At 69.3% G+C, this 56,261-nt stretch carries 57 protein-coding genes and 4 pseudogenes (2 of these 61 only partly in view); 23 read left to right on the top strand and 38 right to left on the bottom strand.

Annotation, left to right across the window (positions count from 1 at the left end):
- Positions 1-130, top strand: partial view of a GNAT family N-acetyltransferase gene (locus E1165_RS01405; RefSeq protein ID WP_165945095.1) — the 3' end only. Its footprint begins 374 nt before the window's first position; the window shows 130 of its 504 coding nt (coding positions 375-504); its start codon lies off the left edge, out of view; it ends in the stop codon at positions 128-130.
- Positions 131-527: 397 nt separating this feature from the next.
- Here E1165_RS01405 and E1165_RS01400 read toward each other — a convergent pair whose 3' ends face one another.
- From E1165_RS01400 to E1165_RS01345, 12 genes and pseudogenes are all read right to left on the bottom strand, one after another.
- Positions 528-941, bottom strand: a complete 414-nt coding sequence (locus E1165_RS01400; RefSeq protein WP_256370629.1) for a nitroreductase/quinone reductase family protein — start codon at positions 939-941, stop codon at positions 528-530.
- A gap of 429 nt (positions 942-1,370) precedes the next feature.
- A pseudogene (locus E1165_RS01395) lies at positions 1,371-2,168 on the bottom strand (hypothetical protein); the annotation flags it as partial.
- Positions 2,169-2,179: 11 nt separating this feature from the next.
- Positions 2,180-2,716: an alpha/beta fold hydrolase gene (locus E1165_RS01390; protein ID WP_132386830.1), complete on the bottom strand. Its 537-nt coding sequence runs from the start codon at positions 2,714-2,716 to the stop codon at positions 2,180-2,182.
- A gap of 329 nt (positions 2,717-3,045) precedes the next feature.
- On the bottom strand, positions 3,046-3,273 hold the full coding sequence (locus E1165_RS01385; protein WP_207916415.1) for a hypothetical protein: 228 nt from the start codon (positions 3,271-3,273) through the stop codon (positions 3,046-3,048).
- Between the two features lie 72 nt (positions 3,274-3,345).
- Entirely contained in the window at positions 3,346-4,668 is a 1,323-nt protein-coding gene (locus E1165_RS01380) for a condensation domain-containing protein (RefSeq protein ID WP_132386828.1), read from the bottom strand.
- Positions 4,665-5,729, bottom strand: coding sequence for a hypothetical protein (locus tag E1165_RS01375; protein WP_132386826.1), 1,065 nt, complete (start codon positions 5,727-5,729; stop codon positions 4,665-4,667). Before E1165_RS01375 ends, E1165_RS01380 begins: the two co-directional genes overlap by 4 nt.
- Entirely contained in the window at positions 5,726-6,739 is a 1,014-nt protein-coding gene (locus tag E1165_RS01370; RefSeq protein WP_132386824.1) for a phosphotransferase family protein, read from the bottom strand. The genes E1165_RS01375 and E1165_RS01370 overlap by 4 nt, the downstream gene beginning before the upstream one ends.
- Positions 6,736-7,725: a Gfo/Idh/MocA family protein gene (locus E1165_RS01365; protein WP_132386822.1), complete on the bottom strand. Its 990-nt coding sequence runs from the start codon at positions 7,723-7,725 to the stop codon at positions 6,736-6,738. Before E1165_RS01365 ends, E1165_RS01370 begins: the two co-directional genes overlap by 4 nt.
- Positions 7,715-9,019 (bottom strand): hypothetical protein, encoded by a 1,305-nt coding sequence (locus E1165_RS01360; protein ID WP_132386898.1) that lies wholly within the window; start codon positions 9,017-9,019, stop codon positions 7,715-7,717. The genes E1165_RS01365 and E1165_RS01360 overlap by 11 nt, the downstream gene beginning before the upstream one ends.
- A gap of 2 nt (positions 9,020-9,021) precedes the next feature.
- Complete coding sequence (locus E1165_RS01355) at positions 9,022-9,282, bottom strand: acyl carrier protein (RefSeq protein WP_132386820.1); 261 nt, start codon at positions 9,280-9,282, stop codon at positions 9,022-9,024.
- A gap of 2 nt (positions 9,283-9,284) precedes the next feature.
- Positions 9,285-10,460: a radical SAM protein gene (locus tag E1165_RS01350; protein WP_132386818.1), complete on the bottom strand. Its 1,176-nt coding sequence runs from the start codon at positions 10,458-10,460 to the stop codon at positions 9,285-9,287.
- Complete coding sequence (locus E1165_RS01345; protein ID WP_165945094.1) at positions 10,433-11,797, bottom strand: MFS transporter; 1,365 nt, start codon at positions 11,795-11,797, stop codon at positions 10,433-10,435. Before E1165_RS01345 ends, E1165_RS01350 begins: the two co-directional genes overlap by 28 nt.
- Here E1165_RS01345 and E1165_RS01340 point away from each other — a divergent pair.
- Both E1165_RS01340 and E1165_RS01335 read left to right on the top strand, forming a co-directional pair.
- Positions 11,787-12,248, top strand: a complete 462-nt coding sequence (locus E1165_RS01340) for a hypothetical protein (protein ID WP_132386814.1) — start codon at positions 11,787-11,789, stop codon at positions 12,246-12,248. The two genes, E1165_RS01345 and E1165_RS01340, sit on opposite strands and share 11 nt — an antisense overlap.
- A 50-nt stretch (positions 12,249-12,298) precedes the next feature.
- Positions 12,299-15,481 carry a S8 family serine peptidase gene (locus E1165_RS01335; protein WP_165945093.1) on the top strand — a complete coding sequence of 1,061 codons (3,183 nt, stop codon included), beginning with the start codon at positions 12,299-12,301 and terminating at the stop codon, positions 15,479-15,481.
- 477 nt (positions 15,482-15,958) lie between these two features.
- Here E1165_RS01335 and E1165_RS01330 read toward each other — a convergent pair whose 3' ends face one another.
- A complete protein-coding gene (locus E1165_RS01330; RefSeq protein WP_243704527.1) occupies positions 15,959-18,262 on the bottom strand; it encodes an ABC transporter permease in 2,304 nt (767 codons plus the stop codon).
- Entirely contained in the window at positions 18,259-18,975 is a 717-nt protein-coding gene (locus E1165_RS01325) for an ABC transporter ATP-binding protein (RefSeq protein WP_132386810.1), read from the bottom strand. Before E1165_RS01325 ends, E1165_RS01330 begins: the two co-directional genes overlap by 4 nt.
- 143 nt (positions 18,976-19,118) lie before the next feature.
- On the opposite strand from E1165_RS01325, the gene E1165_RS01320 reads away from it, so the two are divergent.
- Positions 19,119-19,952: a sensor histidine kinase gene (locus E1165_RS01320; protein ID WP_243704535.1), complete on the top strand. Its 834-nt coding sequence runs from the start codon at positions 19,119-19,121 to the stop codon at positions 19,950-19,952.
- A complete protein-coding gene (locus E1165_RS01315; protein WP_132386806.1) occupies positions 19,949-20,674 on the top strand; it encodes a response regulator transcription factor in 726 nt (241 codons plus the stop codon). The genes E1165_RS01320 and E1165_RS01315 overlap by 4 nt, the downstream gene beginning before the upstream one ends.
- 362 nt (positions 20,675-21,036) lie before the next feature.
- Here the strand turns inward: E1165_RS01315 and E1165_RS01310 are convergent, their stop codons facing one another.
- The gene (locus E1165_RS01310) at positions 21,037-21,804 is read right to left on the bottom strand and encodes a cyclase family protein (RefSeq protein WP_243704526.1); all 768 of its coding nucleotides are present in this window, start codon (positions 21,802-21,804) and stop codon (positions 21,037-21,039) included.
- A gap of 573 nt (positions 21,805-22,377) precedes the next feature.
- Here E1165_RS01310 and E1165_RS01305 point away from each other — a divergent pair.
- Positions 22,378-22,851, top strand: coding sequence for a hypothetical protein (locus E1165_RS01305; protein WP_132386804.1), 474 nt, complete (start codon positions 22,378-22,380; stop codon positions 22,849-22,851).
- A gap of 92 nt (positions 22,852-22,943) precedes the next feature.
- Here the strand turns inward: E1165_RS01305 and E1165_RS28755 are convergent, their stop codons facing one another.
- Positions 22,944-23,081, bottom strand: a complete 138-nt coding sequence (locus E1165_RS28755) for a hypothetical protein (RefSeq protein ID WP_165945092.1) — start codon at positions 23,079-23,081, stop codon at positions 22,944-22,946.
- Between the two features lie 437 nt (positions 23,082-23,518).
- On the opposite strand from E1165_RS28755, the gene E1165_RS01300 reads away from it, so the two are divergent.
- From E1165_RS01300 to E1165_RS01290, 3 genes are all read left to right on the top strand, one after another.
- On the top strand, positions 23,519-24,184 hold the full coding sequence (locus E1165_RS01300) for a hypothetical protein (RefSeq protein ID WP_132386802.1): 666 nt from the start codon (positions 23,519-23,521) through the stop codon (positions 24,182-24,184).
- Positions 24,185-24,287: 103 nt separating this feature from the next.
- Positions 24,288-24,797 carry a sigma-70 family RNA polymerase sigma factor gene (locus tag E1165_RS01295; RefSeq protein ID WP_132386800.1) on the top strand — a complete coding sequence of 170 codons (510 nt, stop codon included), beginning with the start codon at positions 24,288-24,290 and terminating at the stop codon, positions 24,795-24,797.
- Complete coding sequence (locus tag E1165_RS01290) at positions 24,794-25,618, top strand: hypothetical protein (protein ID WP_132386798.1); 825 nt, start codon at positions 24,794-24,796, stop codon at positions 25,616-25,618. Before E1165_RS01295 ends, E1165_RS01290 begins: the two co-directional genes overlap by 4 nt.
- Positions 25,619-25,997: 379 nt before the next feature.
- Here the strand turns inward: E1165_RS01290 and E1165_RS01285 are convergent, their stop codons facing one another.
- On the bottom strand, positions 25,998-28,346 hold the full coding sequence (locus E1165_RS01285) for a SpoIIE family protein phosphatase (RefSeq protein WP_132386796.1): 2,349 nt from the start codon (positions 28,344-28,346) through the stop codon (positions 25,998-26,000).
- 253 nt (positions 28,347-28,599) lie between these two features.
- Between E1165_RS01285 and E1165_RS01280 the strand changes: the two genes are divergently transcribed.
- Together E1165_RS01280 and E1165_RS01275 are read left to right on the top strand one after the other, a co-directional pair.
- Complete coding sequence (locus E1165_RS01280) at positions 28,600-30,492, top strand: ABC transporter permease (RefSeq protein ID WP_243704525.1); 1,893 nt, start codon at positions 28,600-28,602, stop codon at positions 30,490-30,492.
- 389 nt (positions 30,493-30,881) lie between these two features.
- Positions 30,882-31,331 carry a GNAT family N-acetyltransferase gene (locus tag E1165_RS01275; RefSeq protein WP_207916412.1) on the top strand — a complete coding sequence of 150 codons (450 nt, stop codon included), beginning with the start codon at positions 30,882-30,884 and terminating at the stop codon, positions 31,329-31,331.
- A 419-nt stretch (positions 31,332-31,750) separates the two neighbouring features.
- Here E1165_RS01275 and E1165_RS01270 read toward each other — a convergent pair whose 3' ends face one another.
- Both E1165_RS01270 and E1165_RS01265 read right to left on the bottom strand, forming a co-directional pair.
- Positions 31,751-32,248 carry a hypothetical protein gene (locus E1165_RS01270; protein ID WP_207916409.1) on the bottom strand — a complete coding sequence of 166 codons (498 nt, stop codon included), beginning with the start codon at positions 32,246-32,248 and terminating at the stop codon, positions 31,751-31,753.
- Between the two features lie 210 nt (positions 32,249-32,458).
- Positions 32,459-32,650 carry a hypothetical protein gene (locus E1165_RS01265; protein ID WP_132386792.1) on the bottom strand — a complete coding sequence of 64 codons (192 nt, stop codon included), beginning with the start codon at positions 32,648-32,650 and terminating at the stop codon, positions 32,459-32,461.
- Between the two features lie 360 nt (positions 32,651-33,010).
- Between E1165_RS01265 and E1165_RS01260 the strand changes: the two genes are divergently transcribed.
- Entirely contained in the window at positions 33,011-33,889 is an 879-nt protein-coding gene (locus E1165_RS01260; RefSeq protein WP_132386790.1) for a LysR family transcriptional regulator, read from the top strand.
- Positions 33,890-34,082: 193 nt separating this feature from the next.
- Here E1165_RS01260 and E1165_RS01255 read toward each other — a convergent pair whose 3' ends face one another.
- Entirely contained in the window at positions 34,083-34,538 is a 456-nt protein-coding gene (locus E1165_RS01255) for an N-acetyltransferase (RefSeq protein WP_132386788.1), read from the bottom strand.
- 81 nt (positions 34,539-34,619) lie between these two features.
- Here E1165_RS01255 and E1165_RS30575 point away from each other — a divergent pair, with 81 nt between their 5' ends.
- Positions 34,620-34,745: a transposase gene (locus E1165_RS30575; protein WP_207916406.1), complete on the top strand. Its 126-nt coding sequence runs from the start codon at positions 34,620-34,622 to the stop codon at positions 34,743-34,745.
- Positions 34,746-35,427: 682 nt separating this feature from the next.
- Here E1165_RS30575 and E1165_RS01245 read toward each other — a convergent pair.
- Both E1165_RS01245 and E1165_RS01240 read right to left on the bottom strand, forming a co-directional pair.
- Positions 35,428-35,910: a hypothetical protein gene (locus E1165_RS01245; protein ID WP_132386786.1), complete on the bottom strand. Its 483-nt coding sequence runs from the start codon at positions 35,908-35,910 to the stop codon at positions 35,428-35,430.
- A 362-nt stretch (positions 35,911-36,272) separates the two neighbouring features.
- Complete coding sequence (locus E1165_RS01240) at positions 36,273-37,013, bottom strand: ABC transporter permease (RefSeq protein ID WP_132386784.1); 741 nt, start codon at positions 37,011-37,013, stop codon at positions 36,273-36,275.
- A 283-nt stretch (positions 37,014-37,296) separates the two neighbouring features.
- On the opposite strand from E1165_RS01240, the gene E1165_RS01235 reads away from it, so the two are divergent.
- Positions 37,297-37,458 carry an RHS repeat protein gene (locus tag E1165_RS01235; protein WP_132386782.1) on the top strand — a complete coding sequence of 54 codons (162 nt, stop codon included), beginning with the start codon at positions 37,297-37,299 and terminating at the stop codon, positions 37,456-37,458.
- A 367-nt stretch (positions 37,459-37,825) separates the two neighbouring features.
- On the opposite strand, the gene E1165_RS01230 is transcribed toward E1165_RS01235, so the two are convergent.
- Entirely contained in the window at positions 37,826-38,650 is an 825-nt protein-coding gene (locus E1165_RS01230; RefSeq protein WP_132386780.1) for an SDR family oxidoreductase, read from the bottom strand.
- 87 nt (positions 38,651-38,737) lie between these two features.
- Between E1165_RS01230 and E1165_RS01225 the strand changes: the two genes are divergently transcribed.
- A complete protein-coding gene (locus tag E1165_RS01225; RefSeq protein ID WP_132386778.1) occupies positions 38,738-39,649 on the top strand; it encodes a LysR family transcriptional regulator in 912 nt (303 codons plus the stop codon).
- 178 nt (positions 39,650-39,827) lie between these two features.
- Here the strand turns inward: E1165_RS01225 and E1165_RS01220 are convergent, their stop codons facing one another.
- The 7 genes and pseudogenes from E1165_RS01220 to E1165_RS01200 form a co-directional block, all read right to left on the bottom strand.
- Positions 39,828-40,430, bottom strand: a complete 603-nt coding sequence (locus E1165_RS01220; RefSeq protein WP_132386776.1) for a hypothetical protein — start codon at positions 40,428-40,430, stop codon at positions 39,828-39,830.
- A gap of 63 nt (positions 40,431-40,493) precedes the next feature.
- Entirely contained in the window at positions 40,494-40,616 is a 123-nt protein-coding gene (locus E1165_RS30295) for a hypothetical protein (RefSeq protein WP_256370626.1), read from the bottom strand.
- Positions 40,617-40,737: 121 nt separating this feature from the next.
- Positions 40,738-41,139: pseudogene (locus E1165_RS01215) on the bottom strand (NAD(P)H-binding protein); the annotation flags it as partial.
- 480 nt (positions 41,140-41,619) lie between these two features.
- Positions 41,620-42,183: a sigma factor-like helix-turn-helix DNA-binding protein gene (locus E1165_RS29660; protein ID WP_243704524.1), complete on the bottom strand. Its 564-nt coding sequence runs from the start codon at positions 42,181-42,183 to the stop codon at positions 41,620-41,622.
- Between the two features lie 170 nt (positions 42,184-42,353).
- Positions 42,354-42,437: pseudogene (locus E1165_RS29655) on the bottom strand (hypothetical protein); the annotation flags it as partial.
- A 307-nt stretch (positions 42,438-42,744) separates the two neighbouring features.
- Positions 42,745-43,932: an NAD(P)/FAD-dependent oxidoreductase gene (locus E1165_RS01205; RefSeq protein ID WP_132386772.1), complete on the bottom strand. Its 1,188-nt coding sequence runs from the start codon at positions 43,930-43,932 to the stop codon at positions 42,745-42,747.
- 776 nt (positions 43,933-44,708) lie between these two features.
- Entirely contained in the window at positions 44,709-45,266 is a 558-nt protein-coding gene (locus tag E1165_RS01200; protein WP_243704523.1) for a TetR/AcrR family transcriptional regulator, read from the bottom strand.
- 145 nt (positions 45,267-45,411) lie between these two features.
- Between E1165_RS01200 and E1165_RS01195 the strand changes: the two genes are divergently transcribed.
- On the top strand, positions 45,412-46,458 hold the full coding sequence (locus E1165_RS01195) for an aldo/keto reductase (protein WP_132386768.1): 1,047 nt from the start codon (positions 45,412-45,414) through the stop codon (positions 46,456-46,458).
- A 445-nt stretch (positions 46,459-46,903) separates the two neighbouring features.
- On the opposite strand, the gene E1165_RS28750 is transcribed toward E1165_RS01195, so the two are convergent.
- From E1165_RS28750 to E1165_RS01180, 3 genes are all read right to left on the bottom strand, one after another.
- A complete protein-coding gene (locus tag E1165_RS28750) occupies positions 46,904-47,062 on the bottom strand; it encodes a hypothetical protein (protein WP_165945090.1) in 159 nt (52 codons plus the stop codon).
- Between the two features lie 349 nt (positions 47,063-47,411).
- On the bottom strand, positions 47,412-47,861 hold the full coding sequence (locus E1165_RS01185) for a hypothetical protein (RefSeq protein WP_132386766.1): 450 nt from the start codon (positions 47,859-47,861) through the stop codon (positions 47,412-47,414).
- A gap of 153 nt (positions 47,862-48,014) precedes the next feature.
- Positions 48,015-48,509, bottom strand: coding sequence for a GyrI-like domain-containing protein (locus E1165_RS01180; protein ID WP_243704522.1), 495 nt, complete (start codon positions 48,507-48,509; stop codon positions 48,015-48,017).
- Between the two features lie 153 nt (positions 48,510-48,662).
- Between E1165_RS01180 and E1165_RS01175 the strand changes: the two genes are divergently transcribed.
- From E1165_RS01175 to E1165_RS29645, 5 genes are all read left to right on the top strand, one after another.
- A complete protein-coding gene (locus tag E1165_RS01175) occupies positions 48,663-49,481 on the top strand; it encodes a phytanoyl-CoA dioxygenase family protein (RefSeq protein ID WP_132386762.1) in 819 nt (272 codons plus the stop codon).
- 111 nt (positions 49,482-49,592) lie between these two features.
- A complete protein-coding gene (locus E1165_RS01170; RefSeq protein WP_132386760.1) occupies positions 49,593-50,423 on the top strand; it encodes an RNA methyltransferase in 831 nt (276 codons plus the stop codon).
- A 169-nt stretch (positions 50,424-50,592) separates the two neighbouring features.
- A complete protein-coding gene (locus tag E1165_RS01165) occupies positions 50,593-51,234 on the top strand; it encodes a gamma carbonic anhydrase family protein (RefSeq protein WP_132386758.1) in 642 nt (213 codons plus the stop codon).
- Positions 51,235-51,354: 120 nt separating this feature from the next.
- On the top strand, positions 51,355-51,564 hold the full coding sequence (locus tag E1165_RS29650; RefSeq protein WP_243704521.1) for a helix-turn-helix domain-containing protein: 210 nt from the start codon (positions 51,355-51,357) through the stop codon (positions 51,562-51,564).
- A 304-nt stretch (positions 51,565-51,868) separates the two neighbouring features.
- Positions 51,869-52,210 carry a transposase gene (locus E1165_RS29645; protein ID WP_305792140.1) on the top strand — a complete coding sequence of 114 codons (342 nt, stop codon included), beginning with the start codon at positions 51,869-51,871 and terminating at the stop codon, positions 52,208-52,210.
- Between the two features lie 49 nt (positions 52,211-52,259).
- Here the strand turns inward: E1165_RS29645 and E1165_RS28745 are convergent, their stop codons facing one another.
- The 3 genes from E1165_RS28745 to E1165_RS01150 form a co-directional block, all read right to left on the bottom strand.
- On the bottom strand, positions 52,260-52,406 hold the full coding sequence (locus tag E1165_RS28745) for a hypothetical protein (RefSeq protein WP_165945089.1): 147 nt from the start codon (positions 52,404-52,406) through the stop codon (positions 52,260-52,262).
- 147 nt (positions 52,407-52,553) lie between these two features.
- Positions 52,554-52,724, bottom strand: coding sequence for a hypothetical protein (locus E1165_RS28740; RefSeq protein ID WP_165945088.1), 171 nt, complete (start codon positions 52,722-52,724; stop codon positions 52,554-52,556).
- Between the two features lie 122 nt (positions 52,725-52,846).
- Positions 52,847-53,650, bottom strand: coding sequence for an aminotransferase class IV family protein (locus tag E1165_RS01150; RefSeq protein ID WP_132386756.1), 804 nt, complete (start codon positions 53,648-53,650; stop codon positions 52,847-52,849).
- 58 nt (positions 53,651-53,708) lie between these two features.
- Between E1165_RS01150 and E1165_RS01145 the strand changes: the two genes are divergently transcribed.
- Positions 53,709-54,071 (top strand): MerR family transcriptional regulator, encoded by a 363-nt coding sequence (locus E1165_RS01145; protein WP_243704519.1) that lies wholly within the window; start codon positions 53,709-53,711, stop codon positions 54,069-54,071.
- 478 nt (positions 54,072-54,549) lie between these two features.
- A pseudogene (locus tag E1165_RS01135) lies at positions 54,550-54,966 on the top strand (transposase family protein); the annotation flags it as partial.
- 39 nt (positions 54,967-55,005) lie between these two features.
- Here E1165_RS01135 and E1165_RS01130 read toward each other — a convergent pair.
- A complete protein-coding gene (locus E1165_RS01130) occupies positions 55,006-55,845 on the bottom strand; it encodes a MerR family transcriptional regulator (protein WP_132386754.1) in 840 nt (279 codons plus the stop codon).
- A gap of 12 nt (positions 55,846-55,857) precedes the next feature.
- Positions 55,858-56,261, bottom strand: the 3' portion of a protein-coding gene (locus E1165_RS01125) for an alpha/beta fold hydrolase (RefSeq protein WP_207916403.1). The gene runs 499 nt beyond the window's last position; only the last 404 of its 903 coding nucleotides appear in the window; its start codon lies beyond the right edge, outside the window — the gene reads right to left on this strand; its stop codon occupies positions 55,858-55,860.

Here is a 56,261-nt window from a genome sequence, read left to right as displayed (position 1 = left end):
CGACCATGCCGCGCGCAGCGGAGTGGCTACCGGCATCCTCGTCGCCACCGAAGACGGACGCCGCCTGTACCGCGCCCTCGGCTGGACCGTGCAATCCGAGATCGCGGTGGCATACGTCCAGGAAGACTGACATGACAGGCACCCGAGCCAGAGGCGCGTCACCGGAAGGCGTACCGGCACAGGGACGCCGCTCCGCCAGTCGACGCGCTCTCATGCCGCTTCTAGGGCTCTCGTTGACGAGCGGAGACGTCACACTTCGCACGAGTTACCAGCTCGCCAGATTCGTGATGTCGGGACGGCACGGCGAATCGTCATGGATTCTGGCATGCGAAGTATTGGCTCGTACGGGTGGTGGCCCCTGCCTACCAGGTGCTAGGGCTGATGCGGCGAAGCGGTGAAACCTTGACGTGCCGCGAAATCCTGATCTGCCGCAACCAGCTCGTCACCTGGCGTTACGGTCGGCCTCGGCTCGACAGTCGCAGTCCATGAACACGTGATTGATCAGCCCATCCAGCAGAACTAGTCGATCAGGTGCCCCGTGACGCCTCAGATGTGCCGGGCCGTGGCACCAGGACCACCACCGCAGTCTCGGACGACCGCCGCGCGGCGTAGCCATCCAGGTTCTTGTCGATCTCACGCCAACGGGCCCACAGCCGCGACCGTTCGTCGCCCGTCGCAGCATGAGCGCGCACCGGTCGCGTCCCGTCGACCAGGTCAACGGTCGCGTCCGGGTGCGCCTGCAGATTGAGCCACCAGGCCGGCTCGGGCTCCCCCCACCCGTTCATGGCCAGCGAGACCAGATTCGCGCCGTCCTCGAAGTACCCGAGGATCACGCTGCGCTGCTGGCCGGTGCGACGCCCGACGGTGGTCAGGCGCAGCATCCCGTACCGGCTGCCGCGCGGACGCGACAGTCCGACCCGGCCGCCGGAACGCCGCAACACGCCCCGATGAGCCGACCAGAACAGCCGAATGAACCAACGGGGCGGCAACCACGGCTTCTTGGCAGGGCGTAGGTCTGACTCGGTCACCCCTCCATCGTATTGCCCGCTGTCACGCACGAACGGCAGCCAGCGGCGGGCCGCTAGCGCCGAACCGCCTGCTGACAGCCGGCCCGCCCACAAGATCAAGCAGCGATCAACGTCCGCTCATGCCGCGAATCACTCGTCACTGAAGGTGACGTCGGAGCCGGGACTGGCGGGCGGTCGGGCCGATGAGCGGATGTCCTCAGCGGGGCGTTGGTGTCTGCTCGCCATCTTCGCTGGCGGGCTGGGTGTCTCTGTCTGCTCGACGTCCCACGGGACCGAACGGGATGATCGGGTCAGGGCATCGTGCAGGGTGGGCGGGTGTTCACCAACGGCCGGTCTGTTCGGTCGTAGCGAGGTGGCGAGGAGGGCGGTGTCGCCGGTGCTGGCGAACGCGTCGAGCGCGGCGTCGGCGAACTTGATGGTGTGCGGTCCGGCGGAGTCCACCGCGTGCCGCATGACCTCGGCGGGATCCACATCGGGTGCGGCCGGCGGAGCGGGGCGTCCGGTCGCCGGAGCGTACGCGGCGGTGACCGCTGCCGTGGCGGCCCAGGTGGCGGCGAGGCTGGCCGCCCAGAGCGTCCCGGGCAGGGCGGGCAGGGTGCGCAGGATGGCGTTCGGCGCGGTGGCGGCGTGCACCAGCATGACCGGATTGGCGTACCCGTGGGTGCCGTGCCGGACAACCGCCGCGTGCACGATGCCGGCCAGGCGGGCCAGCACGGCGTCCTCATCCGCGGCAATCTCCCCGGCGTGTTCTCCGCCGCGCGAGACCGCGCCGGCCACAGCTGGCCAGCCGGGTAGGTCGGCGAGTTGGGCGAGGCGGGCCCGGATGCCGAAGCGCTGCTCAGGTACGCGCGGCACCGCGTCGAGCGCGGTTCGTGGATCGGTGGCCAGGTACGGCCCGGTGCCGGGCGACGCGAGGGGCTGCCAGCGGGCTGCCCAGTAGGCCAGCCCGTGGCCGAGTTCGATGACGCGCGGTGCGGTTTCCTGGTCCAGCAGTGCGCGCACCGCGTGGCCGACCCGGATCACGCCGTGGGTGGCGCCGGCGGCGATGCCGGGCAGCAGTCGGGGCCACCATCGGGCAAGCACCTGCCGCCAGGGCTCATCGGCCACCTCGCGGGCGAAGTAGTCGAGCCAGTGCCGTCGCGCTGGCGGCGTCAGGGGATGAGCCGGTCGAGCAGTTCGAACCGCTCGTACGGTTGGTTGTGGTCGCCGAAGTGCCCGTCGTCGCGCACGATCTGGGTGCCGCCGAGCCGCTCGAACATGGCGCGTCCCTGTCGGTCGTCGCAGCCGTACGGATCCTTGGGGGAGTTGATGAAGTAGATGTCCCGCACGTGCGAGCGGATCGCGGTCCAGTCGTAGCCCTGTTGGAGGACTGGTTCCTCGTCGGTGTTGGGTCGGGTGCAGTAGCCGGCAACCAGGAATGCCTGGGCGACGGTTACGTCCACGTGCTGCAGGAGCGCGAGCAGGAGGGCCGCGCCGCCGGAATGGCCCACGAGCACCGTGTCCTTGTCGAAGCTGTGCCTGTTCAGCACCTTCGGCAGGAACGTGGCGATCGGCTCGACGTTGATGCCGGGGTGGTGCGGCACCTCGACGGCGTATCCCCGGGCCGCGAGCCGCCCCGCCAGCCAGGGGTACCAGCATATGTCCGGGTTGCCGCCGGTCCCGTGGAAGATGATAGCTCTGCGTCCCACTATGCCCCCTTCGGATCGACGTCTCGATCAAACCACGTGATCCACACGAGCGGCTCCGGCGTGCCGACGCAAGCGCTGCGGAGCTGAATCCGCCCTCAGGTGCCACGGATCATGGGCGGTTGGCTGCAATGCCGACTTGGTGCCAGCTGGTTGGGCGCGCCCACCCGCGCGGAGAACGCGCGCCGTTTCTCTGCGGCTCGTCACCCTACGTGAGTCGTCCGGTTACCGACGACTGGTCGCCGGCGGGGCTTGTCGGTGGCAACTACCGCTGGCGTGGCCGTCTCGGCCCGCCGTAGAGGTGGACGCGGTGGTCGACGTGATGGTCGGGCTTACGCGAGATGAACCCGTCGCTTCGCACCTGGCCGTTGGCCGAGAATCAGCCAGTCCTCGTAGTACCAACTCGGATTGCACGCGCAGGTAGTAAAGGTGAACCGGAAGGTCGCCCGGTAGCAGCCGATCTGCCCCGGCAGCAGCACGAAGAGGCGGGGCGGACCGCTCTGCCTCGGGTAGGCGGCCAGACCCGGCATCCGGTCGACGACCAACGACGAATTCTCCATGGACAACCACAGGTCAAGGTCGCGGGCGCCGGCCTCGCCGCGGTCGCTGGCGCGGCACATGGTCGCCGAGGGCTATCGGGCGTAGCCAGCGGCCCCGCGCCCGCCGAGTCGTGCGCGGTCCCCGCCGGTATCCTCCGGGGCCTCGCCGGCTGCGTGCCGGATCTGTACCGCCAGGTTGTGCACGATGTCGTCGCTACGGGCCCTGGTCCACCCGACGCCGTCGCCGCTGAGGTGACCGGCCAGCGAGGCGTCGGTGGTCGTGCGGACCCGGATTCCAAGCGGCCCCGCCAGGCCGGTGTCCACCGGGCCGGCGGCGGCGATGACGACGCCGGTGGCGGGGCCGAAGGCGACGGGGGCGGGCCAGCCTCTCGGCAGGTACTCGAAGAACGGGATGACCGACACCGAGTCGGTGAGGTGGGGGTGCATCGCGTCCACCGACTCGATCGGGAACCGGACGTGCCGCTGGCAACCGAGCACGACGTCGCGTACCCGGCGGACGTATTCACCGTCGAGCCGGGCCGGCGGCCGGGGCAGCGGCAGGTAGGCGGGCACGATGCAGGGCCCGAGGCTGCGTTGCCACTGCGGGCGGTCCCGCTTGGCGAACAGGGTGTTGATCAGCAGGGTGTCGCCGGCACCGAGGTGGGGCGCCATCGCGCAGGCGGTCGCGGCGAGCAGCGTCACGAACGGGGTGCTCCGGTTTCTCCTGGACAGCGACTCGACGTTAGCCGTGTCCGCGGGCCCGAGGCAGGTGGCGCGGTAGGCGAAGGGCGCACTGCGCTCGCCGTCGCGGACTGTGGCGAACCGGGCGGCGCCCACCGTCCGGCTCCAATAGTTGTGGGCGGCGGGCCAGCCGGACCGGACCTGGTCCGCCTCGGAAGACGCGTACTGGCCGTAGGAGGCGCCCGGTGCCGGTGGCGGGGTGCCCCCGAGCGCCGCGCCGTAGAGGGCGGCGAGTTCGTCCACCACGGTCCAGAGGGTGACCGGATCCGCCATCAGATGGTGCAGGTGCAGGGCGAGGACGTGCTCGTCGTCGGCCACCCGGGCCACCCGGACGCGCAGTGGCGTGGGCCGGTCGGAGGCCACCGGCGCGTGGGTCCAGCCGTCCGGCGCGGGCACGTCGGGGCCGTCCAGGATTTCGAGCAGACCGGTCACCCGGGGCGCCACGACCTGGAGCGGTTCGGCGCCGTCCAGGGCCAGTCGGGTACGCAGCACGTCGTGCCGGCGTACCAGTTCGTCCACGGCGGCGGCGAGCACGGTCAGCTGTAGCAGTCCGCGCACCCGCAGGACCGTGTTCATCGTGAACCCGGGGCCGAGGGTCGCGCCCGGTCGCGCTCGGTCGAGGGTCAGCGCGAAGCGCTGCCAGAGCGAGGCGGGCCAGGTTCCCGGCCCGCTCACCGGCTCACCTCCGCCGCCAGCGCTGCCGGGTAGTCCGGCACGTCCGGAGCCGCGCGGAGCAGGGCGTGGTGCAGGCCCTCCAGAGTGTCCACGTCGAATCCGGACTTCTGCCACCGCTCGAACGAGATGCCGAAGCCCAGGGACTGCCAGAGTTCGGCGTTGCGGCGTTCGTGTTCGCCGAACGGTTCGAGCAGCACCATGGGCGTGGCCGACCAGAGAGAGTCGAGCAGCGTTCCACCGCCGGGCTTGCTGACCATCGCCACGACGTTCCGGGTGAGGTCGAAGGAGCCGTGGTAGCCGATGCCGCGCCGGTAGTCCACCGGTGCGCCGGGCCGTACCCGACCGAACGGCGGGTAGCCGTCGTCGCACCAGGGATGCCAGTCCGGGTCGGTCATGAAGTAGCGCACCCCGTCGTCGGCAGAGAGGTCGCGCGGCTCGTACGCGACGACGTCGAGCGGGAAGGTGCGGGCCCGCAGCGCGGCGGCGCGTTCCCGGTAGGTGCCCATGCCCCAGCCGCCGCCGTGCACGAGCAGCCGTCGGGCCCGTTCCGGCCAGGGCACGGGCGGGCGCGGGGTGACCGGAATGGTCCACGGCAGTGCCTGTCGCTCGGCGTCGGCGAGCCACACGTGGCGGACGTCGAGCGAGGTCGGCCCCGCCTTGTCGAACGACGGCGAGGAGACCGAGTCGACGTGGCAGACGTCGACCCGCAGCTCGTCGTCGCCACCGGCGGCGTAGCGTTCGAGGAGCGGTAGCCAGAAGCCGGAGAAGGCCACGAAGCGACGGATCCCGTCGGAGCGCCACCGGTCGAGCAGATCAAGCACGGCCTGCTCCGATGAGGCGCTCGCCGGGTTGGACCCGATCCGCTGCCCGGCCAGCGCGAACCGGAACTCCCGGTGGAACGCCCACTTCATCGCGGCGGTGGTGGCGAGCTTCTGCGCCGGCAGCAACCGTTCCAGCACCGACACCCCGGCCGGAACGCCGCGCTCCCGGAGCCGGTCGGCGAGCAGCAGGCCGGGCACATGCACGCCGAGCGCGACACCGGAGGTGAGGATCTCGATCATGGGTGGCTCCCGGCTTCCGGTCGGGACAACGTCGACAGGGCGCGGACGAGGTGACGCTCGACGAATCGGGCCTGCCGGTCGTGTTCCGGCCCGGAGAACCGTCTCGGTGTCGCCTCCACTAGCATGATCAGGTAGAGGTAGGCGCGGTAGAGGGCCAGCCGTCGCTGGGCCGAGGGGTCGAAGGTTACCGCGCCCCCGGCGCTGCGATAGCCGGACAGGAAGTCCTCGTCCTGCTCGATCCGGCCGAACAGCGCCAGGGACACCAGCTCGGCGAGCGGGTCACCCCAGAAGGCCCGCTCGCCGTCGACGACGCCGAGGATCCGTGCCGCTCCGGCCGTCGCGTCGATCAGGATATTGCCGTCCCAGAGGTCGAAGTGGACGAGCGTCGGCCGTCGTACGGTGTCGAGCAGGTCGGCCTCGGCATGGAACAGGTTCCGGATCCCGGCCGGTGGTTCCGGCAGTGGCGCGGCGAACCGCTCGGCGTCGGCGAGCACGGCGTCGACCATCCTGAGGAACGCCGCCGACCAGCTCGGCTCCAGCCCGAGCTGCGGGTAGCCGAAGCCGTCACCGGTCACCTCGTGCAGGGCCGCGACCATGGTGCCCAGCTCCTTACGCAGCCGGGCCCGGTCGGCGGCGTCGAGCTGTCCGCCCCGGGACCGCCAGTCGCCACCGGGGCACTCGGTCATCAGCAGGAAATCGCGTGGCGCCACGGTCCGGTCGACGCCGGCGTGCAGGACCCGGGGAACGGGGAGCCGGCCGGCGGCGGCCCGGTAGAACACCACCTCGGTTCGCATGAGGTCGCGTTCGTAGCTCAGCGCCGGCGCGGCCGGGTCCGGCGCCACCTTGAGGACCACGGCAGTGCCGTCACTCAGCCCTACCCGGTAGGTGCTGTTGTACGTGCCACCGGTGAGCGGAGCGCACGAGCGCATCAGCTTCGCGCCGATCCCGCAGGCGAGCAGGATCTGGCGTAGCTGCGCCGGGTCCAGCTCCGACCGGGCCGCCGGGGTCATCGCGGAGCCCTGTGCGCGAACGTCGCGTGGGCGTGGATCGTCGCCATCAGCGCGATGCGTTCGGCGGCGGGCACCACAGCGGCGTCGCCGGCCGGTGCGGTGAGCAGGGCACGCAGCCGGTCGAGCTGGGTGTCGTAGTACGCCCGGGGTGCGAAGGAGCGGACCGTGCGGCCACCATCTGCCGTGGTGACGACCAGGTTGAGGGGTAGCGCCCCGGCCACCGGCCGCAGGAAGTTGCGCAGCCGCACCGACGCGGACTCGAAGACGAAGACGTGCTCGGCCACGTGCCGGTTCCCGATGCGGCAGACCAGCTCCGCCTCGGCACCGTCGGCCCAGACGAGACCGGCCCGGAACGCCCGGTCGGCGCCGTGCGGTCCGCTGGCGTCGACCTGCCCGTGCCCCACCGCCCCGGCCAGTCCCACCGTCGCCTGGACCGCCTGGAGCCAGTAGCTCGCCGTGTCCAGGAAGATCCCGCCACCGAGTTCCGGCCGGTCCCGATAGCTGCCCGCAGCTGGCGGACCGAAGCACATCTCGGTGCGTACGGATCGCAGGCGCCCGTACGTCTGATCGGTGATCAGGGTACGGACGGCGGCCTGCCACTCGTGGCCCTCGGTCGGGACAGCTTCCACGACCTGCACGCTGGCCGTCGACGCGACCTCGACGATCTCGGCGAGCTGACTGGTGGTGAGACAGAGGGGCTTCTCGACTACGACGTGCTTGCCGGCCCGGGCGGCCCTTACCACCCACGGGTGGTGAGCGGAGTTGTGCAGTGAGACGTAGACGGTGTCGATCTCCGGGTCGGCCACCAGCGCCTCGTAGTCGTGGTGCACTCGGGGGATGCCGTTACGGTCGGCGAACGCCCGGGCGCGGTCCGGGTCGCTCGCCGCGACGGACCGCAGTCGTACGTCGCCGTGCCGGGCGCTCGGCGCCACGATCGCGCGTTCGGCGATCCTGGTCGCGCCGACCAAACCGATGTCAAGCGGCATTGATCACGCCCCGGGGCGTCATGCCGGCGGTGGCGACCGCCGCGAGCATCCGGGCCTGGGTCGCCGCCAGGTCGTCCGGCCGGCACAGCAGGGCACAGTGGACGCGACCGCCGGGTGCGCGCAGGCCACTGCCGCTGAGGACGACGACACCGGGGCGGGAACCGCCCCGGTAGGCCGCGCCGTCTGCGCGCAGCGCGGTGACCAGCGCGTCGACATCACGCCCCGGCGCGACGGTCATGTCGATCTGCCAGAGGTGGCAGCGTAGCCTCTCGTCGCGCACCCTGTGGTCGAGCAGCAGCGCGAGCAGTCCGAGTGAGCGGCGGGCGTTGACCTCCAGGATCGGGATCACCTCGCCGTCGGACTGGAGCATCGAGTCGACGCCGACCGGCCCCCAGTAGCCCTCGCCGGCCAGCGCCTTCGCGACCTCGGCCAGCGCCTCGAGGTACCCGCTCGCGTCGAGCCGGTCGACGAAGGCGGGATCGGCGGGGCGTGAGCCGATGAACCGGAACTCCCGGTTGGTCATCACCTGCACGCCGAGCAACTCCCAGCCGCCGTCCGGTGCCAGGCTCAGGTGGGCCGAGAAGTCGCACTGTCTGGCGTACCGCGGTTGGACCAGGAGTTCGATCCGCCGGCCGGCGGCCACCTGGCGATCCAGCGCCCGCCGGATCGCCGCGAGGACACCCGGCGTACGGACCGCCAGCATGCCCCGGCCGGAGACGCCGTACGGATCCTTGACCACGGCGTCGAAACCGGTCCGCCGTACCGCCGAGGTGAGCGCGTCGACCGACCGGACGACCTCTCCCGCACCGGGCAGGTCGAGCCGGTCGACGACCGTGTTCGACCAGGACTTCGAGTTGACCCGAGCGACGGTCGTGGCGGACGGCAGCCGGTTGGTGGCACCGACCCGTTCCGCCAGCCGGGCGGTGTCCGGCAGCACCGCGTACGGGGACAGCACGTCGTAGCCGGCCAGCAGCCCGAGGGTCCGCGGATCCCGTAGGGCCAGCTCCTCGATCGAGCCGGACGTGTCCGCGTGAGCGCCCGCCGCCGGGTGCTCCGGCGTGCCGACCGTCCGGTGGGTGACGTCGATGCCCCACTCGGCGAGACCGGCGCGTAGTGCGGGCGCCATCGGAGCCCGGGTCAGCAGCAGGTCGCCGGGGGCGCAGAAGCCGGCCAGCAACTCGTCCATGGTGGCGATGCCGACGTCACCGAGGACCACGGCCGGCAGGACGGCCAACTCCGGCGGTCGCCACCACCGTTCGCTGTCGAACGTGCCGAGGTGGAACGCCCGGCCCATGGTCACCGCAGCGTCGCCTTGCGCAGGCTCTCGACGTATCCGGTGAACTGCCGTACCGACCGCAGGTCGTCGAGGTCGAGTCCCTCGTAGTCGAGTTCCACGTCGAACCGGTCCTCGACGGCCAGCAGGAAGGAGATCATCTGGAGCGAGTCGAGGCCGTACTCGTCGACCAGGTCGGCGTCCGGGCCGATGTCGTCCGCGGTGGTGCCGTTCGCAAGCACCTCGGCGAGCGCCTTCTTGATTTCTGACTCGATGTCGTTCACCGTCACACCCCGTTGAGGTAGAGGAGGATGCACTTCGAACAGACGGGCATCATGCCGTGCGCGGAGAGAATCCTTCGGATCTCCCGGAACGACTCGCTCTGCCACAGCTCGGTGACGCCGGTCTGGTAGAGGTTTCCGACCACGAACTCGGGGAAGAACTTGCAGGAGCTGACGTTGCCGTCGGCGTGCACCTCCAGCCGGTTGGAGACGGCGAGGCACTTGCTGCGGTGCTGGGCCGGCCGGGAGGTGCCGAGGATGAAGTCCTCGACCTCGTCTTCCTCGAGCTGAGGCTGGTAACGCACCCGGACGTCCCAGGAACGAGACGCCAGCTGCCGCATCGACTCTCGTAGCTGCGGCAGCAGCTCGGGCGGCAACCGGTAGGTGTACGAGTGCCAGGTGGGTCGCCGGGTGCCGGTCTGCGGGTTCAGCCAGGCGAACGACTCCCGGTAGAGCTCGTCCATCGCGCCCGCGACCTCCGGGCTGATGTACCAGGGAAACTGGAAGTAGACGGTGTTGACACCGAGTTCCTCGGCCCATTCCATGAACTCGTACATCTTGCCGACGGTCACGTGCGAGACCATGCAGGACAGGGACAGTTCCCCGCGGAACTCGCCGGTCCGTTTGAGCGCCAGCATCGTCTCGATGTTCTCCCGGGTCCGGTGGAAGGTGCCCCTGCCGCGCAACGCCTCGTGGTCCTCACCGAGACCGTCGAGGCTGACCAGCAGGTTGAGCTGCTCACCGATGCGCAGCAGGTCGTCGAGCTTGCGCTTGAACAGCAGCCCGTTGGTGCACATGTTGACCGTGCGTGGATAGCGGGTGAGCAGCTCGGCGACCTGGTCGAAGCGGGAGTGCATCAGCGGCTCGCCGCCCCAGAGGAACAGTTTGCTGCGGGTTTCGGCGGTGGTTCGCAGCACGTCCTCGACGACGCTCAGGCTCAGCTCGGTCTTCTGCTGCGCCGGGCTGAAGTCGCGGAAAAAGCCCTGGTCGTTCCACTGGTAGCAGTGGGTGCAACGGAGGTTGCAGCGGTAGGTGAGCTGGAGGCTGACCTCCTGCGGCAGTGGAGCGGCGTAACCCGGATCGGCCAGCAGGTTCCTGCGGGCCGCGGACCGGATCGAGACCGTGTGCTTGATGTCGGCGAACTCCTTCGCCGTCAGTTTCCGGGTCGTCGTCGGACGCATGCTCTCTCCTCGCTGGGTGTCTGCGTGCTGTCGCGGGTGGAGTCATCGGGGGGTGACCTGCACGGGCCCGGCACCGTGGTCGGGGTGGACGGCGCAGGGTCGAGCGGCGGCAGGCTCGCCCGGCGCAGCAGCAGAACGCTGCCCGCCACGCACGTCCCGCCGGCCGCGAGCACCACGACCAGCCCCACCGAGGTGCCCAGCCACGCCGACAGGACGCCACCGCCGACGCCGCCGACCAGCGAGCCGAGTGGCACCGTCGACGAGGTCAGGGTCCGCGCGGTCGCGTGTACGCCGCTCTGCTGGTCCGCCGGGGTGCACGACTGTCGCAGGCTCGTCGTCAACACGGCCCAGACCGGCATCCACAGAGAGGAGAACATCTTGATCGCCACCAAGACGGGCGCGGGGGGACCGACCAGGCAGAGTGGTACGGCGAGCCAGGAGACGCCCTCGAGGGCGGTCAGCGTCAACGTGCGGTAGGAGCCGAGACGGGCGGTGAGCCGGGTCGCGTACCACGAGCCGATCAGTCCACCGACGGATCCGACGGCCAGCAGCAGGCCCCCGCCGACGCTCGACAGTCCCAGCCCTCGGTAGGCGAACAGCAGCAGGACGGCGTCGACGGCTCCCGTGCCGAAGCTGCGTAGGGCGGAGGCGCCGATGAGCTGCCGGAGCAGGGCGTGTCGCGCGACGAACCGGATTCCCCGCCGCATTCGTCGGCGGATCGGCTCGGGTCGTGGTGGCCGGTGCACGATCTCGGCGGTCCGGACAGGGGTCCGGCCGAGGGCCGACAGCAGGAAGGCGACGGCGTCGATCATCAGCGCGGTGAGCGGGGCGAGGACGCTGAGCAGTAGTCCGGCCAGGGCGGGACCGCCGAGCCTGGACAGGCTGTCTGAGCTCTGCAACCGCGCGTTCGCCCGCAGCAACTGCTCCGGTGGGACAAGCGCCGGCAGGTACGACTGGCCACCGATGTCGGTGACCACCGTCGCCACCCCGGCCACGGCGACCGCGACCACCAGGTGGGGGATGCCCACCCAGCCGACGAGGGCACAGCAGGCCACACCGAAGAAGCAGAGGAACCGGATGAGCTCCGCTGAGATGATCAGGCGGCGGCGGGGCCGGTCGGCGAGCACCGCTCCGACCAGCATCCCGAAGATCGGGTACGCCAGCCACCCGGTCGCGGCGAGCACGCCGACCTCGGCGCTGGAGGCGGAGAGAGCGAGGATCGCGATGCTCGGCACGGTGAACCCGGTGAGCCGGTCGCCGAGGAAACTCAGCGTCTGACTCGTCCAGAACCACCGGAAACACGGCGGCAGTGGGGAATCGGCCAAGGTGCTGGTCACCGTCGGGTCGATCGCACAACGTCAGCCTCCCTGGCGAAAGGTCGGCCGGGCGACGGTCGGTCGTACCGCCACGGTGGGGTCGGTGACCTGCGGTTCGGAAGAGTGTCGGGATGGCAGAAGGAGAGGATCAACATCGTTCGCGGTGGCGTTGGGCAAGAGCGGCCCTCCAACATCGACACACCCTGAGCTGGAACGGTCGACCAGATACATAGACGCATCTAAGTGGACAGTATCCCTTGTCGGACTCGAGATCAAGGTCGGGTGTTCGATGCTCGTTGACGCTCGGATCGAGGTCGGCGGCCAGAATGGAGACGAGCACTCGATCGCCTGCTCGGACGCCGGCGTCACCGAACAGGGAGGGTTCTGTGGCCTCGTGGGCAGCGTGGCCCGCATCGGGTTCGTGTGGCCGCCGTGCAACCTGTCGCGGTATTCCAGCGTACTCGTTGCATGACAACCTCCCATACCGTGCGACGGCGAACAGCTGTCCTGCTCGTTGCCGCCATGTCGGTCGCCATGCCAGCAACGATCGGCGCACAGACTCGAGCGGCGGCCGCGGCGCCGGCGGCGCACAGCCCCTACACCGTGACGTTGGTGACCGGAGACCGGGTGACCGTCGCGTCGATGACCGCCGCCACGGCCTCCGTCGAGCCTGCGGCCGGACGCGAAGACATGTCGTTCGCCATGTCCGTCGTGGGGGGACACCTTCTGGTCATTCCCTCCGACGCCCACCGCCTGGTACAGACGCAACGCGTCGACCGGCGGCTGTTCGACATCTCGGAACTCATCAAACTCGGGTACGACGACCGCAGGCGGTCGACCGTTCCGTTGATCATGGAAGCCGCCACTCTGCCGGCGCTCAAGAAGACCGTCAGCGAGCACGGCGCACGCACGACTCGGGAGTTGACGGCCGTGAAGGCCGTGGCGGTCAGCGCGCCGAAGGACAAGACGGCCTCGCTGTGGGAAGCCGCACGTGATGACAGAGCGGTGCACAGGATCTGGTTGGACGGCAAGCGGCAGCCTTTGCTCGACGGCAGCGTGCCGCAGATCGGCGCACCGGCCGCCTGGCAGGCCGGATACACCGGCAAGGGTATTTCGGTGGCCGTTCTGGACACCGGCGTGGACGCGAGCCACCCAGACCTGGCCGGCCGCGTCGTAGAGCGTAACTTCACCGCCGAAACGGGGGACCGGGTCGGGCACGGCACACATGTCGCATCGATCATCGCTGGTACGGGGATGGCCTCCGGCGGCAGGTATCGTGGCGTGGCACCGGAGGCGACCGTGTTGTCGGGCAAAGTGTGCGAGATGAGCGGCTGCAGTGAGTCGGCGATCCTGGCCGGCATGCAGTGGGCTGCTGTCGACCAGGGCGCCCGGGTGATCAACATGAGCCTGGGCGGGGAAGACTTCCCATCTGTCGATCCTCTCGAGGAGGCTGTGACCGCGTTGACCGCGCAGACGGGAGCGCTGTTCGTCATCGCCGCGGGCAACGCCGGCGCCGCCGATACGGGCACGATCGCCTCACCCGGCAGTGCGGACGCGGCGCTGACCGTCGGTGCCGTTGACAGCTCCGACGCGGTGGCCGGGTTCTCCAGCCGCGGCCCGCGTACCGGCGACGAGGCGATCAAGCCCGACATCTCCGCGCCTGGGGTGGGCATCGTCGCAGCGCGTGCGGCGGGCACCGAGATGGGCGAGCCTGCCGCGGACTTCCCGGCTTCCTACGTTGCCGCCGACGGCACGTCGATGGCCACCCCGCACGTCGCGGGTGCCGCCGCATTGCTCGCGCAAGGGCATCCGGGATGGAGGGGCGATCAGCTGAAGGCCACCCTCATGGGCGCGGCTGAGCGGACCGCGGACAACGCCGTGTTCGACCAGGGTGCGGGCCGCGTCGACGTGAGGCGGGCCATCACGCAGACCGTCACCGCCGACCCGCCGTCGGTGTCGTTCGGGCTGCAGCCATGGCCGCATGACGACGACACCACGCTCACCAAGACGATCACGTATCGCAACACCAGCTCTGTCGCGGTGGCGTTGGCGCTGCACTTGACCCACACCAAGGCGTTCACGCTGAGCACCTCGCGCGTCGACGTACCACCCGGTGGTACCGCCGACGTGACCGTCACGGCTGACACCCGCCACCTCGGCGTGGGGTCGTGGACCGGGCATGTCGTCGCCACCGCAGGCGAGACGCGCGTCGTGACACCGCTCGCGGTCCGCAAGGAGGATGAACGCTACGCGGTCACGCTGCGTCATATCGGGCTTGACGGCAAACCTGCGAGGGACTACCTCACCCAGATCTTCCAGCCCAACGGCCAGGACTCCTGGTTCCCGTACGACCCGAGCGGCACCGTGACGCTCCGGCTCCCGAAGGGGCGGTACACCACGGCCACCTATCTGCACACGTCGGCGACTCAGAGCCACTCTGGGTCCGCGCTGCTCTACCAGCCGATCCTCGACGTCACCGGAGACACGTCTGTCACGTTCGACGCCCGCCAGGGCAAGCCGGTCAGGCAGTCGGTACCCGACCGTACCGCCGAGGCCCATGGCGTGTTCTTCGGTGTCTCGATGCAGGTGGACGGCGCGTCCGTGCGCTACGGCACCCTTCAGCAGGGCTTCGACAACGCCCGCATCGCCGAGATCGGCACCCACGTCCAGGCGACCGGCTACGTGATGAGCACCTGGGCCCGGCGCGACAGCGGAGATACCGGCCAGGACAGCCCGTACGCGTACTACGTCGGCGAGCAGGTACCCGGTGACGTCCTGATGGCCGGCTATCACCGTGCGTTCCGGACCGGCGAACTCGCCGCCGTGACACAGAGAATCCACAGCTACGCCCCCGGGCAGATCGCTCGCCAGTGGATGCAGTTCAGTCGCGACGATGGCGAGGTGCTCGGCATGGGCCGCCTCGGGATGCGCGCTCCGGGGACCCGGATCAACTACTACAGCACTCAGGCCGGCTCGTCCTGGCTGCCGCAGACCGCGATCGGTATGCCGGCCGGCGGCGACCGCATCGCCGGTCTCCGTTTGACCGGCTCGCCGTTCGCGCCGCCCGCAGGCAGCAGCGCCGTGCAGGAATGGGGCGCCGCGCCGTACACAACTGCCTTCAACGATTCGCAGCAGTGGGTCACCCGATCCGGTGACACGCTCCAGGCTGTCATCCCGTCGGTGTCGGACGCGGGCGCCAACTCCGGCTACGACACGACACAGTCCGTGACCACCAGGCTGTACCGTGGCGACGAATTGCTCGACGAGCAGGACTGGGTGTATGTCGCTGCCAGCGGCCTACCCGCCGGGCCGGCCAGCTACCGGGTCACGCAGGACACCACCGGCAGCATCGGTGGCCTCGGCACCCGGACCCAGTCGATCTTCGCGTTCCAGGATCCCGCAGAGATCTTCACGATCCGGTACGAGCCCCGGCTCGACTCCCGTTACGCGGTGGTTGCGGGCACCCGGCAGCGGATGCCGGTGAAGGCTCTCGACACGGCGGGCAGGCCGATCGAGGTCCGGCAGCTCGCCCTGGAGTTCTCGTTCGACGACGGTACGACCTGGCAGTCGGCCGTGGTGGCGAAGGGTGCTGTTACGCTGCGCTACCCCCCGGGAAGCGGACATGTTTCCCTTCGCGTGAGCGCAACCGGCGCGACCGGAGCCGAGACGACTCAGACTGTTATCCGCGCCTACCGTTACCAGTAGGGCCGTGTGGGGCGGCCACCCGGCCGCCCCACACGCCCTGAATCCCCGCTCGGGACCGGCACCGGTCGCCCGGAGGTCGGTAGACCCCCGGTCCGGGCGGCGAGACTTCCTCGCCCGGCATGCAACGGATGGTGAGCCGATCCCGTAGAAGAGGCGTCCGATTGTGAGCGTGTCGGGAAGGTCGATGGCTGTATGAGACGGCGTCCGAGTCGCATGGGCAATTGCTGTGCTCGGCGGCGGACGACCAGCAATTCTGTCCCGGTGTCATTGGACCTGCCTCTGGGTGATCTGCGCCCGGTCGACCGCAAGCTATCCAATCCGGAGCCACGTCGATGGAGCGGTGGAGGAATATAGTTATCCGTCAACGCAGGATCGCGGATCCTGCTGGCGGGGCGCTTCACGGAGTACGAGCCGGCCCGACGGGCGACCGGCCCGTGCTGGCCGCCCTGCCCGCCGGGCCTGCTCCCGGCCTGGTCGTCACTCGTTGTGCAGCGCCTCCGCGATGGTGAGGCGCGCCGCGAACCGGGCCGGGAGGAACGCGCCGAACGCCGCGATGCCGATGCCGGCCAGGGCCAGCAGGGCCAGCACCGGCGGGTGATAGATATGCAGCATCCGGTCCGGGATGACGAGCTGGGCCGCGTGCGCTATGGCCGGCAGGGCGAGACGGTGCATGACGACTCCGAGGGGGATCCCGAGCAGGCTGCCGACAGCGCCGAGCGCCGCCATCGAAATCACCATCATCAGCACCACCTGGCGGGGCGTCATCCCGATCGACTTGAGCATGCCCAGGTCCCGGCGCCGTTCCCGGGTGTTGAGGACGACCGTGTTGAAGACGCCGAGCGCCGCGACCGTGCCCAGCATCAGCGCCAGGACGGTGACGATGCCGAACATGACGGCGATGAACGAGTCGGCGTCGTTCGCGGGGACGGCGTCCAGCCCTGGGTCGCCCGCCTTGACCGCGGTCAAGAAAGCTGACGTGTCGGTACCGCGCCCAAGTCCCACCTCATAGCTGGTGGCCCGGGTACCTGGCGCCACCAGCGCCAGCGTCTCCCAGTTGGACAGCACCATGTTGGCGGAGTTCATCAGGACCTTTCCGACGATGCGGACAGTCTGTTGTCGGCCGTCCGCGTCCACGGTCAACGTTTCGCCCACGGCGAACCCGCGCTGGCGCAGGAACCTCTCGGAGACGACCACCTCGCCCGGGCCTGCTGGCCAGTGCCCGTCCACCAACTCGTAGCCCAGGCTGGTCGTGTCGCCGCGGTAGAACCGGGCCAGGAACGTCTCGGTGCCGCCCATCGGCCGTACCATGACGTCCGCGGAGGCCGTCACGTGCGTCGTCCCGGGCAGCGAGCGCAGCATTGACTCGACCTCGGTGTCGGTCAGCCTCGGCGCGCGCGGGATACCAGGGTTGGGGCCGGTGAACACCTGGACCTGCACCCAGGCCGACCGGCCCTGAGCCGTCTGATAGGTGGTCACGGTGCTCGCGAGGCCGATTGCAAAGGTCACGCTCGCCACCCCGAGCACGACGGCGGCCATGGTGAGGGCGCTACGGGCTGGCCGGGCGAACGGCACGCCAAGACCGAGGCTGGCCGCCCGGGGCAGCCTGGTGCTGGCGAGCCACCGCTGGATCCGTAGGCCGCGGCCGGAGCGCGGGGCGCTGCCCGCGCTGATCGCCTCGGTCGCCGACAGGCTGCGGGCCCGCAACGCGGGCAGCAGGGCCGACAGGGCGACCACGGCCGGGACCCCGACCAACGTCGCCGCGTGCACCCAGCCGGCGACGCCGATGCCGCCGCTCCCGTAGTTCCTGAACGCGCTGGTCAGCAACGACCGGGCTGCCAGGTCGCCCAGGACGGTGCCGAGCATGCAGCCGGTCAACGCCGGGAGGAGAGCCATCGTGAGATAGACGGTCAGCACCTGGGCGGGGGTGAAGCCGAGCGCCTTGAGTACCCCGATGTGCCGGAACCCGGCCACCACCGCCCCGCTGACCACGTTGGCGACGATCAGCACCGCCACCGCGAGGGCGAGACAACCGAAGACCACCAGGAACGGAAGAAAGGTGTTCGTCGCGGCGACGGCTTTCGCCCGCAGCGCCAGGTAGGACCGGGAGCCCAGCAGCGACTCCGGCGGTGATCCGGCCGCCACGGCGGTGGTGGCCGAGGCCATCTGGGCATCGGTAGCGGCGTGGGCGAAGCGGTAGAGCATCTGGGTGGTGGTGGGGCGCAGGTCGGACATCTGCTCGGGAGTGACCCAGGCGTCGGCCGATTCGCTCACCGAGTAGGCGAAGCCCACGACGGTCAGCGAACGACGCTCCGACACGGCGAGCAGCGTGCCGATCCGGGCGGGCCCGAAGTTGGCCGGGTTTTCGTTGAGCACGATCTCGCCGAGCTTGGTCGGCCAGCGGCCCTGCCAGACGTTCAGGCGGTCGACCGGGCCACCGGGACCGTCGCGTCCGACCACGGTGAGAGACGCCGGCGGTCGTCCAGGGTTGAGCGTGACATCGAGGGCGACCTGACCGAACGGCCCGGCCACGGCTGACGCTCCGACCCGTCGGGCCAAGTCGGTGAGCTGCGCGTCGGGCGCCTTGGCACGGTCGAATGTGGCCACCAGGTGCGCGCCGCCCTGCCGGTCGTAGGCCCGGTCGAACGGGCCGGACGACTCCGCGAGCAGCCCGAGGGCCACCACCATCATCACGGTGGAGAGGGCGACGACGACGGCGATCACGCCGGTCTGCAGCCGGCGGCGGCGCACGGCGGCCTGCGCGGCCCGCCACACGGCGCTCACGGCGTACGCTCCAGGCTTCGTTCGCGCGCCACCCGGCCGTCGACGACCTCGATGAGGCGGCTGGCGCACCGGGTGGCGAGCCGCTCGTCGTGCGTCACCATCAGCAGCGTCTGCCCGATCTGGTTGAGGTCGAGCAGTAGGTCCATCACCTGCTCGCCGGCGCGGCTGTCCAGCGCGCCGGTCGGTTCGTCGGCGAGCAGCAGCGCCGGGCGGTTCATCAGGGCCCGGGCGACGGCGACCCGCTGCCGTTCGCCGCCGCTGAGCGCCGCCGGGTAGGTGTTGCGCCGGTCGGCGATGCCGAGTTCGTCGAGCAGTTCCAGTGCCCGGGCGCGGGCCCGCCGGGCCGGGGTGCCCACCAACTGCGCGGCCAGCGCGACGTTGTCCAGGGCGGGCAGGTCGTCGAGCAGGTTGAAGAACTGGAAGACCATGCCGATCCGCCGGCGCCGGAACAGGGCCCGGCCGGTCTCGTTCAGCCGTCCCAGGTCCTCGCCGCCCACAACGACCGTTCCGGAAGTGGGGCGGTCTAGGGCAGCGACCATGTTGAGCAGGGTAGATTTGCCGCACCCGGAGGGGCCCATCACGGCCACCGCCTCCCCGGCGTGGATCTCAAGCGACACGCCGTCGAGCGCCGTGGTGCCGCCATACTCCTTACGCACGCCGTCCAGACGCACGATGACTTGCGCCGCGCCGTCCTTGCCACGTTCACTAAACATGGCTGGAAGTCTGGCGCTGCACGTGCCTGCGGGCGTCCATCGCCGGATGTAATATGCCGGCCGGGTCAACCCGGAGTTGTACGGCGCTGCACCGGGAGGATGACGCGCACCGCCGCGCGATCTGTAACTGTGGCATCGTGTGGATTTCGCGTTTGGGCTGGCTGATCGCGGCGCTGGTGGTGGCCTGCGCCGCAGCCGGGTGGCTCGGCCTCGCGCTCGTCCGGACGCGCCGGTTGCATCGCTCGGCCTTGGATGAGCGCGGCTGGCTGCTGGAACGGGAACGGGAGAGCGCGGCCCGGAGCGCGGTCGAGGCGGAACGGGCGCGGATCGCCCGCGAGTTGCACGACATCGTCAGCCACAACGTCAGCCTCATGGTCGTCCAGGCCACAGCGGCGCGGGAGGTGCTCACCACGATGCCCGGCGAGGCCAGCACCGCGCTGCTGGCGGTGGAGAGCGCTGGCCGGGACGCGATGACCGAGCTACGTCTCCTCCTGGGCCTGCTCGCGCCGTCGCAGACCGGCGACGACGAGCCGGAGGGATCCGACCTGGCGCCGCAGCCGAGCCTGCGCCGGCTCAGCCCGCTGATCGACCGGATCTCGTTCGCCGGACTTCCGGTCGATGTCCGGATCTCCGGGGAGCCGCGCCCGCTGCCGGCCGGTATCGACGCCACCGCGTACCGGATCGTGCAGGAGGCTCTCACCAACGCCCTCAAGCACGGCGACCGGAGCAAGGCCGAGGTGACCATCAGGTATGCGGACCACGCCCTGCGGGTGGAGGTGCTCAACAGCGGACCCAGCGTGCTCTCCGGTGACGGGCGCCCGCCGGCCGCGCCCGGAGCGGGCGACCCGGACGGGACCGGTCGTGGGCTGCTGGGCCTCCGCGAACGGGTCGCCGTCTACGGCGGTGAGCTGGACGCGCGGCGCCGCCTCGGCGGCGGGTACCGGCTCCGCGCCCGCATACCGCTGGAGTCGCCATGACCGATGTGCCCGACCCGACCCGCCACCATCCGGGCACGCCGGAGCCCCGGGTTCTCATCGCAGACGACCAGGCCCTGGTCCGCGCCGGCTTCCGGATGATCCTCACGGCGCGCGGCATCGACGTGGTCGGCGAGGCCGCCGATGGGGCCGAGGCGGTCGCGGCTGCCCGCCGGCTGCGGCCCGACGTGGTGCTCATGGACCTCCGGATGCCGAACATGGACGGCCTCGAGGCCGCCCAGCGCACCCTGGAACAGGCGCCCGACTGCCGAGTGGTCATGCTGACCACCTTCGACCTGGACCGCTACATCTACACGGCCCTCGCCATCGGCGCCAGCGGTTTCCTGCTCAAGGACGTCACCCCGGCCCACCTCGCCGCCGCCGTACGCCTGGTCAACACCGGCGACGCGCTCCTCGCGCCGTCGATCACCCGGCGGCTCGTCGAGCGCTTCGCCTCCGGCGATCGCCGCACCAGCCCGGCCGGCCCACCACCGCAGCGCCGGCGCGTCGCCGCCCTGACGCCTCGCGAGCTCGAGGTGCTCACCCTCATGGGCCGAGGCCGGTCCAACACCGAGATAGCCGGCGAGCTGAGCCTCAGCGAGGCCACCGTGAAGACACACGTCACGCGGATTTTCACGAAGCTGAGCCTGCGCGACCGCGCCCAGGCCGTCGTCCTCGCCTACGAGACCGGGCTTGTGGCGCCGGGCGATCCCGGGCTCGCCTGATGATGACGGCCGGGTCGCATTCGTCGCGGAGGCTGCGCCCCAGCGTTCGCAGAAGCAGTTCGCCCTCGGTGTGCGGGGCGGGGTCTTGAATACCGCTATGCGGTAGGTGCCAGGCGGACAGGTAGCTTTCCAGGTCGCTGACCTGCCGGGCCTGCGCCATGCCGTATCGCGTGCTGCCGGTCCCTGGCCCCACGCTTCGGTCGGTCGCATGTCGACCGCGGCAGGCACCCAATGGTGTCGGTCAGCGACATCGCGTCATACTCCGGCTCACCAGCGGAGCATCACGACGTCGCGGTCCTTACCGGCGGCAAGGGGTCCGGCGCTGCCGCCAGCATCCGCCGCTCGTCCCTGGTGAACGGTGGTCAGAACGTGGCGATCGGGTTGACCGGGCTGCCGGACGTACCGGCGAAGCGGACCGGCGCGACGGCGAGGTGGAAGTCCCACTGGCCGAGTTCGACCGCGGTCGTCGCGCACGCCTCCAGGTCGCAGTTGTCGAGCAGCCACAGACCCATCGCAACGAGGCTCACGGCGTGAACCGGCATCAACACGTCTTCGTACCCCGACGGCTGAACGTCCTGGGGGGTGTCAGCACCGATCAGCGCGACCTCCCGTTCATGCAGCCACGGCAGGCAGGAGGCGTGCCAGCCGGCCTGGCTGAAACCGCTGACCGCACCGGCCTCGTGCCGGACGCGGCCATAGCCGGTCCGCAGGAGCACCGCATCGCCGGATCGCACCCGCACACCCTGGCGACGCTCGGCCTCCTCGAGATCGTCGGGAAACACGCCCTGCCCCGGTTCCAACCACGGCACATCACGGACCCTCGCAATGTCCAGCAGGACACCACGCGTGATGATCCCGTTCGCCGCCGCCGTGACGGCCGCCCACGCCGATCCCGTTGCGGCGTCAACCTTCGAGTGCGACCGCCCGTTGTACATCGCGCCGTCCCAGAAGATGTGGCACGGCGAGTCAACGTGAGTGATGGTGTTTCCGTGGAACATGATGCCGAGCCGCTCGTTCGAAAAGCCCCAGCGCCGGTCGGCGTGGACTCCGGGCACCGGCATGTTCTCGGCACCCGGCATGTCGGCGGCGCACGGGCACGTGTTCGTCGACCGCTCCATCTCCTCCGGCACGGCCACCTCCCACGCGCACGACACGCTCCTGCCGTGGCGCACACCCGCGCCGCCGCCAGCCGGACGTCGTCGGTGATGTGGTTCAGAGTTCCGAACTCGTCGTCATCGCCCCACCGTCCCCAGTTCGACAGCGTGTTGAAGTATCCGAGCACGTCGTCCTGCGTGGGCGTCGGTCGCCCTGCCGTCATGTCAGCACCGACTCCTCCGGTCGCGCGGTCAGAGATAGCGCAGGTAAGGCCATTCCGCTCTCCCCTGGCATGCCAAGGCCAGCCGAACTGCCATGACAGTAGTGCCATCCCCCGGCGAGGAATCAGCGCCGTAGACCTCCGAGGATCACACTACGGCGCGTTATCTGAGGTCGCGTCAGGACCGTACTTCAGGTAATCGGTCCTACCTGTGGCTGGATGACCATGGGTGTGCGTGGCTGGCCACCGTGCTGCGCCTGCCTGGCCTGTTGGATCCCCTACCCGGAAACCGCTGCCGCCCTGGGTCGGATCCACCCTGGACCGGAAGAGGGGTGTGCGCTTCTGCGGTACCGTGCCTGTGTGGCGTCGTCTGGTTACTCTGCGGTCCATGTCGGAGACACCATCAGCGCCAGCAGATGCCCCGACGGCAGGGCAGAGCCGGTTCGGTCAGGCCATCATCGCGATCATTACCGGTGTACTCGTCTCGGTGCTCGGCGCCGTGGGGTTCGGCCTGTACCAGAGGATCACCGCGGATCCGCTGTTGGTCGTCACGAGCGCGACCCAGGTCAACCTCGGTCCGTACCTGTCGCCGACGGCCGTCATCATCGTCATGAACTACGGAGATGCCCCTGCCGAGGACTGCTACGCGGAGGTCGGCGAGCAGTACATGGACTTCAGCACCACGCCCGGGCGCCACACGGCCGGAACGGGGACAACCATTCCGCCGCGCGGCGGAGTGTCCCTGCAGGTCGGAAACCGTCAGCGCCTCACTCTGGCGTGGGTCCACTGCAAGAAAGACCTCGTCTCCAACGTCTTCGTGATCACGCCTCACACACCCCTGCCCCGCCCAACGCGGCGGTGACGGAGACCGGTAGGTCTCGGTGCCCGCCTCCAGGCTTGATTCAACGTCCTACGAACGATCGAGCAGGGCTTTTCCTCCTCTGAGGTCCCTGCTCACACGCCTTTGGTTACCGTGCGCACCTGCGGCACCGTGTAGGCCCGCTCGTCTGATGCCGCGCGCAGCCGCCGCTCGACGCGTGCCAGCATCGCCGCGAGCGCCTGGCGGGCGCGGCCGATGTCCTCGACGGGCACCAGCCCGGTCAGTGACGTGACGCGTCGCGATCACCACCGCACTGCCCGACCCTCCGCCACAACCGAAAGGATAGAAGCGGCCACTGACGGCATGGCAGGAACCGGGACGTCCCGATCTTCTGGTGGGCCGTGCAGGCCGTGGGCGTGACCGTGGCGCAGGCGGAGCGGCTTGTTCCACCGCGACAATATCGTTTGCGAGTTCGACAGCCGACCGCTGGATCCGGCGCGGTCCAGGCCGCACCGGCCGGTCCGACCACCGGTTCGTGACCGCAGCCCGTTTCGGTGGCCGCCGCCGACGGCAGCCTGTCAGCTGCGTCGAAATGTCGCGCCGCGGTGAAACTCCCGGACAGCCTCACGCGTCATCCGGCTGTGTCGACCGAGGACCGTGAGCTGCCCGGGCTCACGGCCTCGACGGCGGAGGCAGTCGGGGAGGAAACGTGGCGTTCGGAAGGTGGCTCGCCGGTGCGGGCCTGGTGGTACTGACCGGTGCCGCCGTCGGGGTGTACGGCGGGTCGCCGGCCTCCGGCGGCGAGGGCCCGGCGGCGGTGCCGGTGGCCGAGCCGCAGTCGGAGCCGGTGCCCGCGACCGGGGCTCAGCCGCCCGGGGGTGCGCGGGCGGTGCCGGTGCGGCAGGAGGCGGCGGGCGCGGAGCCGGTGCTCTCCGGCAAGCGCCGGGTGACGATCGTACGGGTGGGGGCGTTCGAGTCGGGGCTGGCGCTGCTCGACGGTGGACGGTTGGCCGAGGTGGACGACGACCGTGGCCGGCAGGTCTTCGTGCCAACCCCGTTGAGGTCGGGGGAGTTCCTGATCAAGGCGTACTACGGCGGCGGCACCGGGCAGCCGGTCTGCTGGCAGGTACGCAACCCGGGGAACAGCCGGCCGTTGTTCGTGCGCGGTGCCGCCTGCCGGGCGGACGACCCGGCTCAGCGGTTCGTCATCGCGCCCGCCCCGGCCGGAGGTCCCCGCGAGTACCTGATCAGCAACCGGTGGGCGTACCTGCGCGACTCTGCCCGGTCCGGCCTGATCCTGGAGGAGTTGGGCGATGCCCCGCCGGTGAGCAGCTTCCGGTTCAACGACACCGGACCGGCCCCGCGCCGGAAGTGACCCCCTCGGCGGCCCGGCCGGCAGTTCCCGGCCGGACCAATGGCGGGTGCGACCGAGCACACAACTGCCAGGATCAACCAGGGTCGGGTGGAGACTTTGACCGATGCGTGACGCCGCGGAGTTCGACGCCTTCTACTCCGCGTCCGTGCAGCGGGTACTGGGACATCTGTACGCGATGATCGGCAACCGGGCCGAGGCCGAGGACGCGGTGGCGGAGGCGTACGCCCGGGCCTGGGACCGCTGGACCGTCGTGCGCGAGTGCGACAGCCCGGAGGCGTGGGTACGCCGGGTGGCCTACCGCGTGGCGGTCAGCGCATGGCGCAAGACCGTCAACCGGCTGCGCGCCCATCGTCGGGACGCCTGCGCGCAGCGCGTCGACGCCATCTCGGTCGACCACGTCGCGGTGGTGACCGCCTTGCGGCGCATCTCCGCCGAACAACGCCGGGCGGTGGTGCTGCACCACCTGGTCGGGCTGAGCGTGGCCGAGATCGCGGCGGAGGTCGGTACCAACGAGAACACCGTCAAGACGCGACTGGCCCGGGGCCGCCGGGCCCTCGCCGCCCACCTGACCGAACCGGAATACCACGGCGTGGACGAAAGGGCGCGGCCATGAGCTCTGACAACCAGCTCGACAACGCCCTGCGGGCGCTGGCGGGGCAGGGCGGGCAGGGGAGAGTCCCGGCCGCCGCCGACATCCGGCGACGCGGCGACACCCGCCGACGTCGACGGACGGCGTCGGTCGCGCTCGCCGCCCTCGCCGTCGTCGCGCTCGGCGCGGGCGTCGCCCTGGTCCGCCCGGGCGGGCGGGCACACCCCATCCCGGTCGGCCCGGCGGGCCCCACCTCCGGCCCGGTCGCGTCACCCGACCCGGCCGGCGCGTCTTCCGGCCCCACCGGCGGCACATCCAACGCGGCCGGCCCGTCATCCGTCCCGACCGGTGGCGCGTCCGGTCCGCCCACCGGATCGTCCAGCCCGCCCGCCGGTAGTCCGCTGCTGTCCGGGCAGCGTCAGGTCACCATCGTGCGGGTGGATGCGTTGAGGGGCGGGCTGTCGCTGCTCGACGACGGCCGGCTGGGCGAGGTCGACGGCGACGAAGGACAGCAACTGTTCGTGTTCACGCCGCAGGGCTCTGACACGTACCAGATCCGCACCGCCGAGCCCGGCACCGACCGGACCGACACCTGCTGGCAGGTCCGCTCGTCGGGCAGCCAGCCACTGCGGGTCGAGGCGGCCCCCTGCGCGCCAGACGAACCGAGACAGCAGTTCACGGTCGTCCGCGACGGCCAACACGACGGCGCGCCTACGTACGCGATCAGCAGCCACTCAGCCTTCCTGCAGAACTCACGGACCCGGGGACTGATCCTGGAGGAACTCGGCGACGCACCCCTGACCACCCGCTTCCGGCTGGTCGACAACGGACCTGCGTCGCAGTGACGCGAGGACGCCCGGCCGGGCGCAGCGCACCCGGGGCTTTCACCAGCGCCCAAAGGCTGTCATGCGACACCAGCAGCACCTGCACCGTCGAGAATCGGCCCGAGGCGCTGACCCGTGCGTGCACCCGGGTTCGGCCAGACCCGTAGCGAGTCACCCGTGCGGCCAGCACCGATCCTGGCGGCAGTCCAGCCAGAACCACCACCGACACTCACAGACCCGTAGTCCAAGGCTGCGAGCGCACACTTCTACGAGCAGCCATGATTGCCGCGAACGCAACCGCCGCTGCCCCCGCCCCCACCGTGTGGGCAGGCAACATCAGACACACCTGCTCGGTTCGTCTACAACATCTGCGCGCCGACGTCGGTAGCTGCTCCGCATGCTACGGATGACGTTCGTCAGTGTCGCCGTTCGGTGATTGGAGTTCGAACCAGACCGTCTTGCCGGTGCCGGGAAGCGGTGCGGATCCCCACGCATCGGCGAGGTGCTCGATGATGTGCATGCCCCGGCCGGCGTCGCTGCAGATGTCGACGGGGCGTTTGACCGGATGGCGGTTGCTGCTGTCATGCACGTCGATGCGCAGTCGCTGGCCCAGGGTGATGAGGACTTCGACGTCGCCGGCGGTGTGTTGCACCGCGTTGGCGATGAGCTCGCCGAGCAGGAGGCCTGCGTCCTCCCGCAGCGGGTGCTGGTCCCAGGCGGCGAGGATGTCGTCGGCGAAGTGTCGGGCGGCCGACGTGCTGTCGGCGTCACCGCGGAAGCGTCGTCGGGCGGTGCGTGGCCCGGGCGGCGGTTCCGCGTCGACGGTGAGCGCGAGGATGGCCACGTCGTCGCGGCGTGGAGAAGGTCCGACGTCGGCGCCCAGTAGGTGTTCCACCAGGTCTTCGGGGTTGTCCGTCGGTGCCGCGTCGAGCGCCGTGTACAGGTCGGCGAGGCCTCGGTCGAGAGGGTAGCGGCGGTCTTCGACGAGGCCGTCGGTGTAGAGGACGAGGGTGGATCCGCGGGGCAGCAGGAAGGTGGAGTCGCGGTAGTGGGCGCCTCGCACACCCAGTGGGGGCCCGGTGCGTAGGTCCAGGCAGCGGGCGCGGCCGTCGACGCGTAGCACGGGAGGTGGGTGCCCGGCGAGGGCTGCGGTCGCGGTTCCTTCGGTCAGCTGCAGTTCGAGGTAGCAGCACGTGGCCATCGCGTGCGGCTCGAACCGCAGCAGCAACTGGTTCACCCGCTGCATCACCCCGGCGGGTCCGTGCCCGTCAGCGGCGTAGGCGCGGATCGCGTTACGCACCTGACCCATCGTGGCCGCCGCCTGAGGGCTGTGACCGGCGACGTCACCGATGACGACCGCTGCGGTGTGCGAGTCGATGTGTATGACGTCGTACCAGTCGCCGCCGATGTCCGCGCCGTGGGTCCAGGGCAGGTACCGCACGGCGTGCCGCGCGCCGGGCAGGGTGGGCAGCTCGGTGGGGAGCAGGGCGCGTTGCAGGTCTGCCGCGATCGACATCTGCGCCTGGAACAGCAGCGCCCGCTGTAGCGCCTGTGCTGCCAGCTGGCTGAAGGCGACAAGGTTGTCGCGCTCGTCCTCGTCGAACTCCCGCGGGCGGGGGTAGCCGATGACAAGTGCGCCGAGCAGCTGCCCGCCGGTGCTCAGCGGCAGGAAGGCCCACGCCTGCCTGGTCCCGCCTGGTATGGCGGTACGTGGGTCGGGTTGCGCGGCGCAGAATTCCGCCGGCGAGGTGAGATAGCGCGGCTCGCCGGCGGCAATGACGCCCGTCGCCGGATACGGGTGCGACAGGGGTAAATCAGCCAGCGCGGCGACGACGTGCTCCTCATAGCCGACGTGGTAGCTCAAGACGAGCCGGTCCTGCTCGGTGAGCAGGACCGCGAGGCTGTTTCCCCCCGCCGTGGATCGCACCACCTCGCCTAGCGCGGCGTACACCTGCTCTGGTGTGCTCGCCGCTACCAGTGCGGCGGTGACGGCCTGCAGCGCCGCGGTGCGGGTGGCGGCGGCGCGAACCTGCGCCGCGCTGCTCATCAGCTGTTCCTGGTGGCCAACCTGTTCGGTGACGTCTCGGTAGGACACCGCGACGACGTCGTCGCCGACGCGTGTGGCTTTCAGCTCCCACACCTGCCCCGTGGTGGGCGAGGTGAGCTGTTGCTGCCACGGCTCGCCGCTGTCGGCGACCTCGCGGTAGATGGGAAGCAGATTCAGTTCGGTGCTGCTGGAGTGCGCGTTGCCGATCCGGTGCCCCACGAGTTCCTCGACGGTGCGGCCGGCGAGCTTGGCGCCGATCTGGTTGACGTATTCCCGGGTGAAATCGACAATCGCGCCGGTGCCGCCCCGAACCGCCCGCAGCAGGGCGAATCCGTCGAAGGCTGCGTCGAGGGCGTCGTACAGTCGGGTGCCGCCCTCCGTCTGGGCACCCATGGTCAGCTTTCGCAGATCGACGAACCGTGCGATGAACCCGTCGCCGAACGGCACTACCCGGAACTCGAAATGCCCCGTCACGCTCGCCCGGTCGTAGTACACGGTGCGCACCGCCGGCACCCGCTCCTGTACCACCCGGCGATAGAACGGCAGGGTCCCATCGGTGACCGTGTCCGGCCACAACTCCCGGTAGCCGCGACCGATCAACTCCTTCCGAGGTCGACCCAGGAACCGACCACCGGCCTCATTGAGGTACACCAGTGTGAAGTCGATGATGACACCATCGGGTGCGCGAACTGCGGCGGCCACGGCGCACCCGTGAGGATCAGCGTCCAGCAAGGCCAGCAGGTCCGCCGACGGGGCAGAGCCCGCCGATTCTGCGTTCACTCCCACCCCCTCGCCATGAGCATCCGCCAGCCTAGCCGCCGGCTCAACCGCCCACGCCGCTCACGCTGACGCGCCCGACACGCCTGCGCGTGGTGTGGACCAGTTGCGGGGGGTGCCACGCCACCTGCCGGCACGTAGCGCTCACATCGCGCAGACTCATCAGTCGGCGACTTTCTTGAGCACCTCGTGGTCCCTGAACCCAGACCCGCGTGGACGCCGCCGATGGATCGACCAAGTTCAGTGGGGTTCGACCGGCAAGCAACTGCAGGACACCGCCGCCGAAAGCTTCCGCCAGTCGCTGAGCTTCTTCAACAACGTGCTGCTCGGCTTCGCCGGAGTGGCGCTGTTCGTCGGAACGTTCCTGATCCTCAACACGTTCTCGATCCTCGTCGCGCAGCGCGTCAAGGAGTTGGCATTGATGCGGGCCATCGGTGCCAGCCGGTGGCAGATGATCGGGTCGGTGCTGGCCGAGGCGCTGGCCATCGGCGTCGTCGCCTCGGCGCTCGGGCTGGGCGCGGGCATCGGTGTGGGGGCATTGCTGGCGTACGTGTTCAGGCATGTCGGCAACACCGACCTACCCGTGGAATCGATCGAGATTCCGGCGTCGGCCGTGATCAGCGCGTTCGTGGTGGGTACCCTGGTGACGCTGGTGGCGGCGCTGCTACCGGCGCTGCGCGCGGCGCGTATCCCGCCGGTCGCGGCGCTGCGGGAGGTCACGGCGCCGGACCGTCCACTGACCCGCCTCGCCGTCGCCGGCGCTTTGACCACCGCGATCGGGGGTACCACGCTCGGGCTCGGACTAACGGGCCAGGGCGGCGAGGCCACGTTGTTGCTGCTCCTCGGCGGCGTGCTGGTCAGCTTCACCGGCGTCGCGCTGCTGACGCCGATGATCGCCCGGCCGGCCGTGTCGATGCTGGGCCTGTTGTTCTCCTGGTCGGTACCGGGCCAGCTGGGCCGGCTCAACTCCGCTCGCAACCCGCGGCGCACCGCGATCACCGCCGCCGCCCTGATGGTCGGCCTAGCGCTGATCACCGGGGTGCACGTCGTCCTCGAATCCGCGGCGGCCAGCTTCACCAAGATGGTCGACACGCGGGTCGAGGCCGATCTGATCATTGCTGGTGAGCCCGGGGGCGACTCGATGCCGACCTTCGACCCCGCGGTGTTGGACCGCGCACGCCAGACCGGCGGGGTACGCGAGGTCGTCGGCGAGTACGGCGACTTCGCGATGATCAACGGCAGGCCGAGTCGGGTCAACGCGGTCACCGACCTGGCGGCCATGACGCGCATGTTGCCGCTGCGGGCGACCGAAGGCACGCTCGCGACGTTGCCGACCGACCATGTGGTCGTCGACGCCGAGCGCGCCACGGAACTGGGGCTGCACGCCGGCAGCGCCGTACAGGTGCGGCTTGCCCGCGGGGGCGTCCGTACCATGACCGTGGCCGGCATCTACACCGACGACGATGTGTACCGGGTCGGCGGGTGGATCCTGCCCGCCGAAGCGGCACACGACTTCCGGGTGGCCCAGCCCTCGCTCGGGTACCTGCGCCTCGCCGACGGCGCCGACGCCACCGAGATCCGCAAGCAGATCGACGCGCTGCTGGTTGACAGCCCCGAGGTCACCGTCGGCGACCGCAGCACGTTCATCGCTCAGCAGAGCAGACAGTTCGACACCATCCTGGCCATGATTCAGCTCTTACTGGCGCTGGCGATCCTCATCGCCGTCCTGGGCATCGTCAACACTCTCGCACTGTCGGTCCTGGAACGCACCCGCGAGCTCGGCCTGCTCCGGGCGATCGGACTGCGCCGGGCACAGGCGATGCGCATGATCACCGTCGAGGCCGTGGTGATCTCGGTGTTCGGCGCGTTGCTCGGCCTCGCGGTCGGCAGCGGGCTGGGTGCGGCCGTCGTACGAGCGCTGAGGAAGGAGGGCTTCACCGACGTGGCACTCCCTTGGGAGCAGATGGGGACATACCTGGTACTCGCCGTGATCGTTGGCGCGTTCGCCGCGACCCTACCGGCGATCCGGGCAGCGCGGGTCGACGTACTGAACGCAATCGCGCACGAGTAACCCGACTCCTCCGACGAACCGCGTGGCGGGCCTCAAGTCAGGCCCGCCACCCCACATCCCTGCTTCGTAGGCCGCGGCCGGTGGCGGCTGCGTGTAGAAGCTCTGACAGGCTTCTTGCTGTCGACCTGTGGAAGCTGTTCGCTCATGTCAACTCCTATGGCGGCCCGGAAGTCAATGACACGGGATGGCTAACCAACTCGTGATCCGTGAGCGGACGCCGTGGTGCTGCTCCCCGCGCATGCGGGGTTGATCCCCGGCGCACCTGTCCGGACTGGACGTCCTTCGCTGCTCCCCGCGCACGCGGGGGGCGGATGCCTTGCCCGATTGGAGGCGGGGCGGGGGTGGACGGCGCTCGACAAGCAGTCGACACGCGTCCCATGATCCAGGTCATGGACATGGAGTTGAGCCCCGCGCGGGCCGCGGACTACGACGAGATCATCGCCATCGTCAACGACTGGTGGGGACGTGCGATCTCCGACTCGCTGCCCCGCCTCTTCCTCGATCATTTCTACCGCACCAGTCTGGTAGCGCGTGACCACGACAGCGCGCTCACCGGCTTTCTCATCGGCGTGCTATCGCCCTCGCAACCCCACCGTGCCTACATCCACTTCGTCGGCGTCGCGCCCGCCGCTCGTGGCTACGGGCTCGGCGGCCGCCTCTACGAGGAGTTTTTCGCGCTCGCGCGAGCGGCCGGAGCCAGCCGGGTCGGGGCGATCACCTCTCCGGTGAACGCCGGTTCGATTGCCTTTCACAAGAGCATGGGTTTCGAGGTGACGGGGCCGGTCGTAGATTATGACGGGCCCGGCAAGGACATGATGGTCTTCGACCGAGCCCTCTGACCGCGGCTCTGGAGTCAGTCGCGGCCGGCGGTCAGGACGTCGACTTGAGGCTGACCGCAACCCGCCGTTGCGAGCCACGACCGGCGATCGATCAACACCTGGCGTAGGCGCCGCCGCTGTCTACCTGGTCACCGGGCTCGGTCTCGGCGTACTCGCAGTGCCGGTCGCCGCTGGGGTGTAGCGAGATGTCGCCCCCTGCCTCCCCTCCACTACCGACGGTCTGCCAGGAGCGCAGCGGCGGCGATACCCGCTGCCCCAGGCGGCCACGTAGCCCGAGTCCCGAACAATGAGCGCCACCTCAGCCCGAACGACCTGTTAGACGCGGGTAACCGACAACGTGCAGTCGGGGTCGGTCGAACGCTGCGGGCATCTTCACGATGGGGAGCTGCCCGAGTCCGACCGCGCCGACCGGCTACGTATCAGTAGAAAATCTCGGCGCGCACCCGCTCGCTCGGAGTTGCGATGTCCCAAAAGCGAACTGTACCCCGCGCGTTGCGGTATGCGCCCGTACCGCCGGTGACCGCCATGTCAAGTGGGTTTGCGCCTCTTGCCCAGAGGGACTGCATCGTTACGGAGCCGCGCTCGAGTTCCATCGTGATCAAGCACTGCATAGTGATATTTTTGCCACCGATATGTATGGCCTGGCACGAGCCGCCCCCGCGCCCAACCTTGCGCCCGTCCCTTATCGCGTTGCCAGAGTAGACGTCCATGTCACCCAGGCTCATTCCCGCCGGGCCAAGATCGAGAGCCGCGTACTGATCGTTCTCGACCTTGAGTTCGATGATTTCGACCCGATCGCCTGCCTGAACCTCTGCCTCTGTTTTATCTGCGCTGCAGCCGCCGACCGCGACGATGATGAGTGACACGGCGAAGAACTTCATGAACGCCGCCTTGGCGCGCCTGTTGTTGTTTTTCATGTGGACTTCTTGCCTTCCACTTCGGCGGACGGACCGTCCGCCCCTGACTTGGTAGGAATACTGTCGCGGACGCAGATCGCGCGACGACGGGCGAAGGAGCATCGGCGATAGAACGCATTCAATCGTCGCCCGTAGTCGTGGGCGGGTGCCGCTCAGACGACGCCAATTTGGCCGTCATGCAAATGTCCTCATGTTCGCCGTGGCGGCCCATCAGCCGCACGCCGCCGGAACGATCGGGCAACGGATGACGACCGCGTCCACCAAGATCGCCGCCACCATGCGGCGAGCATCACGGTGGCAACTGTGGACCTGGTCGACCTTGGGCAGTCCGGCGACCGGGTCGAGCATGTCCGTCACACGCTGCTCGACGCCGGGCTCGCGCAGGCCGCGGTCGTGGTGCAACGATCTCGACGGTGTCCCCGGCGCGGGCGCCGCCGTGCTCGGCCAGCAGGCCGGCCGCCTGCCGCGACTCCGTGACGGGGAGAGGGGAACTGTTGCGGTGGCCGTCGCACGCGACCGACGCGGCGACCCAGAGGCAGGCCAGGACGGCCACCCACACGGTCAGGGCGAGCCATCTGACGGCGGTGGGCGAAGTCCGCGATGCGGACGAAACCGCGTGCCTAAGGGGGTTTTCTCTCGATGCGTCTCGGTGATGGTCATGGTCTCTTTCCAGCGGGTCGTCAACGTATACATAGTCACGGACAGCGTTCTATGCTGTCCAAGACCAAAATCCGCATGTATTCATGACGTTTGGGCTATGAGATGGATCTGGTGCAGCTCCGCTACTTCCAGGCGGTGGCCCGCCGCGAACACCTCAGCCAAGCCGCCGCCGAGCTTCGCGTCGCGCAGCCCTCGCTCAGCCGCGCGATCGCCCGGCTGGAGGCCGACGTCGGCGTGCCGCTGTTCGACCGGGTGGGACGCGGGCTGCGACTCAACCGGTTCGGCACCGGGTTTCTCCGCCGCGTCGACCGGGCACTGCGCGAACTGGACGACGCCCGCTGCGAACTCGGCGACGCCGCTGGCCTCGAGCACGGCCGCATCGCCATCGCCGCGGAAACCCTGCTCACTCTGACCCAGGTGATCACCGAGTTCCGGGCCAACCACCCAGGCGTCGATATCCGGCTCTACCAGTCCGATGCCGAGACCATGGCGAGACAGCTGCACACTGGCGAGGTCGACCTCTGTCTCGCTTCCCAGCCGCTGCCAGGAACGAACCTGCGGACGCGGGAACTGCTGCGCGAGGACGCGCTGCTCGGTGTGCCGCAGGGACATCGGCTCGCCGGGCGGGAACGCGTGCGACTGGAAGACATCGCAGGCGAAGCATTCGTCACCACCCGTCCCGGCTACTGGCCACGCGAGCTGACTGACCGGCTGTTCGCGGCGGCCGGACTGCACCCCGAGTACGTCTGCGAGAGCGACGAGCCCGGCGCCACCGGCTACCTGATCAGCGCAGGCCTCGGCGTTGGGTTGGTGCCCGCGTACTCCCGCAGCGCCAGCACCTATCTCCCGGGCGCCTGGATGCACTTGGACGTCCCAGACTGCCACCGAGTCCTGACCCTGGTCTGGCGCGCGGACACCTACTTCTCCGCTGCGGCGCAGCGGTTGACCGACTTCGCGAGCGACTACTTCCGCCGCCTGTAGTGGTTACCTGCTGTAGTTCTCCCCGGAGGCCTAGCTAGGGCAGAGCCTGTAGCGTGCCGGCTCCCCGAGCCGGTTGCCGTACACGGCCGTTTCGGGACAGGGGACGGTTTCGGAGCTACACGAGTCCATTACCGAGATCAGCACCTGCGACGTGTCGTAGGAGGCCGAAGTCGTGCGGTCGAAGGGCTGGCGGTCACAGGTCTTTGGCCATGCTGTGGCTGGTCTCGGTAAAGCCCAGCTGTTGGTAGAGGGCTCGGGCGCCGGTGTTGTGGGCGAAGACGTGCAGGCCGATTCTGGTCAGCGCGTTGTCGTGACACCAGCGCTCGGCAGCCAGCATGATCGCGCGGCCGTAGCCCTGGCGGCGTACGTCGGGTTCGACGGCTATGTTGTAGACGAATGCGGTGTTGCGGGTGACTTTGACCCAGAGGAAACCGACCCGGCGGTCGCCGTCGTACGCGTACCAGAAATGGTGGTCAGGGGTGGCGAACTCGTCGGGAAGCAGCTGCGCGTAGGTGTCGGCGGCGTTGCGGGCCGCGTCCTGCGCCGACTGGCCCGACGCGGCGACGCTCTGCGCGTAGTGCGCCTCGGCCTCGGCCCGCCACGGCTTGTACTGATCCTCGGTCATCGGCTCCAGCCGCACGTCCGTCATGACCGACAACCTACCGAGTCGGAAGAGGCCGGTGCAGTTCCCCTCGTAGCGTGGAGGCCAGAACCTGGTGGATAGAGGTTCATGGCTGAGACGAGACGCCAGTTCGATCCGGAGTTCCGTGCTGGTGCGGTGCGGATCGTGCGGGAGACCGGGAAGTCGATTGCCCAGGTCGCGCGTGACCTGACGGCACCCCCGCCGACTGGGTGAAGAAGGAACTCGAGCAGCGTGGCGGCCGCTGGCGCGGGCGGGTTGTCGGAGGACGAACGCGCGGATCTGGCCCGGTTGCGGCGGGAGAACGCCGAGCTGACGGTGGAGCGTGATGTGCTCAAGCGGTCCGTGGTCCTGTGGGTCAAGGAAGCGATGGGCCGGTGGGCGTGGCCGGGTGTATCGCTTCCCCGAGGACTGGCCCGAGGTGCCGCGCGCGACCGTGCTCGGAAGTTACGAGACGTCCTTTTGCGCTGGTGTCAACGGAGGTCTTCCCAGAAGCCGTAGTTGTGGTCGGTGGTGAGGCCGGCGCGCTGCCAGGCATGCGAGGACAGTTTCTGCACATGTTCGTGGTCGCGCGGAAGCTGGGCCAGGTGGTCTTGCCGGATGCGGCAAAGCGGGTCCAGGTGTGAAGCATGTGGTTGCGGCACATGGTCTGCTCGGGCGCGATGTCCTGGAAGACGGCGATGTCGTCGAAGAGGTAGGGCAGTTCGGTCATGTGACCGGCGCGGTGTTCGAAGCTGGGGGTTGCGACCTGCCTGAGGGCTGGAAGGTCGCAGGGCCGGCGGCGCAGGCCATGACCAGGCGGATACCTCAGCAGGATAACGCGGCGGAGCACCGCCGCTCCCGTGTGCCGCACCGGGCAGCTGACGGGGGGAACAGGGCCGGCTGACGGGAACCTCATTCACGTCACCGCCGCGGGCGTGAGGCCGAGGTCGCGGGCGACGTCGGCGAGGACCAGGGTGGGCCCGGCGATGCCGAAGGACAGCGGCCCGGCCGGCACCGCCAGCCATGCCGCAGGCACCCGGCCGCCCTGCTCGCGCGTCCGGGCGACATGCTTCTCCGCGGAACGCATGGTGCGTCGGTGGTCGGAGCGCGCGTCCCCCGGGATCGCGTCCGTGAGTCCGGAGCGCACCGCGTCGGCATCGTCCTCCGGGCTTGCGGGCGCGTCGCTGCCCGGGGGGTGCGGGTTGAGGATCAGCGTGCCGGGCCACGCGGCGCGCACCAGTTTGGTGATGGCGCGGGTGTCGTTCTGCGAGACGTGCAGGTACGCCAGGCCCAGTGGGGGAGTGCGGGGCGGTTCGGTGTAGAGGGTCTCGGAGTCGCCTTCGTCCATGCCGTTGTGGGTGATGCCAGGGGAGAGGCGGAGCCGGTGCCGGGTACGCATGGTTCAGCGGTGACCGGGACGCTGTGCGCACCGAGCTCAAGGCGACCGGAGAGGCGTTCGTCCCGGCTGAGCCGACCACCGCTAACCATTGGATCGGCTCACCTCGCAGGAGCACCAGGTGATTCGACCGGGGACCGTCGAGCACGACCTCTGCCGGGCCTTCCGTAAGCTTGGCATCCACGCTCGCCGCGAATTGCCCTACCTTGGCCTGACTTGATCGCTATATCGCCAGGGTCATCCCGACGCATTGCTTGAGCATCGGCCAGGGTCGGTACCGATCGTCGTTGTTCTGCTGCCGATCGCGATTGGGCTGCTGCGTGCCCGGCGTCGCCGTCCGGGCGCTATCCGCTAACCCGAGGGCGCTATCGGCGCAGCATCCCTCGGGCGATGAGTTCGACCGTCGTGCCGATGGCGACCGCCTCGACCGCGAGCAGCGCCACAAGGATGAGCAGCTGGGTCGCCGCGGCCTGCACCGGGCCCGCCCCGCCCAGCAGTACGCCGACGAACGCGCCGGGCAGGGTGACCAGCCCGACCGTCCGGGTCTGGTCGAGAGCCGGCACGAGCGCCTGGCCGGCGGTTGGCCGACAGACCTCCAGTACGGCGTCGCGCTCACTGAACCCGAGCGCGAGCCCGGCCTCGTACTCGCCATGCCGCGCGGTCAACTCGTCCAGTGCCCGGCGCCCGGCGAGCGTGGTGGCGGTCATCGCGCCACCGATCAGGATCCCCGCCGTGGGCAGCACCGCCAGCGGCGTGGCGGGCAGCGCCCGGCTGCCGAGGAGCAGACCGAGGGCGGGCACCACCCCGAGCCCGATCGGCAGCACGGACGCCCACCGGCCACGGGAGGGACCCATCCTGCGGGCCGAGGTGACCGAAGCCACGACATACATCACGGCGACGAAGGCGGCCGTGCTCCACCACGACCGCAGCACGGCCACGATGACCAGTGAGACCGCACCGAGCTGCAGGACCGCCCGTGCCGCCGCGCGTAGCACGGCCTTGCCGGAGCCGAGCCCGGCCAAGCGGAACACGGCTGCCGCCAGCAGGGTCAACGCGGCCAGGCTCACGAACAGGACGGGGCCGACGCTGATCGTGGTACCGCTCATCCGAGCATTCTTGCCGAGGGCCCGACCCTCCGGGTCACGTCCTCGGCAACGTGCTCCCCAATACTCCGGGGAGCCGCTGTCTCGGACACTGCGGTTATAACGACCCGGTGGGAGATGAGACGCAGGCTCACTCCCGACCGGTTCCCGCGAGGTCGGCGTAGGCGCACGCTCTGCGCCCAGGTGGGCAGTTCCGGCAGCCAACGGGCCAGCGGCGCTTCGACCTCAGGTAGGCCCGTTGGACGAGAAGCGCTGGGCATGCGCCGGTGAATCCCTGCCGGCGTAGTTGCGGGCGTACGACTACAACCTGCGCAACGAACTGGTCAGGGTCACCGACCCGGCCGGCAACATGTGGTCGTACGCCTACGACCTGCCCAGCCGCGAACGTACGGTCAGCGACCCCGACGCGGGCGCCACCACCTACAGCCACGACGACGCGGCCAACTGACGAGCATCCGGCCCTACAGCTCCGGCTTCATCGAAGGCCAGGTCAACCGCATCAAGCACTCGAACGCGCCATGTACGGCCGCGCCCACCTGGACCTGCTCCGCCAACGCGTCCCCATCCCGCAGTGAGTCTCCCGTTCGACCAGCGGACCCGTCCTACCTATCGCCGCCGGTCAGGCCGGACATCAAGTAACTCTCCGTAGATCCCTGACCGGTTGACCGAGACGGCCTGGTGCGCGCTTCTGCCGCTGAGCGAATGCCTATCACCCTGGTCGGGCCCGGCATCGGGCCGCTGCCCGAATGGCGGCCCACCGGCGCGCTCCCCGACCTTCGACACTGTCAGGACCGGCATGTGGCCCGGCCTCGCACTCAAGCCCTGACCACCGACAATGCGGTCTCACGGGAGGCATCCAAGCGTTCGAGACGCTTGACGTACGATGCGCGCACGTCCCGATAGGTGTCCTCGCCTAGCGGCAGCCGCAACGGCGCGTCCGGCCCGTCGGCGCTGGCAATCATCGCCCGGACGATCGCCTCCGGGTCGTTGTCCAGGGCGAACGAACCGTCCGCGATCGCCCGCCGGGTGTCGCCGGCCGGGGTCGCGTCGTACTCAACCATGATCGGCGCGGTGTCCATGCTGGTGCCGAATCCGGTCGGGGTAGCGCCCGGCTCCACGATCGTCACGCCGATCCCGAAGGGTGCGACCTCGGCGGCGACCGTCTCGCAGAAGCCCTCGATGCCCCACTTGGCGGCGTGGTAGTAACTGAAGTTCGGGTACGTGGTCTGCCCGCCCGCCGACGACACCTGCAGGATCCGGCCGTGTCCCTGGGCGCGCAGGTGAGGCAGGGCCGCACGGATCACGTCGATCGAGCCGAGCAGATTGGTGTCGATGACCCGCTGGATCTGCTCGCGAGAGGCCTCCTCAACGGCAGCGAACAGCCCGTACCCGGCATTGTTGACGACGACGTCCACCGTGCCGAAATGCGCGAACGCCTCGTCGACCCGCTCGCGCACGTCGTCCGGCCGGGTCACGTCAAGCGTCGCCACCCACAGCCGGTCGCCGGCCGTGGCGCGGAGGTCGTCAAGCGCGTCCGGCCGGCGCAGGGTCGCGGCGACCCGGTCCCCGCGGTCGAGGAGCAGTTCGGTGAGGATACGACCGAAACCCGACGAGGTTCCGGTGATCAGCCAAGTCTTCATACATTCCACCATCCGCCTCCACCAGCCCTGCCACAAGCGACGATCACGCACGCTAGCCATGCATCGAGCGCATGGCAAAATGCCGGGATGGCAGAGTTCACCCTGGCCGGCCTGCGTGTGCTGCGAGAGGTCGCGGCGACCGGCTCGTTCACCGCCGCAGCGGACAACCTCGGCTACACCCAGTCGGCGATCTCCCGGCAGATCGCGGCGACCGAGTCGGCCGCCGGTTCGACCCTGTTCGACCGCGGCCGACGCGGGGTGCGACTCACCGCGGCCGGCGAGGCACTGGTCCGGCACGCGGCCACCGTGCTGGCCGCTGTCGAGGCCGCCGAGTCCGAACTGGCCGGCCTGCGCGACCGGCTCGCCGGGCGGGTGACGGTCGGCGCGTTCCCCACCGCATCAGCCGCACTCATCCCCCGCGCCCTCGCGCAACTGCGCACCGACCACCCGGGTATCGAGGCGACCATCGACGAGGGCTCGACGCCCGCCCTGCTGCGCCGGTTACGGTCCGGCCGGATCGAGGTGGCGGTGATCGCGGTCGGCCCCGGCCTGCCCGACTACGACCTACGCGACCTGCGCCAGGACGTACTCAGCGAGGGCGGCCTGATGGTCGCCGTACCGGAAGGGCACCGCCTCACCCGCCTCGCCCGGATCCGCCCGGCCGACCTGGCCACCGAGCGCTGGATCGTCACCGACGGCCCCGACCCCCAGTTCCGCGCCTGGCCGAGCCTGACCGAACCCCACATCGCACACGCGGTGCGCAACTGGCCCACCCGCCTCGGCCTGGTCGCCGCCGGCCTGGGCATCTCGGTCCTTCCCCATCTCGCCGCCCCCACCGTCCCGGCCGGCGTCCGAGCCCTCCCGGTCGACGACACCGGATGGCCCGGCCGCTCTGCCGTCATCGTCACACCCACGGCCCGCTCCCCCCGGGCAGCAGCCATGGTCACCGCCATCAAGAACCAGTCCGCCCTGCTCTACCGCGAGGTCCTCAGCGCCTGACCACTACATCGGCTGTCCGCGAGCGTGGCCGAGAGGCTCGGGTGACTACCCACCCACGTCGAGAGGGCAACTGCAACGCGTCTCGGAAGTACGTAGAACCGTACCCTGGCAAGATCGGCCGCCCGCGCACTCTTCTGCCGCTGATGGTGGGCGGTGCTCGTCGACCGCGCGCCAGATTTCAGGCGCGCTCGAAGGTGAGGTCGAAGTCCTTCCGCCAGGACTTGCCGGCGTCCTCGGACGCCTCCCAGCGGGCGAGGATCCGGTCCTTCTCGACGTCGGCGATGAATCGCTGGTGGAAGTCCGGATCCTCACGGGTCATCGTCCAGTGCCCGCCTTCGAAGGTCATGGCAAACTCGCGGCAGACGCCGCGGTCGTCCTGGTAGAGCGCGACGAACCGATCGTTCGCGTCGCTGCGTCCGAGAACGAGACTCATCTCGGAGCGCGCCTGCGGGCCCCCGCCGAACTCCGACCGCGCGACCAGTAGCGATTCCCCGAGCCACTCGATGGTGGTGGTGCCCGGCACCTCGGTGCCCGGCGGTTCGAGGAAGAAGGCATCGGAAATCTTCGTCGCCCATTCGCCGACGAGGCCGCTCAGCTTCGCCATCTCGGTATTGCGCATCGTTTCATCCCATCGGTCCGGTGTACTCGATGCGCCGGCGACCAGGGCCAGCGATGGCCCGCGAAGCGTCACACCACAGCGATCAATCAAGATTGCTGCCCATCCGGTCCGCTCGCGGCGGCGTAGCTCCGCGGGGGTGCCGTTGCCGCAGCTGAGGTCCACAGTCGTCTCGCCTGCAGGTCAAGGGCCATGGTATGCGACGCGGGGCGGTGCGCGGACGCCACATCAGCAGGGATAAGGCAGGTCGCCGCACGTGGCCGAGGCGGCATCGGTGATGTGCACCCAGGACGTCATCCCGCCACCGTCGCCGATGATCGGGATCATTCGCTTGCGGATCATCTCGGCCATGACAGCACCTGGCGCGGTCTCGACGCCGGTCCCTGGCCGTAGAAGTTGCCGTAGCGAATCGCGATGCCGTCGGCCCAGCTGATGCGGGTAACCACGTTCTCCAGGTGGCGTAGTGCGGCTACTAACGGCTCGGCGTCCTTGGGCGGGTTCGGCTCGAGCCGGCCGTTCTCGTCGGTGACCGGCCCGCCGGTCCGTTCCACCCAGACGGCGTTGCGTTGCTCTGCGCCACGAACGTGCGCACGCCCACGGCGTACGCGGCGGCCAACAGGTGGTCGGTGCCTTCGGTGCGCAGCCGGTTGGTGGCCGCCGCCATCCGCTTGACTCCTCGAAAGGTCGGCCGTCCGCCGATCGCGGTGAGCTGGTGGACGACTACCTCGGGCTCGGCCTTGGCCACGGCGTCGGCCACCGCCTCAGGGTCGAGCACGTCGACCACGACCAACTGCGCGCCGAGCGCACGCAACGCGCCGATCTTCCCCGCGGAGCGGGTCGTGCCAACCACCTCGTGGCCGCGCGCCACGAGCTGGAGAACGAGGTGCTACCGATCGCGCCGGACGCGCCGGCAACAAAGATTTTCATGACATTTCCGTTCGTTGGGTTAACTGACTACAGACGAGACAGCCGGGCACCCCCTGGACGGGCAGTAGCCCAGCTCCCGCACGGCGCGCTATCGGGGAGGATCCGCACGGCGTCGGCGATGACGTGTTTGCTGACCGTGGTGACGGGACGCGCGGTTCGCGCCTCATCGATGAGCAGATGCCTTCGCTCAGTTGCTCCGCGCTGCCAAGATCGCATGACGGTGGCGAGGCGATTGGAGCGTTACGTCGATGCCCACCGCCGGGGGAGCGCACCTGATGACGCAGGCGCCGATAAACCGTGGGTTTGCCAGTCCCTACGGGGACTTCGATGAAGGGGAACCTGGTCGGCCACCGGATGGGCACAGCGTCGGCCCGGTGTGGTACTTCGGCGCTGTGTCTGGTCCAGGTTGCTGTTCGGTCGTCGGTGTTCATCCCAGGGTGAGTGGGGTTTCGGATTTGATGTGGGCCAGTTTCTCCGGGTTGCGGACGTAGTAGAGGCCGGTGATGCGGGCCTGCTCGACACGGATCGCGATGACGCCGTCGATCTCGCCGTCCAGACGCAGGATGAGTGCTGGATTGCCGTTGACCACGATGGGTTCAGTCGTGATCGTGGCCTCGACCTTGGCGACGCCGCCGAGGATCATGCGGACTACTTTCTCGGCGCCGATGACCGGCCGCAGTGCGGCCTGCTTGATTCCGCCGCCGTCGCCGACCATGACGACCTCAGGGGCGAGCACGTCGAGGAGGCCTTGCAGGTCCCTGGTTTGCAGCGCGCGTTGGAGCGACTCCAGAGCTGCCTGGGTCTCTCTGGGGGAGACCGTCTGGCGGGGGCGGCGGGCGTCGACGTGCCGGCGGGCGCGGTGGGCGATCTGGCGGACGGCCGCGGGGCTCTTGCCGATGGCGGCGGCGATCTCGTCGTAGCTGACGTCGAAGGCTTCGCGCAGGACGAAGACGGCGCGTTCGGTTGGCGACAGTGTTTCGAGGACGAGCATGAGCGCCTCGACATGCTCTCGGCGAGCTCGATGTCGTCGGCCACGTCCGGAGCGGTGAGCAGCGGCTCGGGCAGCCATTGGCCGACATAGGCCTCCCTACGAGGCTTCATGGTGCGTAGCCGGTTGAGCGACTGTCGGGTCGTGATCCGGACCAGGTAGGCGCGCTGGTCGCGCACCGGCCCCAGGTCGACCTTGACCCACCGCAGCCAGGTTTCCTGCAGGACGTCTTCAGCATCAGCCGCCGATCCGAGCATCTCGTAGGCGACGGTGAACAGTAGGTTGCGGTGGGCGAGGAACGTCTCGGTCGCCGGGTCAACGGCGTGGTCGCTCATATTTCGACCCTTCTCCTTCGCGGCCGGCCATGGTTGGCCGAAATGTCGACGCGTGCACACACAGCAGGGGCCAATTGCGCCAAGCTGTCCGCGATCCGTTGCTCAGAGGACCGGCGATGAACGCATGCCTTCGGCGGCGCCCCCGGCGACGATGTCGCAGCGTGACATCCAGTCCGGGTTGCCCATAGCCGACCGGATCGACTACCGATACGTGGCGCAGGCTGCGCGCTCAGCGGGTGGCCGGCTCCTCGTCGCGTTTGGCCTGGAGCCGCTGCCGGCGCTTGGCATCGTTGACCGGCCAGGTGTGCGAACCGGGATTGCGCGCCTCGTCCACCAACTGCTTGACGGGGCTCGTGCAAGCGGCTTCCTTGATCTTCGCGCCAAGTCGGCCTCTCAAGTGAAGTCTCATCGCAGTGTCGTCCCGATGGGCGAACTGGAAGACACCGGCCCGACGACCCAAACTGACGCACATCGCGGCGATCCCCTTGCGGAAATCCGCGGGTTGCTCACCCGCCATCCGGCTGAGCACTGTGTCGGCGGCGTGCGAGCCCAGAGGAAGCGCGGCCTGGCAGCTCATCCGCAACGGCAGGTCCGAAGGGGCCGCCGCATCTCCGGTCGCGACGATGCGCTCGTCGTCCACGCTGGTCAATGTCTCGTCTGTGAGCAGGCGGCCCACGGCGTCGGTGCTCAGCCCGCTGCGCGCGGCCAGGTCCGGCACGCCGAAGCCGGCGGTCCAGATCGTCACCGTACTCGGCAGTTTCCGGCCGTTACTGAGTCGCACGGCATCGCGTGTCACACCGGTCACCTTCGCGCCGGGGCCCTCGAGCACGGTTACACCGAGCTTGGACAACCCCTTGGCCACCGAGCGTCGGCCCCGTGGGTGCAGGTACGGGCCGAGCTGCTCGCCGCAGACCAGGGTCACGGTCCGGCCCAGCTCCGCGAGCTCGGCGGCCGTCTCGATGCCGAGCGGACCGCCACCGACCACCGTCACCAAGGCCGTTGCGGGTGCGGCGTCGAGGACGGACCGCAGCCGCTGCGCTTCCTCCAGGCTGGCGGTCGGGTAGGCGAAATCGGCCGCTCCAGGCACTTGCGGGTCGGCGCTGCCACTGCCCACCGCGTAGATCAGGTAGTCGTAGCCAACCGTGCCGCCGGTCGCCAACGTCACGCGGCGCTCGGCCGCGTCGATCCGGGTTACGGTGTCGACCATCAGCCGGACGCCGTCGGCCAGGATCTCCTGGAAGTCGATCACCGCGTCGTCGGACCCACCCACCAGTTGGTGCAGGCGAATCCGCTCGACGAAGGTCGGACGCGGGTTGATCAGCGTCACCGCCACGTCGTCGCGCTGTGTCAGGCGATTAGCGGCAATGACGCCGGCGTATCCACCGCCGATCACGACTACATCGATGTTCCCGGTCATAGTGCCTCCTCCGTCTCCAGGGGTTCGGGCACAAGACACCGCATGTCCGATCGCTGTGACATGCGTGAGACAGATCACTGCACAGCCGTGGGGTGGCACGCGGAGCCCTCGCCGTAGCTGTAGCTCGGCGGCGAGGTTGAGCCCGACGGTCACAAACACACCCACCATCGCCGAGCAGCCCGCCGCGACCTGGCGGCCGGGCCGTGGCCGAGCGGACCGGCAGAACATCACTGGCCGAACCGGCACTGCTCGCGGTGACGCGCAAGGCAGACCGCTCTCAATCCGGCGGACCCCGACGCTGCGCACCAGCGATAACGCGGCTGGCCCGTCCACGCACTCGCGCAGCACGGCGACGGCAGCGCCAGCGATGAAACCCGACGCGCTGGTGACAAACGCGGTCAAGGAGAGCCGGAACCGCCCGTCACTCCGCGCGTCCGCCCTGCCCGTCACCCGCCGCAAATCGCGGAACTCCCAGACGCGTGCCTGGGCCGACCACGGCCATGGTCCGAACCTCCACGGCCTCACGACCACAAACCCACCTCCACCCAGCAGAGGATTCCTTCACCATGCCTAACGGCACTACAACAAGATCAACTAATCCCCGTACAACCCCCCGGCACGCGAGAGAAGCGTCGGGGTGCAGAGGTTGCGGAGCCGGTGAGATGGGCGGGACGTCGAGGTCGGGAAAGACGCTCAGGTCGGCGACTGACACACTCGGGAGCCCCGGCATGGCCAGCCACGCCGCGGCCTCTTGGCGCCCCGGATGGGTGGTGTCGTCAGTTGGGGCCGCTCGTGGGCGTGTAGACGCCGGCGCGGGCGGCCGCCGCTGCCGCCTCGGCGGCCCGGTCTGCCGTGGCCCTGTCGATAGGGTCTCCGCTGACGAGCAGGCGGTAGTAGAGCGGTGCCGAGACGGCGCGGATCACCTCGGCCGCGTCTGTGCCCGAAGGCAGTTCCCCCCGCCGCACAGCCTGCTCCACGCAGGGGACCCATTCGGCGATCCGGACGGCGTAGAAGCGATGGAGAGCCTCGGCGGCGCGGGGGTCGCAGGTCGCGGCGACGATGACCGCCCGGAACAGTGCACCCTGACGCGGGTCGACCAGGGTGCGCTGCACGAGCCGGGCATTGGCGCGCAGGTCCTCGATCAGCGATCCGGTGTCGGTCCGCGGCAGTGACTGCTCGGCCATGTCCGTCAGCAGGTCGGCGACGAGGCCGGCTGCCGTACCCCAGCGGCGGTAGACGGTTGTCTTGCCCACCTCGGCGCGGCGCGCCACGTCGGTGAGGTCGAGGCGGTCGAAGCCGTGCTCGACGAGTGCGTCACCGGCAGCTCGCAGCACGGCGGCGCGGACCCGGGCGGTCCGTCCTCCGGGTCGGATCACACCGACGACCATAACGGGTCTCCAGTTCCCTTAACTGCGGATGGCTGCTAGCGTAGCTGATGCATTAACGGAACTGCGGTTCCCTTAACGGAAGGTTGTCATCATGGAGTACCGACGACTTGGAGCCTCCGGGCTCACCGTGCCCGTCCTCAGCTTCGGCGCCGGCACCTTCGGCGGTTCCGGACCGCTCTTCGGCGCCTGGGGCAACACGGACGCGCGCGAGGCAAGACGCCTCGTGGACATCTGCCTGGACGCCGGGATAAGCATGTTCGACACCGCAGACGTGTACTCCGACGGCGCCTCCGAGGAGGTGTTGGGACAGGCGATCAAAGGCCGACGCGACGCCGTCATGATCTCGACCAAGAGCGGCCTGCCGACCGGCGACGGACCCAACGACGCGGGAACCTCACGGGCGCGACTCATCCGATCAGTCGAGGCGGCTCTTCGTCGACTCGGTACCGACTACATCGACCTGTTTCAGCTACATGCCTTCGACGCCGGAACACCCGTCGAAGAGGTCGTAGCGACCCTGGACGACCTGGTACGAGACGGGAAGATCCGCTATCTCGGCGTCTCCAACTTCGCCGGCTGGCAGCTCATGAAGTCCCTCGCCGCAGCCGACCGGGACCACCGCCGCCGGTACGTGGCACACCAGGTCTACTACTCGCTCGTTGGTCGGGACTACGAGTGGGAACTGCTGCCCCTGGGACTCGACCAAGGCGTCGGAGCCGTGGTGTGGAGCCCACTGGGCTGGGGACGACTCACCGGCAAGATCAGCCGCGACACACCGCCACCCCCCACGAGCCGACTGCACGCCACCGCCGCCTACGGCCCGCCGGTCGACGACGAGCACCTGTTCCGCGTCGTCGACGTCCTCCAAGACCTGTCCCGCGAGACCGGCCGGGCAGTGCCACAAATCGCGGTCAACTGGCTACTACGACGGCCCACGGTAGCCACCGTCATCATCGGCGCTCGCAACGAGGCACAACTGCGGCAGAACATCGACGCTGTCGGCTGGTCACTCACACCCGAACAGGCAGCCCGGCTCGACACTGCCAGCACCCGCACCGCGCCTTACCCGTACTTCCCTTACCAGCGGCAGGAAGGCTTCGCCAGGCTCAACCCTTCGCCGCTTGCGAACACCGCCTGAGCAACGATCACCACGTCCCCTCATCGGCGAAGCCGTGAGCGGCTGATCATGTTCCGGGGGGGCATATTGGCGGCGAGGATGTGTGGGGGTGTCGGTCGAGGTTTTTGCGGGCGCGGTCGTGGCGCATGGTGGTTCGCGGGTCGGGGTGGCGGGCGGCGATCTGCGTGTCGTGGAGGCTGACGTCGGCGTCGAGTCTGGTGGTCATGAAGGTGTGGCGCAGTATGTGGGGGTGCGTCCTCGGTATTCGGATTCCTCGCGGTAGCGGCGAGGTGTTTGAGTCGGCGGGTGGCGGGGTGCCGGTTCATCCGCCGGCCGTGGGTCGGTGACTCGGCTGGCAGCGTGGGCCGGCGGACGTAGTCGGCGGGCGAGTGCTCCGCCGATGGCGTCGATGACGCAGACTCGAGGCTCATGGCCAGCCAGCCGCGGCGAAGAGCTGGTCGGGCTGCTACGCCGGCACGGCCTGGTTCCTGGCCGGGTGGACAACGTCGAGGCGGCGTGGAAGGCGTTCCGCGAGTTTCTTGCCCAGCCAGTCGACGGCCTGGAACCAGGGCCGGACAGCGACGCTGACGGCTTCATTGTTCAGCGGGGCCGGTACAGCTGGCACGACCAGCTCCCCAGCCTGAGCCTCAGCCGACAGTTCGCCGTCGATGTGCGGAGCCTGGACCGAAACCGACTGGTACCAGCCAGAGTACTGGCAGGTGAGCCTGGACATGGTGTTCCCAGACGCGCCCGCGTTCGCCGATCTCGGCCGGCTCCCCGTGAAGCGGAGTGGGAAGTGCAGCACTACTCCACACTGCGAGCGCTGTGGGCAAGCATCCCCTCTCACAGCGCGGTCACGCTGGACCGCGCAGACTGATCACCGAGCTCCGCAGCCAACCTCCGTCGAGCTCATCACCCCGGTAGTGCTCTATCTGCGGCAGATGCGGATGGGCCGTCTGCCCATCTTGATCGGCTCAGTTCTCGCCCACAGGGTGGAGAACCGGGTTGATCTCGATCAGCATGTCGCGCAATTGGGCTACTCCCCGGCGAAGTGGTAGATCAGGACCCTCGATCATCGCGTCGCACGTCCGCACTGCGGCGTCCCGTTTGTCGGCGTAGATCATGAATACGTCACGGACTGCGGTGTGGATCCAGTCAGCATGGTTGTCATCGGCGCTGGTCAGGGCCGACGCCACTGCCGCCAGGCCGGTTGCGTCCTCCCTCCGGAGTAAGGCTTCCGCGGTGGCGCGGGTGACGAACGTGTCGGCGACGTCGAGTAGGAACTGCTGCAGCGGTTGCTGAGCTTCCGGCATATCCGCGAAGCTCGCCAGGGCGCGGCCGGCGTCCGCGCGGTCCCGAAAGTTGGGGCTGTCCGCAAGCCGTTGCAGCGCTGCGACCACGGCGCGTCGTACCTCATCGCTCATGGACGCCATCCGGGACTCAGCGGGCGGGTAGTGGCGGACCAAGTCCCGCCCGCATCGCGGTAGATCCGGATATTCGCGCTCGGTTGCCGTGGCCGGGCCATCCTGTTGGCCGCCGGGCTGGACCCTGATGCTGTCTGGATGCTCGCCAGATCGTTACGCCGGTTCGACGGGCAGCCAGAGTTCACAGGTCGCGGGGCTGAAGTCGTTCGTAGGCTCATGCACCGCGACGATTTCCGGACCCGGCCGCAGACGCCACGGGTTGGACGGGAACCACGCGGCTGCGGCCGTGGCCCAAACCTTTTGCGGGGTCTGTGGATGCGGCCCCCTGGTCCGGATGACCACCCATCTGCCGGCCGGAACTTCGATGATGTCGAGACCGCCGGGGACCGGCGTACCCGGGGACACGGCGACCCCGTGAAGGTAGGTCAGCTCGCTGCCCTCGGCGTAGTCGGGGTCAAGGTCGTCGCTGACCGCGAGCAGGCCGCTCGGCTCAGTATTGCCGAGAGCCTTCAAGCGCAGGTGCTCCTCCGTCGGCAGTGCGGTGATGTGCCGCTGGATGTGCGGGTTGATGCCTTCATGGACCAGCCGGGCACGGGCCGCGTGCCCCACGAGCCGGAACTCGGGATGGTCGACGATGCGGGTGTCCACGTGTTCGCTCCCTTCGACGGTCAGACGGAGTGCCGAGGATCATCAAGCCTCCGCCCGACGTCAACCCTGGTCGCAGCGCGCCGGTGGGCACCCGACAGAAGCGGCGCGGAAGATGTCGGGTGATCGAGACCGGCGCCGCCGCACGATGGGGGCATGTCTGACACGACCTTGGTATCCCGCTTCCTTCGCGACGGCTTCGTTAAGCTGGAGGGCGCCGTCGCGCCGCGCGTGGCAGCGGACTGCGCGCGGCTGCTGTGGCGGGAGACGGGCTGCGACCCGGACGATCCAGCGACGTGGACGAGGCCCGTGCACTGGGTGCCCGGCATGGCGCAGGGGCCGTTCGCCGCCGCTCCAAACTCCCCGTTCCTCCATCACGCGTACGACCTGCTCGTCGGCGCGGGACGCTGGGAGCCGCGCTACTCGCTGGGCACGTTCCCGCTGCGCTTCCCACACGAAGAGGAGCCGGACGACGCGGGCTGGCACATCGAGGGCAGCTATCTGCCGGAGGGCGAGAGCTGGTACTTCACCAATGTGCGCTCCCGCGGCCGAGCACTGCTGATGCTGTTCCTGTTCAGTGAGGTCGGTGAGAAGGACGCCCCGACCCGGATCCGGGTCGGCTCCCACCTCGACGTGCCGAAAGTGCTGGAGAAGTACGGGGAGGACGGAGCGAGCGGACTGGCCCTTGCGCCCGACCTGGTGGCGGCGTCCGAACACCGGCCGCTCGCCCTCGCCACCGGATCTCCGGGCGACGTCTTCCTGTGCCACCCATTCCTGGTGCACGCGGCGCAACCGCACCACGGAACGCGGCCCCGCTTCATGGCCCAACCACCGCTGATGCCAGCCGCACCGTACGAACTGGAGCGGGCCGACAGCGCATACTCACCCGTAGAGATCGCGATCCGTCGGGGTCTCGGACAGGATGCCCTCGGTCCGGACGGGGACGGCACCGACCGTGGCGCCGGGGCGATTTGATCCGTCCGTCCCTGAGCGTCTGGCCGAAGGTCTTGTCGGAAACCTCGGAGCCAGAGACCGGTGAAGTGTGGCAGGCAGGGCATGGGCGGGCTAAGTGCGTCGGAGGCGGGGTTGGCAGTGGTTCTGCGAGTGAGTGCGCGCAATGCGCGGTTCCAGCAGTGGAGAGCTCTCCTCGGCAATCGGACCAAGCGGCAGCGACATGGCGAGTTCGTCGTGCAGGGCGTGCGCCCGATCACCATGGCCGTCGAACACGGCTGGCAGATCCGGGAGCTGCTCTACGACACCAGCGCTCAGCTGTCCGGCTGGGCACGCGAGACCCTGGACACAGTCCGGGCTGAGAAGTTCGCCGTCTCGCGTGAACTGATGCACGAACTGGGGGGCAAGGCAGACAAGGTTCCAGAGCTGCTGGCCGTGGTCGCGCTGCCGGAAGAAAACCTGCGCCGTATCCCGGTCGGTCCGACCATGCTCACCGTCGTGTTCGATCGGCCCACCAGCCCCGGCAATATCGGGACCCTCGTTCGGTCGGCGGACGCCTTCGGCGCCGGCGGCGTCATCGTCACCGGCCACGCCGCTGACGTGTACGACCCGAAGGCGGTCCGGGCGAGCACCGGCTCGCTGTTCGCCTTGCCCGTTGTCCGGGTGCCCTCCCACCAGGCCGTTCTATCCTGGGTCGCTAACGTCCGCGCCGACGGCATCGGCATGAGCATCATGGGAACCGATGAGCGCGGCATTCTGGACGCCGCCGAGTACGACTTCACACAACCCACCCTGGTGTTGGTCGGCAACGAGACCACCGGCCTCAGCTCCGGCTGGCGCGAGGCATGCGACCGGCTCGTCCGGATCCCCATGTTCGGGTCCGCCAGCTCCCTGAACGCGGCGACCGCCGCGACTGTCGTGCTGTACGAATCGGCACGCCAGCGGGCCGCCGCCGCCCGGCGGTAGGGCACTGATCGCAGGCGGCCGCGCGTACGCGCAGATCGCCGATCGCAGCCGCTCCGCCACAGTCAACGTTCGCCCTGTAGTGCCTCGAATCGCGGACGGCACATGTCTCGGCGAACGCGACGTCTGAAATCCGCCAGCATGCTCGCGGTCGTCGGGCGAGAATCCGCTCATGATCGCTGAAGCGCAGGGAATCCGCATCCGGCACCGCGGGTATGAACCGCAGGTCCATCCCACCGCCTACGTTGCCCCGACGGCCACGCTCGTTGGTGATGTCCGCGTGGGGCCGAGGGCGCGGGTGATGTACGGTGCGGTGCTCGATGCCGAGGGGTCTCGGATCGAGGTCGGGGAGGCGGCGGTGATCTGCGAGAACGCAGTGTTGCGTGGGTCTGCGGTCGCCGGCGATCAGCCGGTGCTTGTCGACGACCACGTCTTCGTGGGGCCGCATGCCACGCTGCTGGGCTGCGAGGTCGGCAGGTGCGTCTATGTGGCGACCGCGGCGACGGTCCTGCAGTGCGCACGGTTGGGGGCCGGCTCGGTTGTCGCTGTCGGCGCGCTTGTCCATGCGCGCACCGTTTTGCCGGACGAGTACTTCGTGCCGCCGCACACCGTGGCGCTTGACGCGCCGGTGCGGCTGCTGGCGCCTGGCGATCCGGGCCTGACCGAGGCCGTCAGGCGGGTGGGCTTCGCTCAGGTGGCGTTCGGCGTCGACGCGGAGTGGACCGACCGGATCAGCCGGTACGAGCACATCGCGGAGGTGCGCGTCGCCGAGTTCGGCACGCACGCGGACGATGAGGTTCTGAATCTCGGCTAGCGCCGCATCAGTGGCCCTTGTGCTGTGGTGAGGTGACGCGCTCGTCCGGATTCCACTTCGGCGGCGCGCGTCCGGCAAGCGGTGCCGGTGTGGCAGAGCGCATGCGGGTCCGTGAGATTGATGACGACGGAGGGCAGGCGGCTGCTGCGGATCATCCGTAGGGGCACCGGGTCGGTGGTGACCTGGCGCCGGGCGCAGATGGTGCTGTTAACCGCGCAGAGTATGCCCGTGGCGAAGATCGCTGAGGTGACGTTCACCAGCGCGGACCGGGTCCGGGATGTGATCCACAACTTCAACGCTGACGGCTTCGACTCGCTCTATCCGAAGTAGGCGGGCGGCCGAGGACCTTCACCCTGCCTGAGCGCCGGGAGATCAAGAAGATCGCCAAGTCCAAGCCGGCCGAGCACGGCCTGCCGTTCTCGACCTGGAGCCTGGCCACGCTGGCCGACTACCCGGGCCGGCAGTGGGCCCCAACTCGGCGGCAGGCACAAAGACCCCGACCGTGAACCACGCCGCAGGCGGCGGGCAACCTACAACCGCCCACACGGAGTGCGGCACATGTTCGCCGCCTACGAACCTGGCCAAGGACAAGCTCTACGGCCACATCAAGAAGACCAAGAACTGATCGAAGTTCCTGGAACTCTGCCGCTACCTGCGCACCCCCTACCCGCCGACAGTCCGCCTGGCGATCGTGTGTGACAACTACTCCCCGCACCTGACCATCAAGCAGTGCCGCCGGGTGGCGGACTGGGCAGAGGCCAACAACGTCGAGATCGCCTACACCCCGACCAACTCCTCGTGGCTGAACCGCATCGAGGCCCAGTTCACCGCCCTGCGCTACTTCACCCTCGACGGCACCGACCACGCCAGCCACAAAGAGCAGGGCAGCATGAACCGCCGCTACATCATCTGGCGAAACCGCCACGCCGACGACCGGCGCCTACGCGCCGTCGTCGACAGGGCAAACGTTGCCTGATGCGGCACTAGCTCCCCTCGCCGGTGCCTTAGATCATGACCTCGGCGAGTCACGCCGAAGACTCGAACTCGACGCTCACGACTGGCTTGCCGTAGTTCGGTTGGATCGGACGCGTGTGCCAGCGCATCTCGAGGTGCGCCCAAGTCTCGGCGCGGGCCGCGACGGCAATGGACAGCACCTCCGGCGGAAACGTCACACCCGCGACTATCGCACGCCGCTCATTGGCAGCCCAGAGACGTCCGCAGCTGCCGCCCGCAGCGCGCAGCTTCTCGTGGACGGTCGCCACCAGCGGCTTTGGCTACGCCGATCGGTGGATGACGGCGGTCGCGAGCGGCTTGGGTGGTCAGCGCACGTTGTGGAGTGCTCGGGTGATGTCCTGCCGCAGATGTAATGCCTCTTCGTCCTGGTCATCCGGGCACTGCTCTCGCCACCGCCCGTCCGGAGATGCCTCCAGGATCTGCTCGTGCCACTTGCCCTCAGTTTCAGCGCACAGAAGATGATCAACGATGGCCATGGCTTTCCGCTCCGCCTCGAATCCCCAGCGCAGAACCTTCCCGTCCCGGCGTCCCGGCGCGGGTGATCTCACTTTCCAACTGGACGAGAGGGGGTCGCAGCTTGCGGGTGGGGGGTATGGGCTCATGGTGAGATGAGCGGCTCGGCCTGGTAGGCGCGATGAAGTAACTCGACGAAGGACGGCGCATCAGGCAGGGGCACCGCGCCGATCCGGTGTACTGCCACGCCGGGTGTCCATGAGTTCATGACCACCGCTCCGGCGAGTGCCGGCAGGTCGGCAAGGGTGACTGTCTGGACGCGTTGGGGCACACCGAGATGGTCCAGCTGTCGGCGGACGATGCCCATCGTGGTCCCGCTCAGCATGCCGGCTTCGGGCCACACCACGGTGGTGCCGTCCCAGAACGCCAGGTTCCAGATCGATCCCTCGCTGAGCCGACCCCGGCCGTCGACGAAGGCGACGTCGTCGAAACCTTCTCCCGCGGCCCGTCGAAGGAGGTACGTCTTGGCCGGCTCGCCGACATGCTTCACGGCCGGAAAGAACCGTTCGTGCTCGACGGCCGCGAGGGCCAGCGGGCCCTGCGGGCCGGACGCGGCCGGTCCTGTGCGTACCAGTACCTCCGGCTCGACATCGGGCCGAGCCAGGGTGAATTCGCCCGCCGACGAGTACACCGTAGCCAGCAACGACATGTCGTCCGGACCGGCCTCCAGCGCCGCTCGCAGGTGGGTCCGCACCCGGTTGTCCGGCAACGCCTGACCGAACAACTCGACCGACGCCCGCCGCAACCGTTCCAAATGCAGGTCGATACCCCGGACCCTGCCCCCACGTACCTGCATCGCGGTGAAGTGGGCGTAGCCCGCGAAGGCAAGGGGCGCAAGCTCCTCGGCGGTTGCCGCCCGGCCATTACGGTGCACAACAAACGAAGACATACCAGTAACGTAGAAGTTGACACCAGTGTGAGATTCAAGCACGGATGAGGGTTATCACATGACCATGAGGATCGGAGACTTGGCGCGCCTGAGCGGCGTGAGCCCCCGACTACTGCGCTACTACGAGGAGCAGGGACTGCTCACTTCCCACCGGATCGGCGGCGGTCACCGTCGCTATGACGCTGACGCCCCCGTCGTGGTTGGTCACATCCGAGCCCTGCTCGCCGCAGGTTTACCGACCAACGTCATCCGTGACGTACTGCCCTGCGTCCAAGGCCCCGGCCCGGAACTGGAGCACTGTGCGGCGCCGACACTGCAGGAACAGCTTCGACGCTTGGACGGCAGAATCTTCACACTCCAGAACGCCAGGGCCGCCCTCACCGATCTCCTCGCCAACGCCACCTCACCGACGCAGTCGTGAAGGCTGTTCGACTCGGCGGGCACCCTATCCAGGGCGCTGCCCACGGCGACAGCGGCCGCGGCCCTGGCGCTGAGGTCGACCCGGACGCCGCCGTAGCGGCAGCGCCGCCGCGCAGAGCTGCCTGGTCGAAACTCTCGGACCAGGTTGTCGCGTCCGCGGCCAAAGGCGGCGGTGCCTGGTGTCCTGAGTCGTTAATACGTCGCAGTATGCGGCGATCGTTTCCGAGGATGTTTCCTGCTGTTTCAATACAGGCGAGCGGTTTCGCGCATGAGGACATCCCGAGCGATCGGGAGCTGGTCGGTGGCGACGCCCAGGCCGTAGGCGGCCGAGTGCTGGTCGGCGTCCCGCTCGTCCTGAGCCTTTCCAGGCTGGTCTTGCGGCTCAGGACGGGTGTGGCGGGTCCGGTGATCGATGGGTGCGAGGCTCCGGGTAGGACAGGTGTCGACCGAGATTCGAAGCCGCGACCGGGAGCCTCGGCATGCTGTCCCACCCCGCCATGATCCCCGTTGTCCAGCCGGATCCTGAACCACCTCGCCGAACGCAACCGCGGCCACCGTCAGCAGCACCGACCCGGTGCCGGCGTCTCGGCCCCGGCCGGCAGGCGTTGCTCGCTCTGGCCCATCTGCGTAACGGCGACACCTGCTCCCGGCTCGCGGCCGGCTTCGAGATCGGCGTCGCCACCGCCTGGCGCTACGTCCAGGAAGCGATAGCCCTGCCCAACTCGGCAGCCGGCGACCTGGACACCGCGATGCGACACATCCGGCTGCTGGCGTACGCGATCCTGGACGGCACGCTGATCCCGATCGACCGGATCGCCGAGCAGAAGCCCTACTACTGCGGCAAACACACACGCCACGGCATGAACGTGCAGGTCATCGCGGACGCCGCCGGCCGGGAGGAATTGTCAAGAGTTGTGGACGGTTCCGGCGTGGGGTTAAGCGCGCATCCGGTTCTGGGACCGCTGCACCGCACGGGCTTCATGGGGTGTCTCGGCGGCACCCCGTGCTCGGTTCATGCGCTCAAGCTTGGTCCAGCCGGTCCAACCTCGTTTCCTCAGCAACTCGATCAGCCGACGGGCCCCCGGCACAGTGTCGAACGCCAGTTCGTCCATCAGCTTGACCAGCGGTGGCTCGATGTCGGTGTCGTCAACGTAGTCCTCGCCCTCTTCTTCAGCCAACCGCGTGAGGTAGGCGGCTAGTTTTTCGGCTAGCTCGACCAACGGTGGGTCGTCGGCGGTCCGGTCGAGAGCCTGACTCAGGGTGAGAAAGAAGTCCGTGAGCTGCGGGTCGGCGAGCTGCTCCCGCTTTCGTGCTATCCACTCGGGGACCCGCTCGGGTGAGTGCGCGGCCAGCAGGATCCAGCCGTCGCGTTCGGCTTGGACCATCCGTTCGTCGACTCCGAACGCCCGCAATCGGTCGAGATACTCGACCACCGCCGGGGGCAGCGCCAGGTTGTCCCCAGCGGCGAGCCGGGCAATCTGCGCCCGGTGCCGCTGCCGCTGCCGGATCTCGGCCCGCAGCCGGCTGTCGATATCGCCAACCGCTGCGGCGAACTCCACCTCGTCCGCCTGTAGCAGCTCCCGCACCCGCGCCAGCGGGACCCCGGCCTCAGCGAGGATCCGGATTTTGATCAGCTCGACCACGGCGCCGGCGTCGTACCTGCGGTAGCCGGAGTGGTCCCGCTCGGGCTCTGGCAGCAATCCCTTGGCGTGATAGTGCCGCACAGCGCGTACCGTCACTCCGGCGTACGACGCCAGCTCACCGATGGTCAGCATCGCACCATTCTCCTACGGCGTGTTCATCGAGTCGGCCTCGCCCGCTGCGCTGTGTGCACTCCGGATGATTCGGGCAATTTCCGGGGCGCGAGTGAAGACCAGCCGGTGGTCGGCATCGAGCCAGGACGTGGTGATCTGCGGCTGCTCGCGGACAAGCCGCTCGACGCCGGCCCGCCAGTTCTGATTGAGCCTCAGCGCATGCCCTTCGCCGCTGTCACCGGCCATCGAGGTCGACATGATCATGCTGATCGGCTGGTCGATCTTTCTGTACCGATCAAGGATCCCCGACCGCACCGCATCGATCTCGATGTTCAGGTCGAGAATCTCCTCGGCAGTGAGCAGCACCTGACGCGCGGTGCCCCGCACGGCCTCCTGCTGCATCGTCAGGTCTTCCCACATTGCGCGGAACTGCGGCG

The organism is Micromonospora sp. KC723, from assembly GCF_004348595.1.
Taxonomy (GTDB): Bacteria; Actinomycetota; Actinomycetes; order Mycobacteriales; family Micromonosporaceae; genus Micromonospora.
The sequence above is the reverse complement of the archived record's forward strand: the minus strand, read 5'-3'. Positions and strand labels throughout refer to the sequence as shown.

Excerpts from the sequence above, each read along its gene's own strand:
- E1165_RS01350 (WP_132386818.1), bottom strand. The coding sequence starts at position 10,460 with ATGCGTCCGACGACGACCCGGAAACTGACGGCGAAGGAGTTCGCCGAC.
- E1165_RS01175 (WP_132386762.1), top strand. The coding sequence starts at position 48,663 with ATGTCTGACACGACCTTGGTATCCCGCTTCCTTCGCGACGGCTTCGTT.
- E1165_RS01275 (WP_207916412.1), top strand. The coding sequence starts at position 30,882 with ATGGACATGGAGTTGAGCCCCGCGCGGGCCGCGGACTACGACGAGATC.
- E1165_RS01270 (WP_207916409.1), bottom strand. The coding sequence starts at position 32,248 with ATGAAAAACAACAACAGGCGCGCCAAGGCGGCGTTCATGAAGTTCTTC.
- E1165_RS01255 (WP_132386788.1), bottom strand. The coding sequence starts at position 34,538 with ATGACGGACGTGCGGCTGGAGCCGATGACCGAGGATCAGTACAAGCCG.
- E1165_RS30295 (WP_256370626.1), bottom strand. The coding sequence starts at position 40,616 with ATGGCCGAGATGATCCGCAAGCGAATGATCCCGATCATCGGCGACGGT.
- E1165_RS01145 (WP_243704519.1), top strand. The coding sequence starts at position 53,709 with ATGACCATGAGGATCGGAGACTTGGCGCGCCTGAGCGGCGTGAGCCCC.
- E1165_RS01335 (WP_165945093.1), top strand. The coding sequence starts at position 12,299 with ATGTCGGTCGCCATGCCAGCAACGATCGGCGCACAGACTCGAGCGGCG.
- E1165_RS01195 (WP_132386768.1), top strand. The coding sequence starts at position 45,412 with ATGGAGTACCGACGACTTGGAGCCTCCGGGCTCACCGTGCCCGTCCTC.
- E1165_RS01375 (WP_132386826.1), bottom strand. The coding sequence starts at position 5,729 with ATGATCGAGATCCTCACCTCCGGTGTCGCGCTCGGCGTGCATGTGCCC.
- E1165_RS29660 (WP_243704524.1), bottom strand. The coding sequence starts at position 42,183 with ATGCTCGTCCTCGAAACACTGTCGCCAACCGAACGCGCCGTCTTCGTC.
- E1165_RS01295 (WP_132386800.1), top strand. The coding sequence starts at position 24,288 with ATGCGTGACGCCGCGGAGTTCGACGCCTTCTACTCCGCGTCCGTGCAG.
- E1165_RS28740 (WP_165945088.1), bottom strand. The coding sequence starts at position 52,724 with ATGGCCATCGTTGATCATCTTCTGTGCGCTGAAACTGAGGGCAAGTGG.
- E1165_RS01150 (WP_132386756.1), bottom strand. The coding sequence starts at position 53,650 with ATGTCTTCGTTTGTTGTGCACCGTAATGGCCGGGCGGCAACCGCCGAG.
- E1165_RS01385 (WP_207916415.1), bottom strand. The coding sequence starts at position 3,273 with ATGGAGAATTCGTCGTTGGTCGTCGACCGGATGCCGGGTCTGGCCGCC.
- E1165_RS01240 (WP_132386784.1), bottom strand. The coding sequence starts at position 37,013 with ATGAGCGGTACCACGATCAGCGTCGGCCCCGTCCTGTTCGTGAGCCTG.
- E1165_RS01260 (WP_132386790.1), top strand. The coding sequence starts at position 33,011 with ATGGATCTGGTGCAGCTCCGCTACTTCCAGGCGGTGGCCCGCCGCGAA.
- E1165_RS01370 (WP_132386824.1), bottom strand. The coding sequence starts at position 6,739 with ATGACCCCGGCGGCCCGGTCGGAGCTGGACCCGGCGCAGCTACGCCAG.
- E1165_RS01290 (WP_132386798.1), top strand. The coding sequence starts at position 24,794 with ATGAGCTCTGACAACCAGCTCGACAACGCCCTGCGGGCGCTGGCGGGG.
- E1165_RS01360 (WP_132386898.1), bottom strand. The coding sequence starts at position 9,019 with ATGGGCCGGGCGTTCCACCTCGGCACGTTCGACAGCGAACGGTGGTGG.
- E1165_RS01130 (WP_132386754.1), bottom strand. The coding sequence starts at position 55,845 with ATGCTGACCATCGGTGAGCTGGCGTCGTACGCCGGAGTGACGGTACGC.
- E1165_RS01245 (WP_132386786.1), bottom strand. The coding sequence starts at position 35,910 with ATGCGTACCCGGCACCGGCTCCGCCTCTCCCCTGGCATCACCCACAAC.
- E1165_RS29650 (WP_243704521.1), top strand. The coding sequence starts at position 51,355 with ATGACGACGGAGGGCAGGCGGCTGCTGCGGATCATCCGTAGGGGCACC.
- E1165_RS01205 (WP_132386772.1), bottom strand. The coding sequence starts at position 43,932 with ATGACCGGGAACATCGATGTAGTCGTGATCGGCGGTGGATACGCCGGC.
- E1165_RS01225 (WP_132386778.1), top strand. The coding sequence starts at position 38,738 with ATGGCAGAGTTCACCCTGGCCGGCCTGCGTGTGCTGCGAGAGGTCGCG.
- E1165_RS01230 (WP_132386780.1), bottom strand. The coding sequence starts at position 38,650 with ATGAAGACTTGGCTGATCACCGGAACCTCGTCGGGTTTCGGTCGTATC.
- E1165_RS01325 (WP_132386810.1), bottom strand. The coding sequence starts at position 18,975 with ATGTTTAGTGAACGTGGCAAGGACGGCGCGGCGCAAGTCATCGTGCGT.
- E1165_RS30575 (WP_207916406.1), top strand. The coding sequence starts at position 34,620 with ATGGCTGAGACGAGACGCCAGTTCGATCCGGAGTTCCGTGCTGGTGCG.
- E1165_RS01365 (WP_132386822.1), bottom strand. The coding sequence starts at position 7,725 with ATGCCGCTTGACATCGGTTTGGTCGGCGCGACCAGGATCGCCGAACGC.
- E1165_RS01185 (WP_132386766.1), bottom strand. The coding sequence starts at position 47,861 with ATGAGCGATGAGGTACGACGCGCCGTGGTCGCAGCGCTGCAACGGCTT.
- E1165_RS01315 (WP_132386806.1), top strand. The coding sequence starts at position 19,949 with ATGACCGATGTGCCCGACCCGACCCGCCACCATCCGGGCACGCCGGAG.
- E1165_RS01165 (WP_132386758.1), top strand. The coding sequence starts at position 50,593 with ATGATCGCTGAAGCGCAGGGAATCCGCATCCGGCACCGCGGGTATGAA.
- E1165_RS01305 (WP_132386804.1), top strand. The coding sequence starts at position 22,378 with ATGTCGGAGACACCATCAGCGCCAGCAGATGCCCCGACGGCAGGGCAG.